Origin of the sequence: Bacillus sp. SDLI1, from assembly GCF_001553895.1 — a bacterium.
Lineage (GTDB): Bacteria > Bacillota > Bacilli > Bacillales > Bacillaceae > Bacillus > Bacillus siamensis.
This window is the reverse complement of record NZ_CP013950.1, coordinates 169,507-227,177: the sequence shown is the minus strand read 5'-3', so window position 1 is coordinate 227,177 and position 57,671 is coordinate 169,507. Positions and strand designations below refer to the sequence as shown.

General features: G+C 42.5%; 51 protein-coding genes, 1 tRNA gene, 1 pseudogene, 1 riboswitch and 1 other annotated feature (2 of these 55 only partly in view). Of the genes and pseudogenes, 14 read left to right on the top strand and 39 right to left on the bottom strand.

The features are described 5' to 3' along the window. From dacB to AUL54_RS01340, 3 genes are all read right to left on the bottom strand, one after another. A protein-coding gene (gene dacB / locus AUL54_RS01350) for a D-alanyl-D-alanine carboxypeptidase/D-alanyl-D-alanine endopeptidase (RefSeq protein WP_060962638.1) crosses the window boundary here: on the bottom strand, nt 1-683 show its 5' end (the start). Its footprint begins 793 nt before the window's first position; the window shows 683 of its 1,476 coding nt (coding positions 1-683); its start codon is at nt 681-683; the stop codon falls past the left edge of the window. Between the two features lie 19 nt (nt 684-702). Beyond that, the gene (locus AUL54_RS01345) at nt 703-1,671 is read right to left on the bottom strand and encodes an aldose 1-epimerase (protein ID WP_060965035.1); all 969 of its coding nucleotides are present in this window, start codon (nt 1,669-1,671) and stop codon (nt 703-705) included. Between the two features lie 115 nt (nt 1,672-1,786). Then, nucleotides 1,787-3,175 (bottom strand): MATE family efflux transporter, encoded by a 1,389-nt coding sequence (locus AUL54_RS01340; RefSeq protein WP_060962637.1) that lies wholly within the window; start codon nt 3,173-3,175, stop codon nt 1,787-1,789. Between the two features lie 228 nt (nt 3,176-3,403). Between AUL54_RS01340 and AUL54_RS01335 the strand changes: the two genes are divergently transcribed. Beyond that, the gene (locus AUL54_RS01335; protein WP_060962636.1) at nt 3,404-3,946 is read left to right on the top strand and encodes an IseA DL-endopeptidase inhibitor family protein; all 543 of its coding nucleotides are present in this window, start codon (nt 3,404-3,406) and stop codon (nt 3,944-3,946) included. A gap of 301 nt (nt 3,947-4,247) precedes the next feature. Here AUL54_RS01335 and AUL54_RS01330 read toward each other — a convergent pair. The 3 genes from AUL54_RS01330 to AUL54_RS01320 all read right to left on the bottom strand — a co-directional run bounded on the left by AUL54_RS01330 (nt 4,248) and on the right by AUL54_RS01320 (nt 5,454). Further along, a tRNA-Arg gene (locus tag AUL54_RS01330) sits at nt 4,248-4,320 on the bottom strand. 42 nt (nt 4,321-4,362) lie between these two features. Beyond that, nucleotides 4,363-4,908 carry a site-specific integrase gene (locus AUL54_RS01325; protein ID WP_045926205.1) on the bottom strand — a complete coding sequence of 182 codons (546 nt, stop codon included), beginning with the start codon at nt 4,906-4,908 and terminating at the stop codon, nt 4,363-4,365. 315 nt (nt 4,909-5,223) lie between these two features. Then, nucleotides 5,224-5,454 (bottom strand): excisionase family DNA-binding protein, encoded by a 231-nt coding sequence (locus tag AUL54_RS01320; protein WP_058906086.1) that lies wholly within the window; start codon nt 5,452-5,454, stop codon nt 5,224-5,226. Nucleotides 5,455-5,697: 243 nt separating this feature from the next. Between AUL54_RS01320 and ggt the strand changes: the two genes are divergently transcribed. Continuing rightward, nucleotides 5,698-7,473 carry a gamma-glutamyltransferase gene (gene ggt / locus AUL54_RS01315; protein WP_060962635.1) on the top strand — a complete coding sequence of 592 codons (1,776 nt, stop codon included), beginning with the start codon at nt 5,698-5,700 and terminating at the stop codon, nt 7,471-7,473. Nucleotides 7,474-7,519: 46 nt separating this feature from the next. Here the strand turns inward: ggt and AUL54_RS01310 are convergent, their stop codons facing one another. From AUL54_RS01310 to AUL54_RS01295, 4 genes are all read right to left on the bottom strand, one after another. After that, nucleotides 7,520-8,695 carry an MFS transporter gene (locus AUL54_RS01310; protein WP_060962634.1) on the bottom strand — a complete coding sequence of 392 codons (1,176 nt, stop codon included), beginning with the start codon at nt 8,693-8,695 and terminating at the stop codon, nt 7,520-7,522. A gap of 140 nt (nt 8,696-8,835) precedes the next feature. Further along, nucleotides 8,836-9,138, bottom strand: coding sequence for an ArsR/SmtB family transcription factor (locus AUL54_RS01305; protein WP_007407355.1), 303 nt, complete (start codon nt 9,136-9,138; stop codon nt 8,836-8,838). Between the two features lie 31 nt (nt 9,139-9,169). Then, the gene (gene thrS, locus AUL54_RS01300) at nt 9,170-11,098 is read right to left on the bottom strand and encodes a threonine--tRNA ligase (RefSeq protein ID WP_060962633.1); all 1,929 of its coding nucleotides are present in this window, start codon (nt 11,096-11,098) and stop codon (nt 9,170-9,172) included. Nucleotides 11,099-11,149: 51 nt separating this feature from the next. After that, nucleotides 11,150-11,374, bottom strand: a binding site (T-box leader). 363 nt (nt 11,375-11,737) lie between these two features. Then, entirely contained in the window at nt 11,738-12,604 is an 867-nt protein-coding gene (locus tag AUL54_RS01295) for a LysR family transcriptional regulator (RefSeq protein ID WP_060962632.1), read from the bottom strand. Nucleotides 12,605-12,722: 118 nt separating this feature from the next. Between AUL54_RS01295 and AUL54_RS01290 the strand changes: the two genes are divergently transcribed. Then, on the top strand, nt 12,723-13,703 hold the full coding sequence (locus tag AUL54_RS01290) for a zinc-binding dehydrogenase (protein ID WP_060962631.1): 981 nt from the start codon (nt 12,723-12,725) through the stop codon (nt 13,701-13,703). Nucleotides 13,704-14,134: 431 nt separating this feature from the next. Here the strand turns inward: AUL54_RS01290 and gltD are convergent, their stop codons facing one another. Next, a complete protein-coding gene (gene gltD / locus AUL54_RS01280) occupies nt 14,135-15,616 on the bottom strand; it encodes a glutamate synthase small subunit (RefSeq protein ID WP_060962629.1) in 1,482 nt (493 codons plus the stop codon). Nucleotides 15,617-15,632: 16 nt separating this feature from the next. Next, complete coding sequence (gltB, locus tag AUL54_RS01275; RefSeq protein WP_060962628.1) at nt 15,633-20,192, bottom strand: glutamate synthase large subunit; 4,560 nt, start codon at nt 20,190-20,192, stop codon at nt 15,633-15,635. A gap of 145 nt (nt 20,193-20,337) precedes the next feature. Here gltB and AUL54_RS01270 point away from each other — a divergent pair, with 145 nt between their 5' ends. Then, nucleotides 20,338-21,240, top strand: coding sequence for a glutamate biosynthesis transcriptional regulator GltC (locus tag AUL54_RS01270; protein ID WP_016936565.1), 903 nt, complete (start codon nt 20,338-20,340; stop codon nt 21,238-21,240). Between the two features lie 58 nt (nt 21,241-21,298). Here AUL54_RS01270 and proB read toward each other — a convergent pair whose 3' ends face one another. From proB to AUL54_RS01250, 4 genes are all read right to left on the bottom strand, one after another. Beyond that, nucleotides 21,299-22,417 (bottom strand): glutamate 5-kinase, encoded by a 1,119-nt coding sequence (proB, locus tag AUL54_RS01265; RefSeq protein WP_060962627.1) that lies wholly within the window; start codon nt 22,415-22,417, stop codon nt 21,299-21,301. A 21-nt stretch (nt 22,418-22,438) separates the two neighbouring features. Beyond that, nucleotides 22,439-23,287, bottom strand: coding sequence for a pyrroline-5-carboxylate reductase (proC, locus tag AUL54_RS01260; protein WP_082761589.1), 849 nt, complete (start codon nt 23,285-23,287; stop codon nt 22,439-22,441). Nucleotides 23,288-23,462: 175 nt separating this feature from the next. Beyond that, nucleotides 23,463-23,831, bottom strand: coding sequence for a replication termination protein (rtp, locus tag AUL54_RS01255; protein ID WP_016936568.1), 369 nt, complete (start codon nt 23,829-23,831; stop codon nt 23,463-23,465). Between the two features lie 283 nt (nt 23,832-24,114). After that, nucleotides 24,115-24,831 carry a 3-ketoacyl-ACP reductase gene (locus AUL54_RS01250; RefSeq protein WP_060962625.1) on the bottom strand — a complete coding sequence of 239 codons (717 nt, stop codon included), beginning with the start codon at nt 24,829-24,831 and terminating at the stop codon, nt 24,115-24,117. A gap of 128 nt (nt 24,832-24,959) precedes the next feature. Between AUL54_RS01250 and AUL54_RS01245 the strand changes: the two genes are divergently transcribed. After that, nucleotides 24,960-25,265: a DUF948 domain-containing protein gene (locus tag AUL54_RS01245; RefSeq protein ID WP_060962624.1), complete on the top strand. Its 306-nt coding sequence runs from the start codon at nt 24,960-24,962 to the stop codon at nt 25,263-25,265. A gap of 64 nt (nt 25,266-25,329) precedes the next feature. Then, complete coding sequence (locus AUL54_RS01240) at nt 25,330-26,091, top strand: hypothetical protein (RefSeq protein WP_060962623.1); 762 nt, start codon at nt 25,330-25,332, stop codon at nt 26,089-26,091. 30 nt (nt 26,092-26,121) lie between these two features. On the opposite strand, the gene AUL54_RS01235 is transcribed toward AUL54_RS01240, so the two are convergent. The 3 genes and pseudogenes from AUL54_RS01235 to AUL54_RS01225 form a co-directional block, all read right to left on the bottom strand. After that, nucleotides 26,122-27,369, bottom strand: a complete 1,248-nt coding sequence (locus AUL54_RS01235; protein WP_060962622.1) for an RbtT/DalT/CsbX family MFS transporter — start codon at nt 27,367-27,369, stop codon at nt 26,122-26,124. A gap of 37 nt (nt 27,370-27,406) precedes the next feature. Next, nucleotides 27,407-28,866 (bottom strand): annotated as a pseudogene (locus tag AUL54_RS01230) (FGGY-family carbohydrate kinase). Nucleotides 28,867-28,884: 18 nt separating this feature from the next. Then, the gene (locus tag AUL54_RS01225; protein WP_060962621.1) at nt 28,885-29,886 is read right to left on the bottom strand and encodes a 2-hydroxyacid dehydrogenase; all 1,002 of its coding nucleotides are present in this window, start codon (nt 29,884-29,886) and stop codon (nt 28,885-28,887) included. A gap of 121 nt (nt 29,887-30,007) precedes the next feature. Next, nucleotides 30,008-30,100: riboswitch (SAM riboswitch) on the bottom strand. Nucleotides 30,101-30,244: 144 nt separating this feature from the next. Between AUL54_RS01225 and AUL54_RS01220 the strand changes: the two genes are divergently transcribed. Together AUL54_RS01220 and AUL54_RS01215 are read left to right on the top strand one after the other, a co-directional pair. Continuing rightward, nucleotides 30,245-32,299, top strand: coding sequence for a molybdopterin oxidoreductase family protein (locus tag AUL54_RS01220; RefSeq protein WP_060962620.1), 2,055 nt, complete (start codon nt 30,245-30,247; stop codon nt 32,297-32,299). A gap of 83 nt (nt 32,300-32,382) precedes the next feature. Next, complete coding sequence (locus tag AUL54_RS01215) at nt 32,383-32,667, top strand: hypothetical protein (protein WP_060962619.1); 285 nt, start codon at nt 32,383-32,385, stop codon at nt 32,665-32,667. Between the two features lie 45 nt (nt 32,668-32,712). Here AUL54_RS01215 and AUL54_RS01210 read toward each other — a convergent pair whose 3' ends face one another. Further along, a complete protein-coding gene (locus AUL54_RS01210; RefSeq protein WP_060962618.1) occupies nt 32,713-32,937 on the bottom strand; it encodes a hypothetical protein in 225 nt (74 codons plus the stop codon). Nucleotides 32,938-33,114: 177 nt separating this feature from the next. On the opposite strand from AUL54_RS01210, the gene AUL54_RS01205 reads away from it, so the two are divergent. Next, on the top strand, nt 33,115-33,693 hold the full coding sequence (locus AUL54_RS01205) for a MarR family winged helix-turn-helix transcriptional regulator (protein WP_060962617.1): 579 nt from the start codon (nt 33,115-33,117) through the stop codon (nt 33,691-33,693). Next, nucleotides 33,686-33,967, top strand: a complete 282-nt coding sequence (locus AUL54_RS01200; RefSeq protein WP_060962616.1) for a hypothetical protein — start codon at nt 33,686-33,688, stop codon at nt 33,965-33,967. Before AUL54_RS01205 ends, AUL54_RS01200 begins: the two co-directional genes overlap by 8 nt. 37 nt (nt 33,968-34,004) lie before the next feature. On the opposite strand, the gene AUL54_RS01195 is transcribed toward AUL54_RS01200, so the two are convergent. From AUL54_RS01195 to AUL54_RS01180, 4 genes are all read right to left on the bottom strand, one after another. Continuing rightward, a complete protein-coding gene (locus AUL54_RS01195; protein ID WP_060962615.1) occupies nt 34,005-34,469 on the bottom strand; it encodes an SMI1/KNR4 family protein in 465 nt (154 codons plus the stop codon). A gap of 13 nt (nt 34,470-34,482) precedes the next feature. Continuing rightward, entirely contained in the window at nt 34,483-36,282 is a 1,800-nt protein-coding gene (locus tag AUL54_RS01190; RefSeq protein ID WP_060962614.1) for a T7SS effector LXG polymorphic toxin, read from the bottom strand. 348 nt (nt 36,283-36,630) lie between these two features. Continuing rightward, nucleotides 36,631-37,767, bottom strand: a complete 1,137-nt coding sequence (locus AUL54_RS01185) for a site-specific integrase (protein ID WP_060962613.1) — start codon at nt 37,765-37,767, stop codon at nt 36,631-36,633. 236 nt (nt 37,768-38,003) lie between these two features. Continuing rightward, nucleotides 38,004-38,666 (bottom strand): hypothetical protein, encoded by a 663-nt coding sequence (locus AUL54_RS01180; protein ID WP_060962612.1) that lies wholly within the window; start codon nt 38,664-38,666, stop codon nt 38,004-38,006. Nucleotides 38,667-38,775: 109 nt separating this feature from the next. Between AUL54_RS01180 and AUL54_RS01175 the strand changes: the two genes are divergently transcribed. After that, the gene (locus AUL54_RS01175; RefSeq protein WP_060962611.1) at nt 38,776-39,018 is read left to right on the top strand and encodes a hypothetical protein; all 243 of its coding nucleotides are present in this window, start codon (nt 38,776-38,778) and stop codon (nt 39,016-39,018) included. Between the two features lie 1,407 nt (nt 39,019-40,425). On the opposite strand, the gene AUL54_RS01165 is transcribed toward AUL54_RS01175, so the two are convergent. Both AUL54_RS01165 and AUL54_RS01160 read right to left on the bottom strand, forming a co-directional pair. Further along, nucleotides 40,426-40,821 (bottom strand): hypothetical protein, encoded by a 396-nt coding sequence (locus AUL54_RS01165; protein ID WP_060962609.1) that lies wholly within the window; start codon nt 40,819-40,821, stop codon nt 40,426-40,428. A gap of 14 nt (nt 40,822-40,835) precedes the next feature. Further along, a complete protein-coding gene (locus tag AUL54_RS01160; protein ID WP_060962608.1) occupies nt 40,836-41,147 on the bottom strand; it encodes a hypothetical protein in 312 nt (103 codons plus the stop codon). Nucleotides 41,148-41,295: 148 nt separating this feature from the next. On the opposite strand from AUL54_RS01160, the gene AUL54_RS01155 reads away from it, so the two are divergent. The 3 genes from AUL54_RS01155 (at nt 41,296) to AUL54_RS01145 (ending at nt 42,843) form a co-directional block, all read left to right on the top strand. Continuing rightward, nucleotides 41,296-41,523: a helix-turn-helix domain-containing protein gene (locus AUL54_RS01155; RefSeq protein ID WP_060962607.1), complete on the top strand. Its 228-nt coding sequence runs from the start codon at nt 41,296-41,298 to the stop codon at nt 41,521-41,523. Nucleotides 41,524-41,648: 125 nt separating this feature from the next. Then, the gene (locus AUL54_RS01150; protein ID WP_060962606.1) at nt 41,649-41,912 is read left to right on the top strand and encodes a hypothetical protein; all 264 of its coding nucleotides are present in this window, start codon (nt 41,649-41,651) and stop codon (nt 41,910-41,912) included. Between the two features lie 253 nt (nt 41,913-42,165). Beyond that, entirely contained in the window at nt 42,166-42,843 is a 678-nt protein-coding gene (locus AUL54_RS01145) for a hypothetical protein (RefSeq protein WP_060962605.1), read from the top strand. Between the two features lie 33 nt (nt 42,844-42,876). On the opposite strand, the gene AUL54_RS01140 is transcribed toward AUL54_RS01145, so the two are convergent. The 13 genes from AUL54_RS01140 to gp17 all read right to left on the bottom strand — a co-directional run. Beyond that, entirely contained in the window at nt 42,877-43,119 is a 243-nt protein-coding gene (locus tag AUL54_RS01140; RefSeq protein WP_060962604.1) for a helix-turn-helix domain-containing protein, read from the bottom strand. A gap of 464 nt (nt 43,120-43,583) precedes the next feature. Further along, the gene (locus AUL54_RS01135) at nt 43,584-44,255 is read right to left on the bottom strand and encodes a M15 family metallopeptidase (RefSeq protein ID WP_060962603.1); all 672 of its coding nucleotides are present in this window, start codon (nt 44,253-44,255) and stop codon (nt 43,584-43,586) included. A 41-nt stretch (nt 44,256-44,296) separates the two neighbouring features. After that, nucleotides 44,297-44,704 (bottom strand): phage holin family protein, encoded by a 408-nt coding sequence (locus AUL54_RS01130; RefSeq protein ID WP_014305660.1) that lies wholly within the window; start codon nt 44,702-44,704, stop codon nt 44,297-44,299. 37 nt (nt 44,705-44,741) lie between these two features. After that, the gene (locus AUL54_RS01125; RefSeq protein ID WP_060962602.1) at nt 44,742-44,984 is read right to left on the bottom strand and encodes an XkdX family protein; all 243 of its coding nucleotides are present in this window, start codon (nt 44,982-44,984) and stop codon (nt 44,742-44,744) included. 2 nt (nt 44,985-44,986) lie between these two features. After that, nucleotides 44,987-45,268, bottom strand: a complete 282-nt coding sequence (locus AUL54_RS01120; protein ID WP_014305662.1) for a hypothetical protein — start codon at nt 45,266-45,268, stop codon at nt 44,987-44,989. Next, the gene (locus AUL54_RS01115; protein ID WP_158509240.1) at nt 45,265-46,548 is read right to left on the bottom strand and encodes a BppU family phage baseplate upper protein; all 1,284 of its coding nucleotides are present in this window, start codon (nt 46,546-46,548) and stop codon (nt 45,265-45,267) included. The genes AUL54_RS01120 and AUL54_RS01115 overlap by 4 nt, the downstream gene beginning before the upstream one ends. Before the next feature lie 7 nt (nt 46,549-46,555). Beyond that, the gene (locus AUL54_RS01110; RefSeq protein WP_060962600.1) at nt 46,556-49,144 is read right to left on the bottom strand and encodes a peptidase G2 autoproteolytic cleavage domain-containing protein; all 2,589 of its coding nucleotides are present in this window, start codon (nt 49,142-49,144) and stop codon (nt 46,556-46,558) included. 14 nt (nt 49,145-49,158) lie between these two features. Then, nucleotides 49,159-51,015, bottom strand: coding sequence for a phage tail protein (locus AUL54_RS01105; RefSeq protein ID WP_235588393.1), 1,857 nt, complete (start codon nt 51,013-51,015; stop codon nt 49,159-49,161). 21 nt (nt 51,016-51,036) lie between these two features. Beyond that, nucleotides 51,037-51,867 carry a phage tail domain-containing protein gene (locus AUL54_RS01100; protein WP_060962599.1) on the bottom strand — a complete coding sequence of 277 codons (831 nt, stop codon included), beginning with the start codon at nt 51,865-51,867 and terminating at the stop codon, nt 51,037-51,039. Then, entirely contained in the window at nt 51,867-56,162 is a 4,296-nt protein-coding gene (locus AUL54_RS01095) for a transglycosylase SLT domain-containing protein (RefSeq protein WP_060962598.1), read from the bottom strand. The genes AUL54_RS01100 and AUL54_RS01095 overlap by 1 nt, the downstream gene beginning before the upstream one ends. Before the next feature lie 218 nt (nt 56,163-56,380). After that, the gene (gpG, locus tag AUL54_RS01090) at nt 56,381-56,758 is read right to left on the bottom strand and encodes a phage tail assembly chaperone G (protein ID WP_022553671.1); all 378 of its coding nucleotides are present in this window, start codon (nt 56,756-56,758) and stop codon (nt 56,381-56,383) included. 117 nt (nt 56,759-56,875) lie between these two features. Beyond that, nucleotides 56,876-57,490 (bottom strand): major tail protein, encoded by a 615-nt coding sequence (locus tag AUL54_RS01085; RefSeq protein WP_060962597.1) that lies wholly within the window; start codon nt 57,488-57,490, stop codon nt 56,876-56,878. Next, nucleotides 57,490-57,671, bottom strand: partial view of a tail completion protein gp17 gene (gene gp17 / locus AUL54_RS01080; protein WP_060962596.1) — the 3' end only. Its footprint extends 205 nt past the window's final position; 182 of the gene's 387 nt are visible here — the last part of the coding sequence; the start codon falls outside the window, past its right edge; its stop codon occupies nt 57,490-57,492. Before gp17 ends, AUL54_RS01085 begins: the two co-directional genes overlap by 1 nt.

The window sequence follows — 57,671 nt, the reverse complement described above, 5'->3', positions numbered from 1 at the left end:
TTTTTCACACGTACGACGTCCGTATGGGGAGAAATCGTAATATGCGCCTTTTTACCAGGCTGTTTCGCCGGGCTGATTTCCGCAATCACCGTTCCGGTATCATAATCCTCATTCGGTGAAGCGGTAAGAGCTGATACTTGCGCGCCATAATATTGGCCTTCATCGCTCCACGGCAGATCAACTGAATACCTGGTATCGTCATATCGTGAATCATCCCCGACCAGATCTCCTTGAATGACACGGATGCCTCTGGCTTTGACTTGTTTAGCCATCTTCTCAAAATCAGAAGCCAATAGGGTCGGATCGCCACTTCCTTTGAGATAAAGGTTTCCGCGCAGCTGTTTTCCTTTCACGGCGCCGTCTGCCCGTACTTCTGTTTTAAAGGTGTAATCTTCACCAAGAACGGAAAGCGCCGCAGATGCCGTCAGCAGCTTCATCAGTGATGCAGGCCTCAATCTCATATCTTCCCGGCTGCCAAACAGCACCTCCCCTGTTTTTGCCGATCGGACACTGACGCCTGCCGCGGCGCCCTTTAAGGCAGGTTCTTCATTCAGAATGTGTTCCAGCTCTTTTTGCAACGCATTTTTTTGTTCGGCCGCTTTGGCGGAATCATCAATATAAGGAACGGCGGCTATGACCAAAAGGAGAAACACCGCGGCCAAGCGTTTGACATATGTTTTCAATGTTATCCCCGCCTCTTTCTTATTCTTCGTCATGCAAAATGGTGATCCGGGATGACGCAGCCGCTTCTTCGCCCGGTTTCAGTATCTGAAGCCCCGTCAGTGATGCAGGCTGATTCAGATTAAATGCATCTGTAACGGAGGTATAAGGCTCAAGACTGACAAACCCCTGCTTTCCGTCACCGTTATATACCACCCAATGCTTGAAAGACGTGTCTGCCTGATACAAAACGGATAGCTGGTCATCAGGGTGATAAATAACAGCTTCGTTATTGCCGCCATTCCGCCCGGAAGAAAGAAAAACATCGTCAAACTGCTTATTTTTCAAAGACATCCCGTTACGGAACGCTTCTTTATCAGGCACATCCAATAAACGGCCCGTCGGCACGAAACGTTCATTTAATTCCCACATGCGGTCAGCCGTCAGAAAAAGACGTGATCGCTCTTCGTTGAAAACAAAAGTTGAATGATAGCCCAGCCCCCAAGGAAAAGCCTCCGTTCCCTTATTGATAATCAGCGCCCGCTGCGTAAACACATTGTTTTTTAATGTATAAGTCATCCGAACAATGACATCGTGCGGAAATTGTTTATGGACACGGGGAATTTCTGTAAGATCAATTTCTGTTTCGACTGTCAGTTCATCCGCCTCTTCTTTCGCCGCCGCCAATTTCCAATGCTGGTTGTGAAGAAAGCCGTGAATATGATTATGTTTATCCTCTTCGTTTATGTCAAATTGATACGTGCGGCCGTCAAAACGAAACGTCCCGTCCGTAATCCGGTTCGGCGGGAATAAAACGGGAATACCGTACAGCATCGGTTTTTCGCGAAATTGTTCCGCGGTTTCCGGTTCTCTCAGAATCTGCATACCGGTTCTTTTATCCCGGATCGAAATGACAAGTGAGCCCCATTCCGGCACAATGATGCATTCAGCCTGTTCAGTTTCCGCTTTTACGGCCGAAGCCCCTAAATAAGTCGTATGTTCAATCGTCATAAGCACCTGCCCTTTCCTTGTTTTCTAGCATGTATAGGAATTCCATTTTCTAAACTCATTTTCCTTCTCTGAAAAAAACATCGCCCGTATGAACTGAGCGATGTGCGGTAAAACCTTATTGAATCAGCCGGGTAATCTGTTTTTTCTTCCATACAAACCGGTAATACCCGTACTGCAGCAGCAGGCTGATGACAAAAGCCGCCGGATAACCGACCCAAATGCCGAGAATGCCGAGTTTCGTGTAATGAGATAGTATAAAGGCGACAGGCACTTCAATTCCCCAAATCGCAAAAATGCTGATAACAGTCGGCCATAATACCGTACCGCTCGCCCGCATTGTCGCTGAAACGATCTGAGCGTGACCGAAAATCAGATAGCTCCAAAGTGTAATCATAATAAGATGGCGGGCAATATGAAGCGTGTCCTGATCGGTTAAAAACAAAGCCAGTATCTGCCGGGAGAAGGTGTAAATCAGCACAATCAAAACCCCGCCGATCAAATAATTCAGGCCGATGCCGACTTTGATGACCTGCTTCAGCCGGCCGAATTGATTGGCTCCTATGGATTGGGCGGCAAAAATTGAAACGGCGATACCGAGGCTTACCGCCGGCATCTGCACATAACTCGCCACTTGGTTAACGACCCCGTAAGCAGCCGTCGCGTTTGATCCATAATGATTCACAAAAGAGATGACCGCGATTTCAGAAAGTGATACGAGAATCATATTGATGCTTGACGGAATACCGAGCCGCAGTAGAAGCGCGAGCAGCTTTTTGTCCATTTTAAGAGAGCGGAACGCAGTCCGGTCAAATGCAAGCGGGTGCTTCTTTTTCCGCAAATAAACCATCAGCACGATAAATGTCACGATGTTTGAAATGACCGTTGCATACGCTGATCCGTAAATGCCGAACTTCGGAAGCCCGAAAAGTCCGAGAATCAACAAAGGCAAAAGCCCGATGTTAATGACCGTACTGACGATTAACGTATAAAACGGGGTCTTTGAATCTCCCGTTCCGCGTAAAAATGTTGTATAAGCAAAATATAAAAACATCAGCGGCATCGCGCAAAACAAAATGCGCGCATATCGGACACTTACTTCTATTACGTTTTCCGGCGTTCCCATCAGCCGCAAAATATCAAGCGTAAACACACTGCCGACAACTGCCAGAACAATTCCGAGCATAAAGGTAAACGTCAGCGTAGTGCCGACAATCGCCTTCATTCTCTCTTCGTTTTTCGCACCGTAAGCCTGCCCGATCAGAATGGAACTTCCTGAACCGATTCCGATTGTAAAGGAAATCAGCAGGAAAAACAGCGGAAAAAAAGACGACACGGCGGCAAGCGCATCGACTCCGAGCCACCTTCCGACAAACACCATTCCGACCAACTGGCCGACAGATTGCAATACGTTGCTTAATAGCAGCGGGACTAAAAATAATGACATAGACCGCCAGACAGACTGGCCGGGGCCTTCCGCTGTCTCCAGATTATCTTGTACCTCCATATGTAGGACTCCTTTTTTGATTTTCTTCCATTTTATTATTCAGCAGACAGCTTGTAAAAACCTTTTGTTCAATGAAACTCTTTATCTTTTTCTTCCGTCTTACATGGAAATAAATCATAAAAATAAAAAGTGCGGAAAATATTTCTGAAAAGGTATTGTAATCTTACCGTAATTATTGTAACATTTGTAACATAAGAGAAAGAGATTCGTTGAAGGAGAGATTAAATCATGAAAAAATGGCTATTATTCCTTACGACTATTACATTAATTCTATCACTGGGCACTGCGGCGACTGCCAAAAATACGCCTAATGACCTTACGCAAAAACAGGCACTTCAGCTGGCTCTGTCAGCAAGAGAACATTTTTGGAACACCATGAGCGGAGGAACGCTTAAGTCAAAAGCAAACTGCACATCCGAGCAGTTCGAATATCAAAATCTTCAATATGTATTCATGTGCAAAGAACTCGGAACAAAAGCGAAAGCCGTAAAATATCTGACACCCGCTTTTACAAAGCAGGCGATTGATAAAGGGCTTAAAGAGTACCGCTTCACTGTAAAAGACGGCAAATTGGCTGTTCCGGTCGGCGACGGAGATAACCTCCTGAATTGGAAAAAAGCAAAAATGACCCTTCTTTCTAAAAAAGGAAGCGTCCAAACGTACCGCTTCACTGTACCGACTCTTGACGGTTCTCCGTCAGCAAAACGCGACGTTACATTCGTAAAAGAAAACAATGTTTGGAAAGTCAATCAATTTGATGCTGTTATATAAAGAAAAGCCCGCTTTCAGCGGGCTTTTTTGAATGATGCAATGGCGTAATTATAACCGAAAGGCTTTTCATGTCACGAAATATAAAAAACTCCGTGAAGAAGATACACGAAACACCCTTGATCTGTTAGAAAAAATGCCTGACGTGAAAACATCTGTTTAGAAATGTGCAAAATTTGTGTAAAAAAAATAAAATCACAGCGTTTTTCAGCGGGTTATTACACAAATAAAAAACTTACAAAAACGACAAAAACCCTTGTTATACAAGGGTTTTTTATGTTTGGCAGACGTGATTAAAATAAAACGCTCTAGGAGAGATTCGAACTCCCGACCTGCAGTTTAGGAAACTGCTGCACTATCCGCTGTGCTACTAGAGCCTGCTTATATTATAGTAACGCTGGCGGCCGTTTTTTTCAAGCCTACAGCCCGCCGAACACTTTATAAGCGGCTCGCGTCGTATCCTCATCTATTCCGATATAACGCATCGTAATAGACGGAGAAGAATGATTTAATATCCGCTGGAGTTCGGCAATATCTTTCGTCCTCTGATAAAAATGATACCCGAACGTCTTTCTCAGCGTATGCGTCCCAATCTCCTCCAATCCGCACGCAGCAGCTGCTTCTTTTAATATTCTGTATGCCTGAATCCGCGAAATAGGCTTATTCGTCCGTTTCGATTTAAACAAATAGTCATTCTCTTTCATGTCTTTTGTATATGCGTATATGTCGGCCTTTAGAGATTCCAATATTAGAATTTTTCTTTTCTTTCTCGTTTTGCTCTCAGTCGCCCATACATGGTCTTTGTTTCTGACATCCTTCACGCGAAGCGGCAGAACATCAGAAATCCGCAGTGCGCTGTTCATGCCGAAAATAAATAAAAAATAATCACGTTCACTTTTCTTCATTAAATACTGTTTGACTTCCTGGATCTTTTCCAAACTTCGAATCGGCTGTACGATATGCATCAAAAAACCCCTTATAATTGGTGAAGTAACATATTGAGCATTATGTTACTATTATAGCTGAAACCCATTGAATGATAAAGGATAAAGCCTCTTATGTAACATAATATACATAGTGTTACATAAGGAGAATGAGACACCATTTTTCAAAAAGATCCCTAAAAACATCGTTTATATCCCCGTGACGGGATTTTGGGACATCAGAGCCTCTTAGTATTCAAAAAAGAAAACACCGCCCTTAAAACGGAATCTGAGCGTCCGGTTTTTTTGTGAACAGCCGAAGAAATGCAAAAAAAAGACACAATATGAAATTGTGTCCTAATCTTCGTCTTTTACATCAATGTCTTCAGGGAGCGGTTCATTTAAAAACTCCTGTATCATTTCTTTATATTTTTCCAGCTGTTCAAGGTGGGTTTGAAATTGTTCTTTGTTGATTAAATATTGCTGCCCGTCATGGATCGCTCTTATTTTATTCGTCAAAACAAGATTGTGTACATATTCTTCAGGAAGACTGGTAAACTCCGCTGTCTCTTTAATGGTTAAATACATGGCTCACGTTCCTTTCATATGTCATGTGAGTGAATTCTGTTTTGTTTATTGTAGCTTATTTTTTGCCTTAATGCTTGTTTCACAGCTTTTTCTGTCCGGTTTCCCATTTATCCCATTTGCGACTGATTACATTCACACAGAAACCCCGTCTTTTTGCACACCGGACTATTCCGTTTGTCACTTGTGAAAACAGCACATTTTACTTACTCTATAATTGTAAGCGGAAAACAAAGGAGGCAGACTATGAAAAAGAAAAAGTTTATGAATCTCTGTTTTATCGTTCTGCTCAGTACTTTGCTCGCAGCCGGAAGCATCCCTTATCACGCTCAGGCTAAGAAACACCCGTTTTCCTATGATGACTACAAACAGGTAGACGTCGGCAAAGACGGCATGGTCGCCACCGCCCATCCTCTCGCTTCACAAATCGGTGCCGACGTGCTGAAAAAAGGCGGCAATGCAATTGACGCCGCGGTTGCCATTCAATTTGCATTAAACGTAACCGAACCGATGATGTCGGGAATCGGCGGCGGCGGATTTATGATGGTTTATGATGCGAAGACGAAAGACACCACCATTATCGACAGCCGGGAACGCGCACCGGAAGGCGCAGCACCGGATATGTTCCTGGACGAAAACGGCAAAGCCATTCCTTTCTCTGAGCGGGTTACGAAAGGGACTGCAGTCGGTGTTCCGGGAACATTAAAAGGACTTGAAAAAGCGCTCGACAAATGGGGCACCCGCTCCATGAAACAACTCATCACCCCTTCCATTAAACTTGCCTCAAAAGGCTTTCCGATTGATTCGGTTTTAGCTGACGCCATCTCAGATTATAAAGACAAATTATCACACACTGCTGCAAAAGACGTGTTTCTTCCAAACGGAGAACCTCTGAAAGAAGGAGACACACTCGTCCAAAAAGACTTAGCCAAAACATTTACAGCTATTAAGTACAAAGGCACAAAAGCGTTCTATGACGGAGCATTCTCCAAAAAGCTCGCGGAAACAGTGCAGGAATTCGGCGGCTCAATGACAGAAAAAGATATTAAAAACTTCAATGTGACGATTGACGAACCGATCTGGGGAGATTACCAGGGCTACCATATCGCAACTGCTCCTCCTCCAAGCTCCGGCGGTGTTTTCCTGTTGCAAATGCTGAACCTTCTGGATGATTTTAAGCTTTCCCAATATGATATCCGTTCTTGGCAAAAATATCAGCTTCTCGCAGAAACAATGCATTTGGCTTATGCTGACCGTGCCGCATTTGCCGGGGATCCAGAATTCGTCAACGTCCCTCTCAAAGGTCTCTTGAATCCAGATTATATCAATGCCCGCAGACAGCTGATAGATATGAATAAAGTGAATAAAAAACCGAAAGCCGGCGACCCTTGGGCTTATCAGGAAGGCTCTGCAAACTACAAACAAGTCGAACAGCCGACTGATAAACAAGAGGGTCAAACGACTCACTTCACGGTAACCGATCGCTTCGGCAATGTTGTATCTTATACAACAACGATTGAACAGCTGTTCGGTTCCGGCATTATGGTTCCCGGATATGGCGTTGTTTTGAACAATGAATTAACAGACTTCGACGCGGTGCCGGGCGGCGCAAATGAAGTGCAGCCGAATAAACGTCCGCTCAGCAGCATGACTCCGACCATTTTATTTAAAAATAACGAACCCGTCCTGACTGTCGGCTCCCCCGGCGGAGCAACGATTATTTCTTCCGTTCTGCAAACGATCCTGAACAAAGTCGAGTACGGCATGGATCTGAAAGCGGCAGTCGAAGAACCGAGAATTTACACAAACAGCATGACGTCCTATCGTTATGAAAAAGGAGTGCCGGAAGAAGCCCGCACAAAACTGAACGAAATGGGGCATAAATTCGGCAGCAGTCCGGTTGATATCGGAAACGTGCAAAGCATCCTGATCGATCGTGAAAACGGCACCTTCACCGGTGTTGCCGACTCCAGCCGAAATGGAGCCGCAATCGGCGTAAACTTGAAGAAATGTGAAAAATAACAAGACAAAAAGCCTCATTTCTCAAACTGAGAAACGAGGCTTTTGTTTATTCGGCACTGTATTCGGATGAGGTTTTTTCAGACATTAACAACATAAGTGAAAGTACGCCGCACATCGCAATGACAATACCGCCTGCACCAATCCATGTCACTGACGCAAGAGACAGATGAGTGACAACAATGCCCCCGATACCTGCCCCGGCCGCCATAGCCAGCTGCATCATAGACTGGTTGAGGCCAAGTAATACACCTGATGATTCCGGCTCCATCGTTGCCAAATGATATTGCTGAGCCGGCCCGGATGACCAGGCGGAAAAGGACCAAAAAATAAGCACCGCCGCCGCTCCGGCAGCAGAATGTGTAACAAAGGGCAATAACATGAGCATGATAGCATGAAGCGCCATTCCGCCGGTCAATGTGACACGCGCCCCCCATTTGTCCGCGCTGAAACCGCCCGCTTTAGAGCCGGCAAGACTTGCAACCCCGAAAATAAGGAGCAATGTGCTCAGCATTCCGCTGCTGATATGAGTAACGTTCAGTAAAAACGGCGAAAGGTACGTATACGCAACCGAATAGCCTCCAAGCCAAAAAAACGTGATGGCCAAGCCGACAGCCACTTTTCGTTTCTTCAAAAAAGAAAGCTGCTGAATGAGCGGCACGGGTTTATCTCCTTTTATCTCAGGCAGCGCGAAACGTATAATCAGCATGGCAATGATTCCGAGTGCCGCAATACCGGCGAAAACCATCTTCCAGCCGAAAGCTTCAGACACGGTTCTTCCGATCGGCACACCGATAATGAGCGCCGCCGTAAATCCCATAATGACTGTCGCAAGAGAGCTTGCCTGCTTTCCCGGAGGAGCGATTTTTGCTGCGATCGTAAGCGCGGTTACCACCACGGTTCCCGCTCCAAGCGCCATGATCACCCGCGCTCCCGCAAATAAGCCGAATCCCTGCACAAGGAAAGAAATGATATTTCCGATAACAAACAGCCCCAGAGCATAGATCATAAGCTTCCTTCTGTCCAGCCCTGCTGTCAGAACCATCACGACGGGCGTTCCGATTGCATAAACGAGTGAAAAAATTGTAATCAGCTGCCCTGCGGCTGCCACAGTGACGCCCAAAGAACCTGCAATTTTATCAAGCACCCCGGATATCACATATTCAGAGGTCCCAACTAAAAAGCTGATAATCGCCAAAATGTAAACCTTCCATGTATTTTGCATCTGATACACTCCTTCATTGATGATTTATATAAAGATATATTGTGATATATCGATATAAAAGATTAAAAACAGAAACAAATCGCAATATGTCAATATGTAATCAGAAAAAGAAACTGAATCCCTCTTCAAAGGATTCAGCCCTACATTTCGCGCTGAAAATAATCGGCCATCGCCTTTATCGCTTCTTCATCTCTTTTATAATAGGTATATTTGCCGATCCGTTTCGTTTGGATAAGGCCCGCCCGCTGAAGGATGGAAAGATATTGAGACGCCGTTGACTGTGTCATCTGAAGCTTATCGGTGATCTGACTCACACATACTCCGATTTCATTCATATCAATGCCATCATGCGGGGCGAAGTGACGGTCCGGCTCTTTCAGCCATTGTAAAATCTCAAGCCGTGACTCATTAGACAACGCTTTAAAAACATCAATAGGTTTCATACATTTTATTATATCGCGATTTTGCGATATGTCAATGTCGATTTACTTGAATCTCTTGTTTTGTTTCATTTATGATCCGGGAAACAAAATCACCCACACTCTCTTCAAATGTGTCTTCCCGTCCGTATTGTCTTACTTGTAGAGATTGATGGCGGCACTCGTGATCCCCCACAACAGCAATATACGGTATTTTTTTCATTTGTGCTTCTCTGATTTTATACCCGAGTTTTTCATCACGCAGATCAAGCTCAGCCCTGATCCCCGCGTTCTTCAGCTGCCGGTGCGCCTGTTCTGCGCAGTCCCGGTGTGCGGTATTTGATACCGGGATGATTTTTGCCTGTACCGGAGCAAGCCATAAAGGGAACGCTCCCCCGAAATGTTCAGTAATGATTCCGAAAAATCTGTCAAGAGATCCGAATACCGCCCGGTGAATAACAACAGGACGGACTTTTTGATTTTTTTCATCAATATATGTTAAATCAAATTTCTCCGGCATTTGAAAATCGAGCTGGACAGTAGCGCATTGATGGCTTCGATTCAGCGCATCTTTTATATGAATATCAATTTTCGGGCCGTAAAATGCGCCATCCCCCCGATTAAATCGAAAACGATATCCCTGTTCTTTTAATACTTTCTCTAATGCGCTCTCCGCCCGGTCCCACAAATGTTCGCTTCCCATGTAATTGTCCGGTCTTGTTGACAGCTCAATATCATAGGAAAAACCGAATGCGGTGTACACCTCGTGAATCAGCTGAAGCGCTGAAGTAATTTCGCTCTCGATCTGATCGGGCGTTACAAAAATATGCGCATCATCCTGGCAAAAGGACCTGACGCGAAGCAGGCCATTGAGCGCCCCGCTGAATTCGTGACGGTGCACCTGGCCGAATTCAGCCATCCGAATCGGAAGATCGCGATAAGAACGAAGCTTTTCTTTAAAAATGAGCATGTGGCCGGGACAGTTCATCGGCTTTAACGCGAAGCGCTGATGATCGGCTTCTGAGAAATACATATTCTCTTTATAATGATCCCAATGGCCTGATTGCTCCCAAAGACGCTGGTTCATCATCATAGGAGTGCGCACTTCCTGATAATGATAGGCATCCTGCTTTGAACGCAGAAATGATTCAAGCGTATTTCGGATGAACTGACCGTTCGGCAGATAAAAAGGCATACCCGGCGCTTCTTCTGAAAACATAAAAAGCTGTAATTCCGCTCCCAATTTTCGATGATTTCTCTTCTCCGCCTCTTTTATCAGCTGAAAATGCCTGTTCAGCTCCTTTTTTGAAGAAAATGCCTTCCCATAAATGCGCTGCAGCATTTTTTGATTGCTGTCGCCCCGCCAATAAGCTCCTGACACATGAGTGAGCGAAAAAGCTTTTATCTGACCGGCAGACGCCAAGTGCGGCCCCCGGCATAAATCAATGAAGTCGCTCTGTCGGTAAATACTGATTGTATCCTGCTGCGGAATATCGGCTAAAAGCTCGAGCTTCAGCGGCTCGTGAGCAAACAGATGCTCTGCCTCTTCTCTGGAGATTTCTTCTCTGATGATTTCCGGATTTTCCGAAATGATTCGGTTCATCTCTTTTTCAATGACGGCCAATTCTCTTTCTGTAATCGTTTCATTCATGTCAAAATCATAATAAAAGCCATTTTCAATAACGGGACCGGTCCCTAAACAGACCTTCGGATACAGACGTTTTACCGCTTGCGCCAATACATGCGCTGCTGTGTGTCTCATCACTCCCAGCCCCTCTTCAGACTGAAAACTGCATAGTTCAATTTCAGCGTCTTCATGAATGCTTCTTCTAAGGTCATATAACGATCCGTTTACCTTGCCGGCGGCTGACGCCTTTTTCAAACCCGGACTGATTGATTGGGCAATCTCTTCTAACGTAACACCTTTCTGGTATTCTTTTTGTTTCCCGTCAGGAAAAGTAATGACAATGTGCGGTTTCTTCACGGTCTGATCTCTCCTTTATTTTTAAGAAAATAAAAACACACTCATCCCAAAAGAAGGGACGAGTGTGTGTCAGACCCGCGGTTCCACCCAAATTCCCGCCACTTTAAGCGGCGGCTCATTGTTGCCGTAACGCGGCTGTACGGTATCGGCTGCTTTCGTTCACCGATACAGCTCAAAAGGCGGTAAGCCCATTCTTCGTGCCGGGAAGGTCTCAGCCTTGCCCCCCCTCTCTGTATGGCCGGTTCGAATGACTCATGTCCTTATCATTGCCATTTTTCTTATATCAACATAAAAACACACTCATCCCAAAAGAAGGGACGAGTGTGTGTCAGACCCGCGGTTCCACCCAAATTCCCGCCACTTCAAGCGGCGGCTCATTGTTGCCGTAACGCGGCTGTACGGTATCGGCTGCTTTCGTTCACCGATACAGCTCAAAAGGCGGTAAGCCCATTCTTCGTGCCGGGAAGGTCTCAGCCTTGCCTCCCCTCTCTGTATGGCCGGTTAAAATGACTCATGTCCTTATCATTGCAGATTCTTTATCCGAAAAAACTTTCTTTTATTATACATAAATTTCCGTGAAAAGAAAGTTTTTTTAAAAAAATCGGTAAAAAATTCGGCATATTCAGCTGTCCTGTTACGTCATCTTCCATTCGGTAACGCTTTTAATCCATTCAGCAGTTCTTCAAACGCCGATGTCAAAAATAAATCACGCCGGTAGATGAATGATATATTCATATCCCGAAAACGTTCAGGGAGCTGATGATGAAAAAGATTTTCCCGGTTTTGAAAATAACGGGCGGCTGACGCAGGCAAAAAGGAAACACCCAGCCCTGCCTGCACCGCTCCAATAATGGCTTCCAGCGTTCCGAATTCAATGATTTTATGTTCAGGCACTGCCTCTTCTTTCAATATGTTTTTTATTTTTCGGCGGTGCGAACAGCCGGCGGCAAAAAACAGAATCGGCTCTCGCAGCAGGCTTTGCAAGCTGCCTTCCCGCACATTTGAAACCACGATCAATTCTTCTTGGAATACGGCGGATTGTTTAAGGTCTTCGTGTTCAACCGGCCCATAAACAAAAGCCCCGTCCAGCTCATACTGCAGGACGCGCTGCACTAAGGTATGTGTATCACCGGTCGACAGTGACAGCTGTACTTTCGGATATCGTCTGCAATACTCCGTGAAAAATTGAGGGAGATGGACGGCTGCCGCCGTTTCTAAAGAACCGATGCGGAGCGGGCCGTTCGGATGTCCTGCCTCTTGCGCATTTTTTTGCGCCTCATATAGCAGCTGCAGAATTCTGTCTGCATCTTTCAATAAGCTTTCACCTGCTGGCGTCAGCGTCATTCCCCGATTCGTCCGGTAAAACAGCTGTGTTTGCAATTGCCGTTCCAGCTGCTGAATCCGGTTTGTTACATTTGATTGAACATAATGCAGACTTTCGGCCGCCTTTGAAATACTGCCTTTGCGGGCGACAGCCTGAAAAATCTTTAAGTCTCCGCTTTCCATGTAAGGACACCTTCTTGCTATGATTTTTATTGATAGCCGGCTATCAATTTTCCTTCATTTACTGCAGCTGTTACAGCCTGTAAAATTTTTCTCATCAACCATAAAGGAGAGAAAAATAATGGATGCCATTATCATACACGAAAATAGCTTTCATTTCAGGCAGATACCTGACAAACATCCGGGGAACGGAGAAGTCAAAATAAAGCTGAAAACAGCCGGATTAAACCATCGCGATTTATTTTTGATGAAAAACCACGAAACCGGAAACCGTGAATTTATTCTCGGTTCAGACGGCGCGGGAATCGTAACTGAAATAGGACACGGCGTCCGTTCTCATTTACTGCATGCGGAAGTCATCATCAACCCGGTGCTGAATTGGAAGACTGTTGAGGATGTACCAGCCGTCCCTGATATTTTAGGCGGTCCAAGCGACGGAACTTTTTCACCTTATGTCATCGTTCCTGCGGAAAATGCCATTGTAAAACCCGATCATCTGACATGGGAGGAAGCGGGCGTGCTGCCGTTATCAGCATTAACCGCTTATCGCGCCTTATTTACAAAAGGACAATTGAAAAAGGGCGAACACCTTATCCTTCCGGGCATCGGGAGCGGCGTGGCAACATACGCCTTACGAATGGCAAAAGCAATCGGAGCGACAGTCAGCGTCACCTCCCGCAGCGAAAACAAAAAACAAACCGCACTGTCATACGGTGCAGACCGGGCAATTGACAGTTACGGCGACTGGAATGAAGCGCTGAATGGCCAAAAAGCAGATATCATACTTGACGGTGTCGGTCCCGCTTTATATCAGCACTACCTTGACATTATGAAACCGAATGGCCGGATCGTAACATTCGGTGCCAGTTCAGGTGATCAGCTCGGATTTCCTATTCGCTCGCTGTTTTTTCCGCAGATTCATATTCTCGGTACATCAATGGGAAGCAATGAGGAATTCGCGCAAATGCTGGAATTGATAAAACGCTGCGGCATCCGCCCCATTATCGACCGTATGTACCCTCTAAGAGAAGCAGCTGATGCCATTAAGAGGTTGCAGGAAGGACGGCAGTTCGGCAATATCGGCTTTCATATAGATGTCTAAAAAGAGGAGCGGACCCTTCCGTTCTCTTTTTTGTTTATGAGCCTTCCGCTCTGACATACTCTTGATATGTTTCTATCAAAAAAATAAAAAAGTGTTTCCCCCGGCTTTTAAAACTTTTCGATGATACAGCCACACGACGGCTAAAGTGCCCGTCAATAAAATGCACAGCAAATGTGTTGGTGACTTTAAACGGCGCCGTCCGAGCTTGCACAGCGCTTCCAGATAACTTTTGTCAGCACAATCCTTGAAGTAACGTTTTGCGGCAGCTATCAAAACAGGCCTTCTAAACTTTCACCGATTTGAAACTGATGAACGGAAGAACAAATCATACGGCGCTCTGTTTCAGAAAGCAGATCATGCTGACAGTTCAGTTCCATGACATATGAAAAAACCGGCTGAGCCCAGCCGGTTCTATAAATAATCCCCTTTATTTACGGTAAAACAGTGCTCCCCATTAAATAACTGTCGACTTCGCGCGCTGCTTCCCGGCCCTCATTAATCGCCCATACAATCAGGCTTTGGCCTCTTCTCGCATCCCCTGCGGCGAAAACACCGTCAACATTCGTTTTATAATCCCCATATGCCGCCTGAATTTTATGATTTGCCGAATCGACACCAAACTGCTTCAATAATGGCTGTTCAGTTCCTTCAAAACCGATGGCGATAAACACCAGCTGAGCAGGCCATACTTTTTCCGTTCCGGGCAGTTCATGAAATTCATACTTGCCGAATTCATTTCTGACTTTTTCCATTTGGATGGTATGGATCTCTTTTAAGCGGCCTTGTTTATCGGCCACCATTTTTGTCGTCTGAATTGAATATTCTCTCGGATCTTTGCCGAACTTTGCCTGCGCTTCTTCATAGGCGTATTCAATGGTGAAGACGTGCGGCTGTTCAGGCCACATATTGTCATTCGTGCGCGTCTGAGGAAGTTTAGGATGTTTCCCGAACTGATGCACGCTGCGCGCTTTTTGGCGCAGCGCGGTTGCCACGCAGTCAGCTCCTGTGTCTCCCCCGCCGATCACGATGACGTCTTTCCCTTTAGCGTCTATAAATTGTTTATCTTTGAAGTTGGAATCTAAATAGCTTTTCGTCGCCAGTGTTAAATAATCCATTGCGTAATGGACGCCTTTTGCTTCCCGGCCTTCAATCAGCAGATTGCGCTGCTTTTGGGCGCCTGTGCACAAAATGACGGCATCAAATTGTTCTTTGAGCTCATCAGCCGTTATGTCAACGCCGATTTCGGTATTTGTCACAAAATCTATACCTTCCTGCGTCAAAAGCTTAATACGGCGTTCGACGACATTTTTTTCAAGTTTCATGCTCGGAATGCCGTACATCAGCAGGCCGCCGGCTCTGTCAGCACGCTCATAGACCGTTACGGAATGACCGGCTTGGTTCAGCTGATCAGCGCTTGCCAGACCTGCCGGGCCTGAACCGACGACAGCGACTTTCTTACCTGTGCGTTTCGCTGGAATTCTCGGCTGAATCCATCCGTTCTCAAAACCTTTGTCAATGATCGTCCGCTCGATGTTTTTAATTGAAACAGCCGGATCTGAAATGGCCAGTGTACAAGATCCTTCACAGGGAGCGGGACAGACCCGCCCTGTGAATTCAGGAAAGTTGTTCGTTTTCAGAAGGCGCTCCAGTGCTTCTTTCCAGCGCCCCCGATAGACGAGGTCATTCCATTCCGGTATTAAATTATAAATCGGACATCCGGATGTAAAACCGTTAATATCAGCGCCGATTTGGCAAAACGGTGTGCCGCAATCCATACACCGCGCCCCCTGCCGCTTTGACGCTTCATCTGAAAATGGAGCCGAATACTCTTTCCAATCTTTTAAGCGAGTGAGAGGGTCCCGCTCAGCCGGTTTTTCTCTTTTTTCTTCCATGAATCCAGTTGGTTTCCCCATGTTCCTCTCCCCTTTCTTACTGCACTACCGCTTGTTTTTGATCTTTGGCCGGCGTTTTGTGAGCCTTTGTGTTGGCTTCAAAAGCATACATAATGGCGTCTTCTTCTGATAACCCCGCCGCTTTTTGTTCTTCGATGCTGAGGAGCATTTGTTTATAGTTTTTCGGAATGACTTTGATAAAGGTCTTTGCGGCGTCTTCCCAATGATCCAGGAGGTCTGCGGCTTTTTTGCTGTTTGTCAGCGCCGCATGCCGTTTGACCATTTCTTTCACTTCTTTGATCTCCGTTTCATCCGTCAGTTTTTCAAATGAAATCATTTCCGTGTTGCATTTGCGTTTAAATGCTTTGGCATCATCGCTCAGGACGTATGCGATACCGCCTGACATCCCCGCTCCGAAGTTTTTGCCGACTTCACCGAGGACGACAACCCTGCCGCCTGTCATGTATTCACAGCCGTGATCTCCGATACCTTCTACAACGACATTGACTCCGCTGTTGCGGACCGCAAAACGTTCACCGGCGCGCCCGTTAATGTACGCTTCCCCGCTTGTTGCTCCGTAAAAGGCGACGTTCCCGATAATAACGTTCTCATGCGTTTCGCAATTGAACACATCAGGCGCTTTCACGATGATTTTTCCGCCGGACAGCCCTTTTCCTACATAGTCATTTGAATCCCCGGTCAAATGAAGCGTCATCCCTTTAGGGACAAATGCGCCGAAACTCTGTCCTGCTGATCCGGTGAAATGAAGCCTGATCGTATCATCCGGCAGTCCTTCCGCTCCGTAGCGTTTGGAAATTTCACTTCCCGTCACGGTTCCGGCTACGCGATTTGTATTATTGATCTTGATTTCCGCTTCCGCTTCCTGACCGGCTTCAATTGCAGCCTGCACCGCCGGAAGAATTTCCGTCATATCAAGTGACTGGCTGATTTTATGATTTTGCGCAGTCCGGAAAGTGCGCACGCCTTCAGGCTGATACAGCAGCGTGGATAAATCAAGCTGTCCCGCTTTCCAATGCGCTTTTGCACGTTCGCTGACATGAAGAACGTCCGTACGGCCGATCATTTCATCCAGCGTTTTAAAACCTAACTGCGCCATATATTCACGCACTTCTTCCGCGACAAACAGCATGTAGTTTACGATATGATCAGGATCGCCCATAAACTTTTTGCGCAGCTCCGGATTTTGCGTCGCGACACCTACAGGACATGTATCTAAGTGGCAGGCGCGCATCATGACGCAGCCTAGAACGACGAGCGGCGCTGTGGCAAAGCCGAATTCTTCCGCGCCTAGCAAGGCGGCCATCACGACGTCGCGCCCTGTCATCAGCTTACCGTCCGTCTCCAATACCACGCGATCCCGTAAACCGTTCAGCATCAGCGTTTGGTGTGCTTCTGCAAGACCAAGCTCCCACGGAAGACCTGTATGTTTAATACTCGTTTTCGGTGAAGCACCCGTTCCGCCGTCGTACCCACTAATGACGATGACATCCGCCGTACCTTTTGCCACACCGGCCGCAATCGTGCCGACGCCGGCTTTTGACACGAGCTTGACGCTGATTCGCGCGTTTCGATTTGCATTTTTTAAATCATGGATCAGCTGAGCCAGATCTTCAATTGAATAAATGTCATGATGAGGAGGCGGTGAAATCAGCCCGACACCTGGTGTAGAACCGCGGACATCCGCGACCCAAGGATATACTTTGTTGCCCGGAAGCTGGCCGCCTTCTCCCGGCTTCGCCCCTTGCGCCATTTTGATCTGCAATTCATCCGCATTGACGAGATAATGGCTTTTTACGCCAAAACGGCCGGATGCGATCTGTTTAATTGCACTTCTTCTGTCGTCACCATTTTCATCCGGAATAAAACGTTTCGGGTCTTCGCCGCCTTCTCCGCTGTTGCTTTTTCCGCCGAGCCGGTTCATCGCTATTGCCAAAGCTTCATGCGCTTCCTTGCTTAATGAACCGAACGACATCGCCCCTGTTTTAAAACGTTTCACGATAGACGCAGCTGATTCGACTTCTTCTAATTTTAAAGGTTTGCGGTCTTCTTTGAAGGCGAACAGATTACGCAAAAATCCGATTCGTTCTTCATCCGCTGCATGAGAATATTGCTTAAACAGGCTGTAATCATTCTTACGGCACGCCCATTGCAGGGTATGGATGGTTTTCGGATTGAAAGCGTGGTGCTCTCCCCCGTTTCGCCATTGGAATTCACTACCCGGCTCAAGAGTTTGGCTGTAATCATCCTTGTAAGCCGCTTGATGACGCTGTTTCGCTTCTTGCGCAATCGTTTCGCTATCGATTCCGCCAAGCTGGGATGCAGTTCCCGTAAAGTATTTGGAGATGACGTCTTCACCGATGCCGACCGCTTCAAAAATTTGGGCGCCCCTGTAACTTTGCACAGTTGAAATTCCCATTTTTGACATCACTTTCACGACGCCTTCTGTCACGCTCTTTCCGTATTTGCTGACAGCTTCTTCATACGGAATATCAAGCCGTCCTTCATCGATTTCCTGCTTATACGTAGCATAAGTCAAATACGGATTGACAGCATCGGCCCCATATCCGATGAGAGCCGCAAAGTGATGAACTTCACGCGCTTCGCCTGATTCAACGATAATGCTTGCTTTAGTGCGCAGACCTTGACGGATCAAATGCTGATGCAGCGCACTGACGGCCAAAAGCGGCGGAATCGGCGTCAATTCTTTACTCATTGCCCTGTCAGATAAAATTAACAGAGATACGCCTTCCTTGATTGCTTTTTCCGCCTGCTGAAACAAATCTTTCAGGCCTTTTTCTAGGTCATCGGAAAACAGCGTGCGGATGTTCTGGCTCTTAATGTCAGGATGCACAAGTGTTTTCAGCGCATAAAACTGTTCGTTAGATAATACAGGAGTGTACAGTTTTATGCGGCGGGCATTTCTTTCACTCGGATGCAGCAGATCGCCTTCAGCTCCGAGCCATGTCACCGTGGAGGTCACCAGCTGCTCGCGGATCGCGTCAATCGGCGGGTTTGTGACTTGCGCAAACAGCTGTTTAAAATAATGAAACAGTGATTGGGCGCGATCGGATAAAACGGCGAGCGGCGAGTCATTTCCCATGGAGCCGAGCGGGTCTTTGCCTTCTTTAATAACAGGAATTAAATATTTCTGAATATCTTCATACGTATAGCCAAACGCTTTTTGCCGGACGAGAAGATCATCGAATTGTTCCTCTTCCCGGATTTCCGGATCAGGATTCACTTGAACCAATTCCTCTTCAAGCCATTTTTGATACGGGAATTCATTGGCGATTTCCGTTTTTACTTCTTCATCTGAAATAATCCGGCCTTCCCCTAAGTCAATGAGCAGCATTTTTCCGGGTTCCAGGCGTTTTTTATGAAGAATGTTTTCCTGTTCCACTTCAATAACGCCCACCTCAGATGAGAAAATAATATGGTCATCTTTTGTCACATAGTAACGTGCCGGACGCAGGCCGTTACGGTCAAGGATGGCGCCGATTTGTTTACCGTCTGTAAACGAAATGGCGGTCGGTCCGTCCCACGGCTCCATTAAAGAGCTGTGATATTCGTAAAAAGCCCGTTTCGCTTTAGACATGTGAGTGTTTTCGGTCCATGGTTCCGGGATCAGCATCATTGCCGTATGTGCCGGCTTCCGTCCCGCCATCACGAAAAATTCAAACGCATTATCAAGAATGGATGAGTCACTGCCCTCAGCATTTAAAATCGGCAGCACTTTATGAAGATCGTCTCCGAAGCTTTCTGAAACGAACTGCTGCTCTCTCGCCCGCATCCAATTGATATTGCCCCGGAGCGTATTGATTTCTCCGTTATGGATCAGATAGCGGTTCGGATGGGCACGTTCCCAAGTAGGAAAGGTATTTGTGCTGAACCGTGAATGTACGAGTGAAAATGCAGATACGAAGGTTTCATCCTGCAAATCCAAATAAAACGCGTCAACCTGCTCAGGCGTTAACAAACCTTTATAAACGATAGTCTGGCTTGACAGGCTTGCGAAGTAAAAATCAAGCTGTTCTTGAACGCCCCAATTTTCAGCCTGCTTCCGGATGACATACAGTTTGCGTTCAAAAGCAAGGCTGTCTTTCAAATCGTTTGCGGCACCGATAAATACTTGGCGAACGTACGGGCAAGTACTTTGTGCCACTGTTCCGATTTTTCCGACATTAACAGGGACGGTTCTCCAGCCGAGAACGGTCTGCCCTTCCTGCTCAATGAATGCATTCACCTGTTTTTCGATCTTTTTTCTTTCTTCTTCATTTTGCGAGAAAAAGACCATTCCTACCCCGTAACGGCCTTTTTCAGGCAGCTTCATTTCTCCGCACTCTTTCTTAAAAAAAGCATCAGGGATCTGAACCATCAGGCCGGCGCCGTCTCCCGTATTCGGGTCACTGCCCTGTCCTCCTCTGTGATCCAGCTGGCAAAGCATCTGCAGTCCTTTTTTGACAATGTCATGTGAAGGTTTCCCTTTTAAATGGGCATACAAGCCGATTCCGCATGCATCATGCTCAAATTCCGGACGGTAGAGACCTTGTGCTTTCGGCATTTGATTGTAAGTCATAATTCCTCTCCCCCGATCAGTTTCCGTTAATTATCGGTCATAAAATCTGACAACTTTAAATTAATTGTAAGTTTTCAAAACAATATAAACAATATATAATTTAGATCAAATACATCTCAAAATGAGATAGATAGGTGTGAACGCAATGGAATTACGCCAGCTTCGGTATTTTATGGAGGTAGCAGAACGGGAACATGTGTCAGAAGCGGCTGATCATCTGCATGTCGCCCAATCCGCCATCAGCAGGCAGATTGCAAATCTTGAAGAAGAGCTGAAGGTCACTTTATTTGAACGGGAAGGCAGAAATATTAAGTTAACGCCGATCGGCAAACAATTTTTAGAACATGTTAAAACAGCGATGAAAGCAATTGATTACGCGAAGGAACAAATCGATGAATATCTTGACCCTAATCGCGGAACCGTCAAAATAGGATTTCCGACGAGCCTTGCAAGTCAGCTTTTGCCGACAGTGATTTCAGCATTTAAAGAGGAGCACCCGAACGTTGAGTTTTTGCTCCGCCAAGGATCTTATAAATTTTTAATCGAAGCCGTAAGAAACAGGGACATAGATGCGGCGCTTCTCGGCCCCGTTCCGACGGAATTTCCCGACATAACAGGCAATATCTTATTCACAGAAAAGATTTACGCGCTTGTTCCGCTGCATCATCCGCTTGCCAAACAAAAAAATATCCATTTAATTGATCTGCGCGGCGACCAATTTGTTTTATTTCCTGAAGGATTTATTCTCCGCAATATGGCGATTGACGCTTGCAGACAGGCAGGCTTTGCGCCGCTTGTATCAACGGAGGGCGAGGATTTAGATGCCATTAAAGGATTAGTCTCCGCAGGGATGGGCGTTACTTTATTGCCTGAAAGCACCTTTGCGGAAACCACACCTCGGTTCACGGTCAAAATTCCGATTGAATTCCCTCAAGTGAAGCGCACCGTAGGCATTATTAAGCCAAAAGGCAGAGAACTGGCTCCGTCTGCGAATGATTTCTATCATTTTGTCATTCAATTTTTCTCCAAACTTGAACAATATCAATAAAAACAAACCCGAGCTTCAAAACGAAGCCTCGGGCTTTGCCATATTTTATTGACTTTTCTCAGCCGATCGGGATGGACAGTTCAACGTGGCAGACAAACGCTTCCGGATCAATGACTGATTGGCCGGTCTGTTTATGCGGCGTTTCTTTATATGTCTTCAGCTGAGCCGAGGAATAATTGACGATGCCGAGCCCAAGCTCTTCTCCCTGCTGATCAAGCAGTCTGACAACCGCCCCGCTGCTGAATCTGCCGTTAATCTGTTCGATATCCTGCGGTGAGAGCGCCACATTTCCGTTCGCTATATCGCGGCTGCTTTTCTTCTCCATCACAATCTCGCCTTCGGGGCCGGAATTAAATGCAAGCCATTGTTCTTTGTGGTTTAACGGGAGGGTTCCTTCCGCTTCAAAATAAGTTCCTTCAGCCGCCTCTTCTACCGCTTGAAGCAGAATGTCCGGGGTATTAGCCTGCCCGAGAAAGCCTTTAATACCGGAGGCCATCACAATTTTAAAAGCATCCAGCTTTGAACGCATTCCGCCGGTTCCCATCTCACTCCCGGCATCTCCCGCGCTTGCTTCTATTTCCGGGGTGATGTCACTTACATGTCTGATTCGTGCCGCTTCCGGGTTGCTGCGCGGATTATCATCATATAATCCGTCGATATCTGATAAAATCACAAGCATGTCAGCATCAATTAAGCCTGCGACCTTTGCCGCGAGTGTATCATTATCACCGAATTTCAGCCGATTGACTGTGACGGTGTCATTTTCATTAATAATCGGAATAATGCCTCGTTCCAAAAGGACGTTCATTGTATTGCGGACATTATGATAGCGGTATTCATCAGAAAAGTCGCTTCTTGTAATTAAAATTTGTGACGCGACATAACCGTGCGCTAAAAAAAGCTTTGAATAAGCTTCCATTAATAATCCCTGCCCGATGGAAGCAGAAGCCTGTTTTTCAGGGAGGCTTTCCGGTTTCTGAATAAAGCCGAGCTTCCGATAACCTGCCGCCACTGCGCCGGAAGATACTAAAATCACTTCATAACCGCTGTCTTTCAGCTGTGCGATTTGATCCACCAATGTCTCCAGTTTTCTTCTGCTGATTTCTCCGTGCAGGCTCGTCAGTGAGCTGCTGCCGATTTTCACCGCGACTCTTTTGATCTCCGTCCGAGACGTCACTGTATCACTCCTGTTTTTATTTTATAGTGCTGCTGTTTTTTCAATTGTTTTGCTGATCTCAATAGAACGTTCAGTCGCATGTTTAATGGCTTTGGCAATGGCTTCCCCGCCGCCTTCAGACCTGAGCGCATCAAGGCCGGCTGCAGTCGTGCCGTTTGGAGAGGTGATGTTTTCTCGAAGCACACCCGGTTTTTCCCCTGTCTCCATCAGCATTTTGGCTGCGCCTAATAATGTTTGCGCGCCGATTTTGCGGGACAGTTCTTTATCTAAGCCGGCTTCTTCACCTGCTTTTTCGATAAACTCCATTAAATAATAAAAGTATGCCGGCCCGCTGCCTGCGATGCCGGTGAAAATGTCCATCTGATCTTCCTTGATCACATATACTTCACCGAGACATTCCAGAAGGGATACCGCAGTTTGTGCTGAACTTTGAGAGACATGGTCTCCGAAAGCCGCAGCTGTTGCCGATTCGCCGATCATGCTGGATGTGTTCGGCATGACTCTTACAACCGGCTGATTCTCATGTAATGATTGTTGTATAAATGAGGTTGTTATGCCTGCCAAGACAGACAGGATGATTTGATGAGGTTGAATACGCCGTTTCAGCGTCTCCAGAGCGATTTCAGCATCCTTCGGTTTCATAGCTAAAATAAAGACATCAATGTCTTCGGTTTTCATGCTGTCAAAATCCGTGCCTTTAATTCCGTATTGATGTTCCAATTCAGCGAGTCGCTCTGTATTTCGGCGGTTTGTCACGCAGATGTTTTGATTGGGAATTTTTTTTGCGCGGACCATGCCTGATATCATTCCTTCAGCCATTGATCCTGCTCCTATAAAAGCAACTTTCTTTTGATCTAAGATCGGTAACATCTCCCTTGTTCGTATTTTGTTCGCATTTTCACACGTTTTTTATGTTATCATGTCAGGAGTCAATGTCAAGTTTGAAGGTTTTATTGATATGTATTGTTCCGAGCCTGTTATTATGTATAATGAATCACAGAACACACCGCCTGAGCCCGGGCGGCGGGGTGTGTTCCGGACAGATTTAAAAATTATCGGAAAGGGCTTTTTCTATCAGCTTTTTGCAGCGGTCAAGCTCTGTCTTAAGCTGTTTTTTGTAAAGCTTCGCAGCTTCATAGTCTTTAAATTGATAGAGAACGACTTCCTGGAGTTTGGCTCCTTCTTTTTTGACCTTTACCTGTTTTAAGATCCCGTCATCCAAGAGTTCGTGGAGTGAACGGTATACCTCAGTATGATTCGGCTTGAAACCGATGGGTTTAAATTCGGAGCGCAGCACCTCGAGAAGCTTCAGTCCGTAAAGCCGTTCCTGCTCTGTCATTGTAATCATGTAAAGCTTTAAAAAAGCCCTTTGTTTCACTAAAAAACCGGTTGAACTTCTTTTTTCTTCTTTCAATATGTGCACACCCTTTCCTCTAACAAATTATTCCATGTACTAAATATTCTCTTTATATTCCGTTTTCCCTTTCATTGTGCGAACAGTTTAATTTGTATTGATTTGTTTTTTTGAACGGCGGAAAAAATATATTTGAACATTTGGTACATAGTTTATTTAGTTTAAATTATAACTGATATCGGTTTCTTTTTCATTCCTTTTTTCGCACAAATCCTTTATATCTGCTCATTCGGTTTTAAGGAAACAAAAAAAGACCTGTCTAAAAAGACAGATCCCGTTTTTTTTAAGGATTGGTTGACCATAAACCGGCAGTTTTGACGAAAATGCGCGGATGTAATTTCAATTGAGCAACCATATATTCTGCAAGATCCTCAGGCTGCATGACTTTTTCCGGATTGCCGTCTGTCAGATTTAATTCAATTGACATATCGCTGGCAACCGTGCTCGGAGTCATTGCGCTGACACGGATATTGTGTTTTCTCACTTCCTGCATGAGAGATTCAGTCAGACCGAGAACGGCAAATTTCGAAGCGCTGTACGCACTTGTCGCCGCGGCGCCTCTTTGGCCAGCCGTAGAGGAAATATTAATGATATCTCCTGATTTTCTCTCGATCATTTCAGGAAGAATGGCGCGTGTCACATGGTATACACCCATTACATTAACTTGAATGATGTCTTCCCACTCTTCTGGCGTAAGATCTAAAAATCCGCCGAATTTGCTGATTCCGGCATTGTTAATAAGGATGTCAATCTCACCGAGATCTTCTTTAATAGAAGCGACGGCTTGTTCGACCTCTTTTTGACTTTTCACATCGGCAGCAGCGAATGATGTCTTTACACCAAGGGCTTCCACTTCTTCTGCAACCTTTTTAACATTTGCTTCAGTGCGGCCGATTAAACCGATATTGACTCCTTCTTTCGCTAAAGCAATAGCGGCGGCGCGGCCGATTCCTCTGCCCGCACCCGTGATAAGAGCCGTTTTGTTCTGTATGCTTTCCATGTCTTTCACCCTTTCTGAATGTCCTTATGTACGATTTCACATTATAAGCAGAAAAAAAACAATTAGCAAATAAAACGATTCAACAGTCTCCATAAAGGGTATCAACTGAAAAAAGGAGTGAAAAGCAGATGATTATCATTTTGTATATCAGTGCTGCCGTTGCGGCTGCCGCCTTGGTTTATTTAGCCGTATCAGCCGTGCGTTTTAAAAGAAAGACAGCGCCTGATATAAAGAAGATTAACGTCACAGCAGCGTCCATGCAGACGTCCGTTGAAGAAATCAAAACAGAAACCCGTCTGTTATCACAAAAGCAGAAAGAACTGCAGGAAGACTTTCTCACTAAAAAAACAGCCGTGCAAACGACGGCTGCCGAAGCAAAAGGAACGCCTCATGTTCTGAAGATGCTCTGGAACGCCGGTAAAAGCGATTTATGAGCCTGCATGCCATCCGCCGTTTTTGCTGACACTAAGAGAATGAGCGGGTTCAAGGAGGCATAATATGATTTGCAATCGTGAGCGGCTTGCACATTTTTCGCGCCAGCTTAAAGCATTATCATCTTCGGGAGGATTTACAAAATCGGATTTGCTGACTCCGGAGTTCCATTTAGCAAAGGACGGAGATCTGGATATGTATTATTCGCCTCATAATGAGTATATCAACCCTCATGCTGCAGTTGTCATCTCCGGAATTACACCCGGTTTTTTTCAGATGCAGCGGGCTTACAAAGCAGCGGCACAGCTTTTAAAAAACGGCGAATCTCTTGAGGTGGTTGCATATGAAACAAAAAAAGCGGCCGGGCTTTCCGGTTCAATGAGGCAGCACATGATCGAAATGCTTAATGAATGCGGTCTGCCGGCCGCGTTCCGAGTTGAGAATTCATCCTGTTTATTTGGTGCAAAACGGGAGCTGCTTCATACGACATCCGTTATCAAACACCCTGTTTTTTATCAACAGAAAAACTATACGGGACATCAGCCGCCCATCAGCAGGTCAGCTCTTCTCAGCCGTTATGCGCTGAAATATTTTCCGGACGAAATAGAAATGATGAAAAAGGACATTCTGCTCGTCCCTCTCGGAAAAGCAGCAGAATCCGCCTGCCGCATGCTGAAAAAGAACGGGAGGATGAATCATGCGGTCATTTTGGAAGGCTTCCCGCATCCGTCCGGCGCAAACGGACATCGTTTCAAACAATTTCACGAAAACAAACAATCGTTACGTGAACAAATTCAGCGCTTTGCCGGGTTTCTTCAGAAGCTGTAAAAAACGCCCCGAGCCTTCGGGGCGTTTCTGTTAAGAAGCATATTCAGGCAATGATTTATCGTGTTTTGCCGTTTTTTCTTCAGGTATTTTGATTTGATTTGTCAGGATTGCACTTGCGAAATAGAGCGCTGCGAAAATCCATACTACGCCTTGTGCGCCGACAAGCCCGATAAACGCCCAGGCAAGCGCGGGTCCGACAAATGCCGACAGGCCCGCGGCCAGATTTAACACAGACATGGCAGCACCTTTATCGCTGCCCGCCGCTGTCGGCACGATAGCTCCGATCGGAACGAATCCGGCCAGAAGCCCTCCCCAAATAAAGCCGACAATGCTGACGAAAAGCAAGTTCCCATGTGATACAACAGGAGCATAATATAATAAAAGGGTAAAAATGCCGCAGCCCGCTCCCCCGAACCACATGACTGTCTTTTTCCAGCCGAACGCATCGCCGACTGCACCGAAGATTAAGTTAAAGACGATATTGCCAAGAAAGATCGTGCCCCAAATCTGCAGCCATACATTTGTAGAAATGCCGTGCTGCGCCATATGCATTGGGAGAAATACCGGAAATCCGTATGTTCCGATACTGTTGATGATCCGAACAATCCCCCCTGAAAGCACACGCGGATTTTCAGCAAGGATGGTGATTCCTTTCATTAATTCCTGCACCTTTTCCTGTTTACTTGCTTTTTTCTTTTCAAAGCGGTCCCTATTTAAAATCAAAGCAAAAAACGCGCCGAGGCATACCCAAAAAATCGAACTCCACAGCGTATTCAAATAGCCGAAAGATTTGATGGCCCAGCTAGAATACCAGGCTCCGAATACAAACATGCCGCAGCAATAAGCAATCCAGAACCAGCCGACCGCCGTACTGAGCTTGCTTTTCGGCGACCGGTAAATCACCCATGTCAAAAAAGAATAGGCAAACAGCGGATAGCCCAGCCCTTTAATAAAATACGTGACATACATCACCGGCAAATTAAGATTTTCAAATCCGTATGCGATAAACGCGGCTGTTCCGATAACGTAAAATAACAGCCCCATAAACATCGTCCGCTTTGCGCCGAAGGCTTCGAGACAGACGCCTGAAAACCAAGACGCCACAGCGAGAGCAATACCGTAAACCGTAAACAGGGATGCTGATTGCTGTACCGTCAAGCCGTTTTCAACTAAAAACGGGCTGAGCCAGCCTTGTTCAAGGCCGTCCCCCATCATAAACAGCACGACCCCTAAAAATCCCCAGGCAAGCTGTTTCGGAATTCCTATTTTATTAAGCATTTTTTGTTCCTCCTCAGCAATCTTTCATGTTGTCATCTCATCCCCAAGTCAGGCTTTCACCGCTGGGCTGAAAATGCGCAAATAATTTTTGCGTATGTTTCCATTCTTCATATTGGAAGAGATCCGTCTGATCCGATTCCGGTTCAATTACCTTTATGCGGTTCGAAAGTTCTTCTTTCACACCGAGAGCTTCGTTGCAGATCATCGCCGCCCCCATTACGGATGCCTGGCTGAAGCCTTCTCTCTTATAAATCTTCTTTTGCAGAAGGTTAGCAAGAAACTGTGTCAACGATTCACTTTGGAAACCCCCGCCGCACACCTTCACATTTTGGGAAAAGGAAGTCACCTCTGTTAACGCCTCATAGTTCCATTTGATTGAAAAGGCGATTTCCATCAGAGCGGCTTTGACAAAATGCGCTCGGCTTAAACTTTGGGACAGCGGGGCATCAAAAATAAATCCGCCTTTTGCGAGTGCGTTTTTCTCAGGCGATAAATAGGAGCCTAACGCAGAAACACAAGCTTGATCATGTTTCGGCAGACTGGCGATTTCCCGTTCCATGACGCCGTAGGATTCATTCGGATAAAAAATGGATTTTAATTTTTGATAATTGAGTCCCGTTACACCCGGATTCGTTTCAAGAAGCCATTGACCTTCTTCTGTATGGCAATTCAGCCATGCATTCTCTAAACTTTCGGTTCCGGTCTCCGCTGTTATCTGTGTAATCGGCGTCGTTGTGCCGGATACGATGACGATATCTCCTGGCTTTGCATCTGCACTTTTGATGGCAAGCTGTGTGTCTCCCCCGCCTGCAATTACAGGCACTCTTTCAGAAAGACCGAGAACCGCCGCTTTCTTAAACGTTAACATTCCGACAACCGTCCCAGATCGGACGAGTGAAGGAAGAATGACAGAAGGCACCCCGAAGATGCTGCATAATTTCTCCGACCACGCCTTTTTCCTTACGTCAAACAGCAGTGTTTCAGCGGCCTGTGACGGTTCATAGCTTAAAACTCCGCTCAGCTCAAATGTCACCCAGTCACTGATGCTTGTGATGTACTTCACTTCTTTCCATAATAAAACCCGACAAGTTTCATGGCAGAAAATAAAGCGCTCGGAAGGCGTCCGGCGCGCTGGTGCACTTCTTCTTTTAACTCGATCGCTCCCTCCCATTCGCGCCCTCTGTTATCAATGTTAGGCAGACCGAGAAATGCCTTTTTTTCTTTATTAATCAGAACAATTCCCTGCCTCTGGCTTGTTGAGGTGATTCCGATTAATGTAATATGAGGGCTTTTGGCAATAGCCTTTTTTGCCATAGCGCTGATTTGCATCCATAATCTTTCCGGCGAGAAATAACGGCCGTCCGGATAAAGCGGATCCGTCACATATTCAATGTCTTCCCTTTCCAATGCTGTCACGTCGCCGCCGGCAGTCACAACCGCGACTCGCGCATTCCCCGTCCCGATGTCAAATACAAGGTAGCCTTTTTGTTCAGCCATTACAGCCTCCTCCTTTTTCTATCCTTCCATCTCAAGATCTCTTTTGTTATAAAGTTCACGTATTGAGCAGAGCTGATCTTTTTTCCATTTGAAAAGCGCCTCATTTAAAATCCTCACATGATGATCCTCCACCTCAAATGTTGCGCCCGCTAAATGGGGAGTCGCGAACACATTCGGCAGTGAGATCAATTCATAATCAGAAGATTCAGGCGGTTCGTGATAAAACACGTCAAGGATCGCTCCTTTAATCCGCCGTTCTTTCAGCACCCGCAGCAGCTCTTTTCTGTCTGTAACCGCCGCTCTTGATGTATTGACAAAAACAGCTTCTTGCTTCATCAATTGAAAGTGCCGGGCGCCGATCAGGCCGATGGTTTCTTCGGTGCGCGGCAAATGAACGGAGACAATATCACTTTCAGAAAATACCCGTTCAATCGTCGTTTTTTCATACTCCCGGTTCTCATGATTGACAAAGGGGTCATAGTACAGCACCTTGCAGTCAAAAGCCGTCAACAGCCGGGCGATTCTCTGTCCGACAGCTCCGAAACCGATAAGGCCGACTGTTTTCCCCGTCAGCTCATTTCCCCTGAATTTGACGTAAGCCTGCAAATAATCACCATTCCACTTCCCGTCCTTCAGCCACTGATGAGAAGAATACGTGTGGCGCAAAAACGAAATGACATTTCCGATAAACATTTCAGCAACAGCCTGGGCATTGCGGGCCGGTGTATAGAAGACAGGGATTTTTCTTTTAGTCGCCGCCGTGATATCCACATTAGACGGCATCCCTCTGCAGACGCCGATAAAAGCGGAATCCGGCAATATATCAATCACTTGCTCTGATACCTTATCAAGTTCGGTAATAAGCCCCGACGCGTTTGTCTCTTGAATCATCCGGATTAATTCATCTTCCCGATAGGCCCGGCCGTGCTTCTTCCACGGCAGGTGCACAGTCCGGCCGAACAGATCTGTCAGCTCCTTCAGCCCCTCGTCGTGATAGGGTGCGGTAATTAAAACCGTCATGGTGCAAAACATCCTTTTCACATAAATTTTTTCACAAAAAAATCTCTTTCCCCGAAGAAGGAAAGAGATTCATATACCGTCTTTATCCGCTTGAAGCGCACAAATATGTATAGACCATTCTTTCCTATCTTTCAAGCATACGCTTGCTGGAATTGGCACAATAAATGTTGCCGAGGTTTCATAGGGCCAGTCCCTCCACCTCTCTTGATAGAAAATAAAATTGAAATTGTCAGACTTTTAAAAGAATAAACTCATCATAGATAAGTCTTTCCGTGATGTCAACACTTTTTTTCTGAATTGACGATCTATTTCGAAATGTTATAATGCTTACAATATAAAAAAAGAGGAGAAATGGGCTATGAATTCTGCTGCAAAACAGCCAAATGGGGTCTTTAAGTCGGTGTGCTCACTGGACTGTCCCGATCAATGCGGCTTACTTGTGACAAAAAAGGACGGAAAAATCGTTAACATTCAGGGAGACCCGGATCACCCCGTCACATCAGGGAATATTTGCAACAAAGTCAGACACATGGCTGAGCGCATTTATGATGAAAAACGCTTAACCGTCCCGTTAAAACGGATCGGCGAAAAAGGCGAAGCCGTGTTTGCGCCTATTTCATGGGACGAAGCAATCAATACGATCAGTGCGCGCTGGAAAGAGCTTATTGCCGAAGAAGGAGCGGAAAGCATTCTCCCGTACAGCTTTTACGGTAATATGGGAAAACTGGCGGCAGAGGGAATGGACCGCCGTTTTTTCCACCGACTCGGGGCGAGCCAGCTCGAACGGACGATCTGCAGCAAAGCCGGATCTGAGGGCTATAACTATACAATGGGAGAAGGCGCAGGTACTGATCCGGAAGAGACCATACATGCAAAGCTCTTTATTTTTTGGGGAATCAATGCCGTCAGCACGAATATGCATCAGGTCATGATTGCTCAAAAAGCCCGGAAAAAAGGAGCTAAGATTGTCGTTATCGATGTACATAAGAACCAAACAGGCCGGCTTGCCGATTGGTTTATTCCCATTCGCCCCGGCACAGATGCCGCACTCGCTCTCGGTATCATGCATGTTTTATTTGCCGAGAACCTTCACGATGAAGCATTTCTCACAGAATACACCGAAGGCAGTGAAGAATTAAAAGCGCATGTCAAACAGTATGATCCGGAAACGGTTTCTGTTATGACAGGCGTTAAAGCAGACGATATCAGACGCCTTGCGAGAATGTACGGGGAAACCTCCCCTTCCCTTATCAGAATCGGAAACGGCATTCAGCACCATGACAATGGCGGTATGATCGTCCGCACCGTCGCCTGCCTTCCGGCTGTGACAGGACAGTGGCTCCGCACCGGGGGAGGCGCAATCAAGCACAACAGCGCGGTATTAAACTATAACAGACAAGCGCTCCAGCGGCCTGATCTGCTTTACGGCAGGAAGCCAAGATCATTTAATATGAACAGGCTCGGAAGCGTTCTTTTAGAAACAAAACCGCCCGTGCGCTCCTTGTTTATTTACGGAACCAATCCCGCGGTAGTTGCGCCGGAAGCGAATAAAGTCAGAAAAGGCCTGCAGCGGGACGATTTATTTACAGTCGTTCACGATCTGTTTTTAACGGAAACCGCCAAATATGCGGATATCGTTCTCCCTGCTGCATCCGCTTTTGAAAACACGGATTTTTACACGTCTTACTGGCACCATTTTATTCAGCTGCAAAAACCGGTGATCGAACCATATGGGGACAGCAAATCGAATACGGAAGTGTTCCGTTTGCTTGCCGGGGCGATGGGCTTTACCGAGCAGGAGCTTCAGGATTCCGATGAAGGATTAATCAGACAGGCGCTGGACTTTCCCGCCAATCCGTATATCGAGGATATTGATTACGATTCGCTTTCATCCCATTCTTTCATGAGAGCGAAACGGAAAAAACCGCTTTTTCCGGGCAAGCTCAAGACGCCGAGCGGAAAAATTGAGTTATATTCTGAAAAGATGAAACAGGACGGTTATCCGGCGCTGCCGACGCACATCCCTCTTGAGAGCGATGATAATTTCCCGCTGTTATTTGTCCCGGGACCGAATCATAACTTTTTAAATTCGACATTTTCGAATAATGAAAAACACGTAAAACTGGAAAAAGCGCCAAAGCTTTTTATTCATTCAAAAGATGCTGAGTGCCGGAACATCGAAGACGGAGAAACCGTGAGAATTTGGAACAACCGCGGCGAATGTGAATTGACAGCTTCAGTCGGCGAACAGGTGCTTCCCGGCGTTGCAGTCAGCCAAGGTCTTTGGGCCGACGCGGATGATAAAAAACAGCTGGTCAATTCACTCACTCCCGATCGGCTTGCAGATATGGGCGGAGGCGCTGTTTTCTTCTCCGGAAAGGTGCAGGTGGAAAAGATCGGAAAGCAAAAATAAGCTCCCCCGCTCTTACTGAAGGTGAATCCTTTCGGCGGATTTGACCGTATAAAACATAATGACTTTTATTGGAGGTTTGCTGTATGGATATCATTACGGGCATTGGCATCGCTTTAGCAGGATATTTCATAGGAGACGGATTAAAAAACTTTAAATCACCTGATCCTCATGAACACACTGACCAAATTCTCGTTAAAGAAAAAGACTTACACTATTATATTGGCTATTATTTAGGAGTGACTAAGGAAGAAGCAAAACATATCGTGCCTGACACTTCCGACATTCCGCATATCACCAGAAACGGGAAGCGGTATGTACAGAAAACTGCATTAAGAGAATGGCTGACTTCCATGCTGGAAAAAGAATAACAGCTGCCGTGAATAGCGGGAAGAGAGTTCTTCTCTTCCCGTTCATTAAGATTTGCCCCCCTGCCTCTCTTCAACCCCAAACACACGACAGATATCGTTCTTACTTAACGAAACATCCCCTTCTTTGGATTTCAAATAAAACCCTTTCGTATATAACCGTATGACTTCCTCGTATGCAAGCTCATGACGAAGGAGCGCCATTAAACGCCCGTCTTTTTCATCCTGTTTATTGAACCATTCATACTGTTCTGACCAGTTCACTTTCTGCATGTCAAACACCTTCTCGCATTTATTATACTTATTTCACCTTTTGAAAACACTCCGACTGCCTGTGACATTTGTAAAACAGCCATACCTCCCCCCTTTTAGTCACCAAGTTGACTTATTTCCTATTTCGATGTATATTGTAATTGTCAACATGGTGACAATTTAGATTGGAGATCACTTATGGATATTAATTTACTAATGAAAGAACTGCATTTTATGCAACAAAGTTACGCATCACTGTTTTCGGTCGTCAATAAGGTGCAAACTCGCGGAGACGAATACTTAGACATGTTGACTTCACGACAGCACATGACTCTTATCGCTATTGCCCATTTACCGACGGAAGATACCACACTTATGAATATCGCTAAAAAGCTGGGCACAACAAAACAAACCGCTAACAAATTAATTTCAAGCCTTGCGAAAAAAGGATATGTTCGCACTGTATCAAGTAAACAGGATAAACGTGCAATCAATATTGAGATTACCCCTGAAGGAACAAAAGCGTTAATTTCCTGTTCAGAAAAATCCACCTATTTTTTAGCGGATATGTTTCATGAGTTCACAACTGAAGAAGTTGAAACATTCTGGAGGCTATTGCAAAAACTTTATCGTTTTGATGGTGAAGAACAGGATGGTTTTGAAGAAAATGCACATTTGAAAGTTGAAGACCAGGCTCAATTCATCTCAGATGGCTATGAAGAAAAAATCATGGCTGAATTTTCAAAACGGCGATACGGGAGTGGAGACGATGAATAATATGCTTTATCGAAAAGTAAAAGAGGCAGAGAATAAGATAAAGGAAAAAAGCTATGAGCTGAAAGATAAAATTGATCAATTTATTTCTCATGCCAAATATAAAATTGATCGCAAACGCAAACTGGACCGAGCCGGCAATTATATATCAATTGCCATTGGACTCTTTATCCTAACTGCCTCGTGGCTGACCGAAACACAATGGCTGCTTTGGATAGGTGCCGCGAGTATTTTGAGCAATGCCTGTCTGCTCATTGTAAATCCTGTTAAAGAATAAGCCTGAAAAAAGCTCTCTAAAAGAGAGCTTTCTTTTATTAATCGTCCCAGTCTTCATCTTCTTCCCAGTTTTCTTTCATATCATGAAGTCTTTCATAAAAGAACTTTATAAAATGGGCAGAATTAAGTTCTTTATAGCCACCGAATTCACTCCAAATAACAACTGGACATTCTCCTTCACTGTTGATTTTATTGGTATCTAAGCAATACCCAAAAAAATCAACATGTTCTATGACTACTAAGCCACTTGGCAACCCCCTATATTCATGATATTCCCTGGTTGTTTCTACAACTGAAGCACCGCCAAAATCATAGCCTAATAAATCGATTCCATAAACCCCGCCAGAACCATAGTTTCTAAGAAACCATTTGTAGCTATCTGGCAGCGCGACTTGAAGATCTTGCTCAATTTTTAAAATTTTATCTTCTCCAACCCCACCCGTAAAATCTTTTTCTTTTGCATTATCTGCTATGAATTCTTTTACTTTCAAATAAAAATCCATTGTTTATAACCCCTTATTCTTTCTCATATTGTTTTGCTCTCCACTTCCAATACCTTGTCTTAAAATTATTGTACTGTTTCTCCAGGTAAACATCATTCCTGAAGCTTTCTCCATTACCTTTAAGGCCATGTATTACGTCGCTATACTTTGTATGTAAACTATTAGGTATCTCAAGCAACGGTCCACTTTCTTCTTGTATGAGGTGATGTAAGTTAATCTGTGTTCCGTCTTTAGCATAAGGAGACTTACCATCTTTCATTAATTCCAGGTTGGTTTTTCCTTTTGGAGTTTTTTGATTAATATCAATGTCATTTAAGGTATAGACTCTACGGCTTACATCTCTAATTTGTCCTTTAACTTTTACTTTGCCGTCTATTTCAAAAACACCGTACTTTTCTTTATTTAACCAAGGAAGGTTTACTTCTTGACCGGTAAACGGCTTTCTCGTTCCATCCGGGATTTTCTTTGCATTGGTCAAAAGTTCATTTTTAAGGTTTTGGCTGTCTACCACATTGTATGGTACGTTATCAGCTAGAGCAAGTTTGTACTTCGGATGATAGGGAAGCAGATCTGGAAGGTTTACATCCTTAAGTTTCTTCCCTGCCTGTCCTGCCTTGTTTATGACCTTCCCCGCCGCATCAGCCTTGTTAACGGCTCCTGCGCCTTTCGTTCCGACTACAGCCACAGCTGCTGAACCAATTGCATATGTCACCCATCTTGATCTGGAGTAAGCATCTCCGTTCACCATATCTTTTTGATACGATTCCTCAATAGCTGTTGAAATGGCATTATAAGTGTTAATCGGATGAGCAACTGCCCCTACGATACCTTCAACAACTTCATCAGGATTGGTAATCAGCTGCCATAAACCGGTTAACGCGTCTTTCCCAACATCATATAAACCAACGCCGGCTCCTTTTAAAATATCCCAAGTCACTTCCCCTGCTTCTTCCATCTGTTTTGCTTGTTCAAGCTGAATGACATATTGTTGCTGGGACGATTCAAGATTCTCGTACCCGATCTTCTTCGCAACCTCTAAGTATTCATCCGGATCAGTTACTCCATCAGCAAGCTTTTTCTTTAGATCCTTGATTTCCCGCTCTTTCGCTTCTTCCTTCTTCATTGTCAAATAAGCATCTGAATGTCTTGCAATCTCGCCTTTTTTCTTATGTATGTCACTTTCTCTGTACGCCTTAGCGTTATAGTGAAGTGGTGTTGCGTTTTTCCCTTTTCCCGTGGCATTTTGGAGCTGTTGAAAATCTGCTTGAATGAAATGTTCATTTGCCTCGGTTTCTGCATATTCCTTCGTTAGATCATGATCGAGCTTTCCGAGCTTGTGTATGGTATTGTCCCGTTTCTTGTCTGCTGAATCCAGCTTTTGATCGACATCCTCTGTTGAGAAAACCTGCATAGGGACAATATCGCTTATCTCGTTAAGAATATCCCTCATTTCATTCCGCTGTTCTTGCATGATGGCTTTTGATTTATTCTTCGCATGAATCAACTCATGTTCTAAAAATGACTCTTCCACAAACGAATCGACTAATCCTGCATCAGCTACTTTTCCTGAGATACTGTTTAGAAAAGCAATCTTCATATCGATCAGATCAAGCCAGCTGTCTGTGACACCAGCGTGATCTTGGAAGAATGCTTTGATGTTATCAGCACCTTTACCTGAAAACTCACTGTCATCTAAATCAGCCATTCCCTGAAAAGCTTTCCTGAGATTGATAAATTGGTCTCTAACCTGATTGTATTGTTTTGCCCGCTTTTCTGCAGCTGAAATGAACGAGGCTGCTTCAAATATCTTCATTTACGTCTCCTTTCCGCTTCTTCCCGTCTAAATTTTACCATAGGATATAAGATAAGCTGAACCTCTTTCATTTGTCGCACTGTTTTATGCAAGATCATAGAATTTGAACAAAACCTTACACCAAGTAGTCATGATGATTAGCAAAACAAAGCCAGATATAACATATATATATAAATCTCTTGCATTTCTACAGCCGCCATGCTATATTCATATAGCGATGAGCTGAATTGTGTAAGCCGATGCACATGCCCTTGCGGCGCACACGAATGTGGCGTGTTAAGGGAGGTACTGCAAAGCCTTACACAGCGTAGCTCATCGCTTTTTTATTTTCCTAGGTCACAGGAGAGGTCACGGTTTCAACAATAAATCCATTTTATCTGCTGCTTCTAATTGCATTGATGGAAGAGCATGACTGTATGTTCCTAATGTTTGTTTAATATCAGAATGGCCTAACCGTTCTTGTACAATTTTCGGATTCACGCCGATACTTATTAGATACGTAGCATGTGTGTGTCTTAATGCATGTGGCTTAATTTTAGGCAAGCCCAGTTGCTTTCGTATTGAATGAAATCCCCTTCTCCAATTACAAGGCGGTAGCCAATTCCCCATTTTCGTACACACCACTAAGTCAAGATCATTGTACTTTGCTCCAGCTTCTTTCTTATCCCTTTCAACAAGGCGCTTATGCTTCAGTAAACTTTCACAGAGTGACTTTGGAATACTAATCTTCCTATAAGAATTAATGGTCTTAACCTCTGGCATTAAACCGTAATTTCCTTTTTCATCTATCTTACATAGTGTTTGACGAATGGTTACATACCGTTCTTCCCAGTTGATGCTTTTCCATTCTAAGCCCAATACTTCACCCATTCGCATTCCGGTTTTAATGGATATTTCATAACCAATGTAGTGTCTTGATGGCCGTTTGATTTGCGAGACATCTAAAAAGCGTGTTATTTCTTCAGGTGTCCATGTATCTACCCTTTTATTTTCACTAGGCAAATTCAATTCTTCAAATACGCTCACATCAAGCTTTCGTCTTCTTGCTGCTTTCTTGAATATGCTCCTGGTCAACTGTACTGCCCTTCTTATTCCATCCGGTGAAACTTTCCTGTCAAAATAAAGAGTGTTAATTTGTTTCTGAAGTATCTCTTCGGTCAGTTCATCAAATTTGTAATCAGCTAGGTAAGGCAGCACATTGTAATCAAGAATCTCCTTATAATTAATGTACGTACTTGATCTCTTGACCCTTTTACTCTCTAGCCATGTTTCTGCATAGCTCCCAAAGGTATCTGTAATCTTAGGCAGGTACTGCTTTTCTTTTTCAACTTCAATGATAACCTGCTTTAATTTCTCTTCAGCTTCTCTATAAGTTTTCATGCCTTTTCTTTTACGCTGAATTCTCTTTTTGGTTATAGGATGTGTTCCACCTGAATAAACAAAGTAATACGTGCCAGTCTTTTCATCTTTTTTTATCTTTGTCATTAAGCTCACCTATTTAAGTGAACACAAGGTAAACGTACTTAGGATAATTATAGCACGATCCATGACTGTGACCTTATACCTGACTGGGTAAAACACCCACCCAGCTTCTGACGTCGTGAAATGCGCCTGCAGCTTCTACTGAACGAGTCGTTCACAAAAAGTCCACTCTCCAAGTTTCTGAAAGTGGACTTTCGATAGCTTAATTCGATTTCAACTAAATTCATGCGTAAAAAAGGTTATTTTAATTTTCTTTTCCAGAGCCAAGAAGTCTTGAAAAGATGATTATGTTTATAGTTTGTAAAAAATGTATCTGATCTACGCTCATATTGCCCCTTCTTGGCATTCATCAACTTATAATCTAATCTACTCCAATGAACTGTAGTCTTTACACTACTTACAGCAGCAATGACACCAGCTGCTGCTGTAACGGCCGCCGCCTTTTTAGCTGTTTTCATACTAGTAGCCATAAAGACTGCAGCAAGAACTGCAACACTGGCACTAATCGTACTATAAGTACCTTTACTATTATTATAGCCTGACCATTGATCTCTCAAGATACCAGCCGATGTATCGTTTTTATTTGCCAATTGTTCAATAGGTGATGAAGCCTCTTCATAATTCACCACTTCGCCATTAACTTCAAGTTTTCCAATATTCTGGTCATATTGAATCTTGTCTGTTTTTTCCCCATCATTTACAATAATCTCAACTACATCATTAACAGTTCTTTCAGAAAAAGTGTACGTAGTTCCGTTGTAATCTACAGATTCAGCTTCATAAGTCGGTTCAACATTCTGGACAACTGCGCTTGGGGCTTGACGTTCTTTTGCATCTGAAACAGGACTAAAAATTGTAACAGCAGTCAAAACAGCAACACTTGAAAGGACAATCTTTTTCATGGTAAATTAATACCTCCTTTTGTTATTCATTAACAATTCTGGAGGTTTATTCAGCTCAATTAAACCCATTATTTGTATTTTAAGGATAATTTAAACTAGGAGGTTTATAATGACTAATCTTACATTCAGACTTTTCCATTACACATCGCTAGCATTGGTTCTTTTATTTCTCATATTAGGGTTTACCTTAAATGGCGCTTTCTTTTATTGGACTCTAATTTTAGTCGGCCTTTATTATCTAATCAGAGGGATAATAACGGCTAAATCAGAACGCCGGAAAAATGGCACATTTATTACAGTTTGTGGAGTAATTATAATTCTTGCCGGTTTATTTACATTGATTGTGCGTTAGAAAGTGTTTGATTCTTCTCAAAAAGTCGGGTTATAAACATCCGGCTTTTTTATTTTTATGTTAAAAACAGCATTTTCCGCTTTGACCTGATCTCTTCAATTGTGATATCAGATGTTCCCTGCTCATGTCATCATAATATTGTTTAATTTTCTTTCTGATATTCTCTTTGTTCAACTTCATCACTCCTTTAATACAGGTCGTTGTTTAAGGGTTATTCTCCACTTCTGGGGAAATAATGGTTCAGGCTGAACTATCGTTTATAGGCTTCATTTAAGTATATAGATAATAACCATATATACTTAACCAAAGGGTAAAGGGTCTGGTTCATCATGAACTACACCTTGCCAGGTTCATAGTGAACCTCACAAATTTCTTTGTTATTTGTCTTGACTTTTCTTTTGATTTTTTGCTTGATTGGTTGAGACTGTGGACAACGGCTGGACAAGTTGTCTGCCTGAATTTGCTTGTAAAAAAAATAAACAAACTCAGGCAGGCGACTGAAACTTGATTGTATATCAACTTGTGGTATCCGTGTGTTCACCCTATTTGCCGTTGGTTATTCTCCAAACAAGCCTACTGTGTCAAGTGTCCCTAACAGGTTCTCAAAGCTCAAATCTGAGCCCTGATACTTATGGCTTGTCCTGCATCGTCAGAAACGATACACCCTTCCTTCGTCAGCACTTAATGGCAGCTTTCGCCTTTCAGATGCATGTGTAAATAGGGAAACACAGAAGGCATCCTATCCTCATTTTTTGCGTCGGCTGAGTCACTACCCTGTCAAGTTTTACGTGTGTTAGCGCATTCCACGGCAGTCTAAGGCTCCATACCGGCGCCTTCGGATTTCAAATGGCACGGTAACATTTCCTTAAAAAAGGCATCACTAAAGACAACACCTTAATTCAGGAGTATAGACTGACTGTATTCAGTTAAATTGAGATTATAGAGGACAAGGATTCCGCTCCCCGTCCTCACTGTCTATTTAATCGTCTGCTTTCCACACCGTGAAGATATCGACATACTCACTCTTACGGAAAGCAATCTCACTGACTTCAGATACCATACATTCAATCACATCAACTGTAGGACATTTCTTGATAATCCACTCTATGATTGAATAAAGATGATCTCTGTAATTGCACGTAAACCTTTCTTTCAACAAATTATTTCTCCTATCATATGCTTTAAATTCATAAGTGGTATATGTGTTTTTCATTTCAGTTATCCCCTTGATTAAATTGTTATGTTTAAATACAATGGGAGTGTACTAACCCATCAGATTAGGAGAGTGCTGGTGACACTCTTCCTAATCACCCAAACCACGCTATGCACAATATGCTTAAAGCTGGTACAACTACGATCAATCCTCCAAATACAACCTGACAGAACCGTTCGTTATGTAAATCCGTCTTATTCATCGTCTTCCACTTCTACCACAGTTGCTTTTTCATCTATGTAAAACACATTGTCTGTGATAGTTGGGATAACTGTTTTACCTCCCCCCATATCCAACATGATATGAGGGAAATCAACGCCCATTTCTCCTGTCTGTTCTAACGCTTCAATTGCATCTTGCTCATCCTTCGCATCAAGTTCAACACAAACCGGTATTGTCATAGCTGTGAAGATTTTGAAACGCTTTTTAGGCTTTCCATCGTCGTATGTTTCAATGAAGTTGTTTTCCTCTTCGAACATTTTTCCTCTGAAGTAATTGAAATGATTCGTCATTTCCTCGATACGCTGTTCGTTTGTGATTGCCCCTAAGCTTGCTACGTTAGTTCCTACAGTATGAAGGTTAATTTGCATCGGTTATTTCCCCTTTAGTAAGTTTTGTTTTTATCAAGAATCTGATAGCCTTCCAGTGTAACAAGCTCCCTATTGTCAATGAGAGCATCCCATAATCGTGTACTGAGCAACTTATCAATTACTGCATTGGTTAAGCTTCTGAGGTTTTTGTATTTGATGTCTTCGGCCAAGAATACTGAATGGATACTGTCGTATTTCCCATCCTTCCTTTTAAGGACTTGATACAGATGTACTTGACCATCTTCGCCAGAAATGGCGAATTGCTTGTAAAACAACATTGCTGGTAAGTCACCCAAATCACTTCTACGAATGATTATGCGTTTCATTTCAAGACCTCCTTTGTGACACCTTTTTGTTGTTGACTTAATCATAAAACAACAACATAAAAGAGTCAACACCTTTTTGTAGTTATTTTTAAAGAAAATCCACTTTTGAATTGCATTTTTTGTTATAATCAAAAAGGAGGTGAAACTGTTGACTAAAATTGTTAAAACAAGACTGAAAGAAATATTAGATGAACGTGGCTTATCTATCAGAGGTTTCGCCTTTGGAAATGACCTTAGATTTGAAACCGTTAGAAGGTTTTACAATAACACTGCTAAACAATACCAACGTGAAACATTGGGCAAGATTTGTGATGCCTTGGATATAGAAATTGAGGACTTACTATACATTACAGACGATGATTCCGAAAAGTCTTAAGCAAAAGTATTGCTTTTATTTTTTTTAAATTCGTTAAACAAAACCATTGAAATATTCGATTGTCCAAATTTCGGACAATCAAAAGTATTGCCATTGCTGTTATACTGTACGGAGAGGTGAGAAGGATGGAAAACAACATGCTTCAAGCGATATTAGATGAGATTAAGAACGTTAATAAAAAGATGGATGAACGCTTTAATGCAGTAGATAAGCGTTTAAATGAAATTGATAAGAAATTAGATCGCATTGAACAAAATGAACCAAAAGAAGTCATATCTATGCTTAAATTGATTAACAAAAATATTGAGCATGATCATAGCTATAATGACAAGAAATTCTCTGGGTTAGAAAGACGTATCCATGATCTTGAAGAGAGATTGAATAACTGAGGAATTCAAATGCGACGACATAAGGGGATGGGATAACATGAGTATCAGTAAGATTAGGAGCCTTTTTTATAAGTCTGCTCGTGTTTTAGGAGACGTACAAGCCGTTAAGAATGGTACGATAGGTAAACGTGTAGCAAGACGAGCTGCAGGAAGAGCAACCAGCAAACTAATGAAAAACATTTTTAAATAGGCAGTATTCCCCCTTCTAAATGTGGTATTCTTTACCTAAACCATAAAGGGGGAAAAATTACATATGAAGAAATTTACGCTTTTTTTTATTGCTCTTATGTGCTTTTCATTAACTGCATGTGGCAGCAATTCAGAATCGTCAAATGATTCGAAACAAAGTAAAACAACAAATACAGCAGTCAACTCTAAAAAAACTGATGACACAGAAACAACTGAACAAGGAGAGAAAAAAACCTTGTCTGTTGTTGGTGACAGTATTGAAGATCCGAGCGTTGGGAAAGTTACATTGGAGTCTCGTAAAGATTTAAACCAGGTTCTTAAAGTTGGTAATCTGAGCATCTATTTAACCGGTGTAAAAGTTTTAACTGTTACAGATATGAACGAGGAATACAAAAATGATCTTACTAATGCACTTAAACAAGATTTAGACAAGTTTACATATGCTCAAATAACCTATACCCTAAAAAACAATGAGGCAGATCAAATTAATTGGTCTGGATTTGAATATGCAGTTGTGGACGGTGTTCAAAAGGATTTAGGCTACAATCGCATGATGCGTTACCCTAATCCTGAAAACATCGAAATCCTTGGAAACTCTTCTCAAGAAAATAGCTTCGTAACGGTTCCTGTAACCACTTCAACAAAGAAAGTTCGTCTAAAGACAGCTGATGTTCTCATAAGCGACAGAAGCAAAGATAACCGATTAACACATGGAAAAGAAATTGAAGTATCAATAAAATAAAAAAAGACCCCTTCACAGTTATTTGTGAGGGGTTTATTTATTGTGTGGTCTATGTTTAGAATTAGCTTCAAGCTCCTTTTTCAAGACCTCTACATCCTGTCTTAAAAACAAGGCTGATCGTCCAATCCTTTTAACTGGTATTATTCTTTCTGTATTAATCAATGCACTCATTCGTTGCTTATTGACGTTCAATATCTCAGCAACTTCAGTAGTGCTAAGGACTTCGGTTTTGATGAAGTCCTCAACCTCCTGGCGACCTCTTAAATGAAACTCCATGTTATTTTCTCCTTAAAATCATGTCTTTAACGATGGCATAAATCGTTAACAAAACCACAATAGCCATTACTGCTGTTGTAAAAGAGTTTGTCCAAAATGAGCGTATGCCAATAGCTGCAACAGACAATAAAATTAATGAAAAGATGAACTTTTGATTTTTCTTCATTTTTTATGCTAGACTGATTATAATGATATTGAGAAGCGAGTTAGTGGCTCGCTTCCCTTATCTCTGGTTAGTCCTTCTTATTTTTCTTCTCGCTATCGTTTGATTGTTGCGCAATCCATCCGATAGAGACGACGTAGAAGATAATTTGAAGGACTTTTATCATATTGTCTAGCATTTCCTCACCTCCTTATACATTTATTATAACACAACTATGTACTTGAGTCTATAGTTAATAAGAAGTTTTTTTCAAATAAATAAAAGAATTCCCTCGAAAATTTCAAGGGAACTATTTATTTACTTAAACCATTTTGCCATACTGACCAGACACATATCGGCGTTTACCGTTATGAATGATCTCCCAGTATCCTTTAGAGTTGTTTGAACCTCTAACAGACCCAGCGATATCAATTGTCTTACCAAGCCCAATTGTACCTACGTTCTTAGCGTTGATACGGTCAGGTTTGTCCATAATAATTGCAGCGTTCGATACACCAACAATTTTGATCTTACCAACCGATTTGATGCCTGAGTTAGTGGTTTTAGAAGGTGCAGAAGATGCTTTCTTTCCAAATGTATCAGTACCATAGCCCTTATAGTTGAATTGAAGATGTGGCTGATCTACAAAGCCTGTCCAATCTCCACCCCATTCAAAGCCAATTGATTTGGCATAAGCAATAAATTTCTTAATATCTGAAGCACCGTAACCATTCCATTTAGTATCAGATTTAGAATAGCCACCAGTTGGCACAAAGTCTAATGCTTGTCCTACAAGGTGGTATGATTTCATTGTCTGTGAAGCACCTTTACGAACGTTCTCACGTTGCTGTGATTCTGAACGAATTGTTTCATAGATAAGTACACCAATTTTGTTTTTCTCTGCGTAGTCCATCAGCTTTTTAGCAGCTGCTTTTGTGTTGTCTGCAAGTTTATTGATATTGTCCATGTTTCTTTTGTAATAATACATTGTCATATTAAATTCCTCCGTTTTAATTAAATTAAAAAGCCCACCGATTACTCAGCAGACTTTTCTTTTTGACTGTCTTCTTCAATTACTTGTAACTTGTCTTTAATGAATCCAGGGACTTTAACTCCCATTTGCGCAAGGTTCTCTATAATAGATAGACCCTCATTAGCTATGTAAAATAAAACAGTTCCAAACACCAAAACGCCATTTAAACTGCAAATTTGATCTATAATATTGGCCAAGATGACAACAACAAAGCTCATGAACTTCCGCACGTATCCAAACCAAGCGTTTCTTGATCTTAATGATTTGTCTTTAACAGCCTTAACTACTCCCGTAAACACATCAATAAAGCTTAGTAGTAGCAGCAAATCAAGATATTTTACACCCCCAAATAAATAGGCTTTTGCGATTTCCAAAGTCTCAATATTCAACACCAATTCAATTCCTTTCATTTAGTTATCACCCCCTTTTAGGGCAAAATAAAAACACCTATTCGCTTACAGGTGCTGTTTCCTTAGTATCGGACTCCTGGTTTACTGTGTCAGTCCCAACAGATCCGTCAGTTTCCCCAGCAGTCCCTTCTGAGGGAGGTGAATCTTTGCTATATTCATCCCCCGTAATCTCCTTGTATTGTTCAGGTGTAATCCGTTTTCCTACAACATCAAATACTTGTTTCTTAGTCCATAACTTCTTTTCATAGAAATACTTGATATCCGAAAACCAGTCAATCATGTTTAACCTCCCATAGCTACCAAATAATATAGATTTGCAACCTTCTCAGCCAGCACTTCAGTTTCACTCGGTTCAGGAGGAAGTGGCTTTAAACTGTCAATGTATTCTTGAGTTGCAGACTCAAACCATTGTTCTTTTTTAACATCAAATTTAGCCCTATAAAATGAAACCGGTTCAACTTTAGTACAGTTTTCCGGAATCACATAATTACCTTCTTCATCCGGCTCAATCGTAATTGGTTTGGTTAAAATGAAATTTTCATCGTATTCATAAACCTGAATCATGCTGTCCCTCCATCCTGTAAGCCCACGACTACATCAAGATAATACCCTCCACCTGCTTTGCTTGAGTCAGCAGGATCTTGGTACTTTATTTTTAAATCTCCAGTATCATAAATGATTAAATTGGCTGTGCCACCTGTTCCACTTAATGGCACAGTATAAACACCCCCACCGAATGGTACGTATTCTACCGGAATTGAGCCGAACATAACTTCTGGTTCAGTTCTGACATGACCCCTTAAAATTAGAAATGCTCCCCATTTTGCGTACATTGGTGTTCGTGTCCCTGCTGTAGCCCCATTCTTTAGCATGATGTTGGCATATGTGACAGCTCCGTTCCATTTCTTACGCTCAGCATCAGAGGTATGTCGGATTTGATTAAAACTATGTGCAGTGAACTGTTGTAACAATTCTTCCATTTTAGCTTTGAAATCTGATGTGAACTGTTGAAGTAGCTCCCCTACTTTATCCTTAAATGACTTATTCACATGAATTTCCTCATCATTCACATGTGTATCAAATTCACTTTTAGGAGCTTGCTGAACGTTATCAACCTTATCAAGTCCGAGCTGTGCAGCAGTAACCTTGTGTGGGTTTGAGGTATCTGAGGTGTGTTTGTCAAAATCCGTTTTCTTTGCTTGAACGTCATTAGTTACGGCTGATAACCCTATTTGTGCTTTTGTTACACCATGTGGGTTTTTCTTGTCATTCAAATGATTATCAAGGTTCGCTTGAACAGCATCTGCCTTTTCTTGAGCACCCTGTTTTGTTTCGATGTTCTCCAAGTCTTCAAACTTCTTCTTTAAATCGTCAAGCGTTTGAATGGTTGAATCATAAATCTCAGTAACCTTTGCTTTCAATGTCTCAAAATCATCAATGTAGTATTCGCCCAATGGTGCAATATCTTGATCCATTAAGCTTTGTGTTACTTCAAAGCCAAACTTATGAGCAGACATAGCTTGTTTGTTGCTATAAACCAGGACTAACTCACATTGAAACAATCCATACATCTTGATTTCATCTTCATCAAGAACATATTCAGCAATTCCATTTACTTTATCAACCAATGTAACGTCCCGTACTCTTTTCTTACCATTGGCAGGAACAAGGATTACTTTCCCTGTCACTGCTGATAATGGTAATGGCGCATCATCTTTACGCAAATTAAAAATCAGCTTTGCTGTTCCAACATCTTGAGTTGAAAACTTGAAAGCTGATCTATACGTACCTTGTGAAACTGTATTAATGTCAAACGTATATGCTGATTTCTTATAAATCGTTATTACCTCCTTATCTAATAAATGCTATTGCTACACCATATCCCTTATTAGAATCATACGGCTGCTTAATTTTCATGACTGTTAATCCCGTGTTGTCATCTGATTTGGATCCTTTGCCATTCTTAGCTATAATCTTATCACCTTCTTGAACAGTATCATCAATACGTACATGTATCTGTCCAATAAGACCAACAATATGCCACTCATCACGCTCCTGTCGTGAAGTGTAGTCTAATTCAGGGTCATAGTCCGGATTTGGCTTAGGAAGGCTTTTCTTTTCAGTTTTTATGTTTCCATCCTTATCTGTGTATTCAACTTCAGTTTCTTCATAGATCAATCCACCGAAATCATTTCTTAGGTATCTGTCATTCCAATAAAACTCAGCGCTACCTAATACAACACCCGCTGTTTCAGAAATAACCCCTAGAATCTCATCACCTTTTAAAGCCTTGCGAATCTTATCTCCTTCAAGGGTTACAAGGTATCCACTCTCAATCTTTTTGCCATCTGTAGATTCAAAATACTCAGCGTAGTCTTTGAAGTTTGAAGCACTTTCAACACGACCAACACCTAAGATATTGCCGTTTTGTGAGTCTATTTCCCATTTAGTATTAGCTGTAGATGCTTTACCTGTTCCATATCCTCCCCTAATGCTATAACTGTTGTTATTCTTAACAGCTTGGGAAGCTACAACCATTCTTGATGAGCCATCACCTTCAGTGTGACAGTTATTTGAGGCAATAACAGCTTGCCTTGATGCTTCTGTTGAAGATCCACCAGAGGACGCAATAACTGCATTACGTGGGCCTTTTGTTTTACAACCACCTGTTGTAGCAATGATAGCACTCGTACTGTCTAATGGGTGCCCTGAAGTGGATGCAGCTCTAAAGCCACCTTTAACATTGTTTGGTACAACAGAATACTTTTCACCGCCAAAAATAGCTGCGTCAGTATATCCGTAGGCTCTGACAAACAACAAATTTGCTTGCGTATTCGGGGATGTGATACCGGTTGTGCCGCCCTTTGTATGTAGGAGAGCATTTGATAAGTTAATATTGTACACACCACCACCAAGAACAACACCGACTGGAGCTGAATCTTGAATCACTAGATTACTAATCATTACATCATCAGTTCTTTGATCTCCACCTACTACGTGTAAATCACAGTCTGCTTTTGCGAACCCTGTTATAGTCATACCATTGACTGTAATCTTACGGCTTTTAAATTGGAAGGACACAATTGGATTGTCTTTATAGTCATAATCAGGATCTCCATAAGCCCTGAAGCCATGAATATCTACCCGTTGATATGCGGACACGTCTAATGCCCTTGGGGTAACACCCTCATACAAGCTATTGAATACAGGCTGAAATGCTGTACAGTCTACTAATGCTACGTCTCTTGCAGTATCACTCCATGGATCCTCTGCTTTGTGATGTCCTATATGCCTCAAATCATAGGAACGTACGTCACGAACAGAAACATGACTGATAATATGGATGTTTCTTGATGCTGGCCATTCTGTATGAGCCTTAACTTCTACACCTCTAATGTTTCCAGATGTAAAGTTCCCCGTTAACCATACATTTTTAGAACCATCATCAACTTCAATCCCATTTGAGTTAGACGATCCCTTATCATGTGCTTCACCTGATGGATTGATACAGTGACAGTTATTAATGAAAATGTATTCGCTATAGTGAGTCGTAATCCCATCGTCACCATAATTGGAAGCTCTACAATTATCTATCCAGACATATTTACATCCTTGTGCTGTGTAATCAGGCTCCTTGGCTGCGTCATGATTATAAGACGGAGCTGTAATATCAAAACCATGTAAGCCCGCATTAATTGAATTACAATTCTTAATCCACAAGTATTTAGTATTGGCAAATGTTACACAGCTTGATTGTATTCCGCCTTGTGCTCTTAATCCGCCTTGTCGGTCTTTATTCCAGTCAAACGTAATCCCCTTTACATAGATACCCTCGTTCCCTGCTTGATGATCTCTATTTGTAAGCAATATTGCTCCAGCTGGGGCATCATCAGGCATTTTGAGATAAGTGATATCTTCTCCTTTACCAATCAAACGACAGTTAGAAGGAACTTCAATTTGACCAACATATGTACCAGGAGAAAAATGGACTTCAACATTTCCTTCACCAATTGCATCTTTAAATGCTTGCGTACAGTCTGTAACACCATCAGGAACAGCCCCAAAATCATCAACATGGACAATTCTATCTAACTTCTTTTTATAATAATTGGCATCATAAACAAATCTCCCTGAAGCTGTAGCAAAAGTCTTTCCATCAATAGCTGAAACCCTCAAATCAATAAGCTCATTTATGTTATGGTTGTCACTATTTAGAATGAGGTTGTCAATTCTTGATGTGTCATACTTCAGTTTATCAGATACAGTAAATGCTCCATAAGCGATTTGGTCGGCTGCATGGGCTCCCCTCGTCTTTGCGTGGACTTTTAAAGCGTTCAAGCTTTGATTAATTCCTATTTCGGTCAATCTGGCATTTTCATCTAATATTGAAAACATTTTTGATGTTGGATTGACTCCATGATTCTTATTTAAATAAACCAATAATTATTTCACCTCTATTTTTGTCCCACAATCAGGATTTTCACTTTTGAATCACTAGGCACTTCAGTTGGTTCTATTAATTTCCCGCTCTGGTAAAAAGTCATGTTAAACTTAGAACCATCTTCGTCATCAATAGATATTGAAACACCTTTTTCCTTTAAAATTGATGAGGGTTCACAGGACACATACGTTACATCATAATCCTCATCAGTATTTAAAGTTAGAAGCTTAGAAGACAACGACAAATAACCTTCACCTGAAATAAGCTCCCATTGACCATTAATGAATTGAATGGTATATGAAAAAGCTTCTCTTTCTGGTGAAGGCGTGTTGTGTATCTGTTCAACCTGTGCTTTAATAACCGATAATTGTGAATCAATATAGTTTTTGTTGTTGTTAATATACCTTTGCTGCTCTTTAAGTCGCTTCTTATCCTCTATTTGCCTGTCTTCCGGATCTTGTTCCCCACCATTGAAAGTAAGTTCTGCGCCTTCAGACAAATCTAAAGGATTGTAACTCATCCCTGTAACACGTATACTGTCCTCAAAAACAATACCGCTTTGAACATCTGCAAAAACTTGAATAGTGTCTCCTTTAATAATTTCATCTTCAATTCCTTCTAAAACAGTGTTAATGTATTCATCATAAGTTAAATTATAGCTTACGTTTGCATATGGATTGACTTTCTTTGCGAGTAATTTTTCCATGTCTTCTTTGTTAGTTATTGTGTCGTCGATTACATCTTCAGCCCAAGAAGGCTTACCTTCAATTAAGTAATCTTTTTCCTCAGGGTGTATGTATACTACAGGAGGGAAAACGTATTTTTCATCATCGTTCTTAAAAGACCTATAAACAGTAATGATATCCCCACGCAACAGGTACATTATTGGATCAGTTTTTTTTGTGTTAGGGTTGGCTGTATCCCTTCCTTTGAATGTGGCTGTAACTTTATAGTCTTTACTGTCCAAACCTCGGATAATATCAAATTCTTGTTCTGTTGGGTTGGCATCTTTTTTATAAACAGAAATCGTTTTAGTTATGTCCCCTATTTTGAACTCCCATTTACCTCCCATTTTAGAAACAAGAGTTCTAAATTTAAATCCTGTACCATTAAACGAAAATGTAAACGTAGCTCCTTTTTTCTTGGTGTAGTCTCCTTTTAAGGAATCGTCATACTCCCAGCTACCAGTTTTAGAGCTATATGTTATTGATTGATCACCTAAGATATCTTTATCTTCCTTCAATTTCCCAAACCCTTTAACCCTGGTTGTTGTATCATCTTCATTTACTGTGAATTGAAAGGTTTTCATATTGGAAGCTGAATCAAATTTTTTATTAATCACCCTGCCCATTTTTTTGTAGACATAGATAGTCGTGTTATCAGCATCTATTTCAATTCCATATGTGTTTATGATGTCATCCATGAGTTCAAGTGAAGATTTAGAACCGAAATTCTCAAGTTTTTGGGAAGCAATATCCTTTGCATCATCCATTAAAATAAATTTGAATCCACTATCCTTTAAAGCGAAAGATAGAGCTTCATTTAGACTCTTTTTCCCTTGTATTGTACTTGCGATACGGTTCTTTCTTAAACGAAAAACATAGATATGAGTAGCTGTGACTTCTTTGGTGTATACATCACCTTCCACCTTAGGAGTTACACTATTGATAAAATAGCGCTGAGATTTATGTTTTACTTCGTCTACAACAATGAAGTTCCTCCCAACCAAGGCGTTGAACGGTATCAAATTGTTTTCATCTTGTTCAATTGTAAAGGAGATATCCTTTTTACCGTTAATGTCATCATTGAGTTTGGGATCAACATAACAAATTTCATATGATTTGTTTGTCAACCTGTCCAAGACAAACATTTGATTTATCTTGATCACCTCCTAAAGGTAATAAAAATGTGTTATGAATCTAATATCAGAATATGAAGCGTTCTTAATCGTGAAGACATTTCTTCCGGGCTCCAACGGAGGGAACCTCCCATTCTTGGTAGTAACTATAGTCGATCCATTTAAAACGTAATGTTCAAAAAGACTTAATTTATTTTTTTTGGATTGACTGCCTACAAGGGTTACACTTGTTCCATTTGTTTCATTAGCAATAATAATGTCTTTACCTTCTAAATACATTTCAACGTTGTATTTAAAATTCATTGGATCTAATGTCTCGTCTCCAAGGTTATAGACAATGAATTTGTTTTTATTCTTAAATTTATAGATTGGATCATCAACAAGTTCAACATTCATCCCAATATCCCAATGCTTATCAATTAAATTTATGTTTTGAGAAGTATTGTAAAGTGATTCTGAGAGACCTTGAATTGCCGTTAGTGTGATATCTACTGTTGCCCAAGGTTTATCCTCTTCCTGAACAACTGAAAACGTATCATCACATACAACCAACCATCTTTTATTTGGCTCGTAAGTGTGCCCTACATAATAGGGATCTTTTCTTTTAAATAATCTGAACAAATCTCCCCTCAACAGGTAAAATTGTTCTGAATTACTTACTGAGATATTTAATCTCACAGTTATCTTTCGTTCTTTGAATCTTCCTCTGTTGTTTTTCTTCGGCGTAATAATACCATTACGGAGAGGATGAGTCTTTGTTTTCCTTTCAAAGTCAGCTGATTCAGGTCTAAATGAGCTAAGTGAGACACCTCCAAGGCGCTCACTTAAAAACTTCTCATCTATAATAAGATCATATTCTTCCATCAATTCACCCCTGCTAACAGTGCTTTTCTTCCATATCGTTTATTTGACCTTTGATCCATTTTCTTACCAATGGATTGTTCAAAATCAATCGCAACATTTATCCCCTCTTTAATAGAGTTATAAATACCTTTAAGGTAATTGATTTGTTGTTTAAGTTGATTTATCTGAACATCTTGTCTGCTTGTTATTGATTCAATCGAAGGTATACGGGGAGTATTAGAGGACGTATCTAGGCCTAAATCTTTACCTGCTTGTGCCCAGATTCCAATGTTTCGCTCTCTATATTTCGGATCGCTTGTAATTATGTGTTCATCGTAACCACGTTCATTTAACATCGCCAACTTAGAACCGCCTGTTCCGGGTGAAGTTCCTCCTGATTCATATCCAACGTAACCTCCACCCTTGGCCATTGATTTAAGTCCAGGATGATTCATAATTCCGCCATATCTACTGTTGGTATAGTTAATTGCGGCAAGCACTTGGTGAACAGGATTCTTAATGTTTCCATATCCAGGCTCTTTATGAGCATTAAAGGTACTTGGGATGAATTGCATTAACCCTTGTGACGGGTGTCCGGCTTTGGCGTTGCTGTCCCATAAGTTAATTGAATTAGGGTTGCCGCCTGATTCTTGCATTGCTATCGTTTCTAAAGCACCTGCAAATTGAGAACCTAATCCTTTGATTTTCAATGCTTCAGCTACCCATTTCTTAACTGCAGCTGTACCACCACCACCTAAAAATGTCCCGACTGTATCCATTAAACTGTCTATACCTGTTTTAGCTAGACCGCCTATTGCTTTTAATGGACTGCCGCTTATTTTTGTAAACCAATCAGGAACAATACTGTCTGCAATACCAAACATTCCGGCTGCCTTATCCCATAGAAAACCAGCGCCTTTCATAATCCAGTCAAAATATTGCCCTATCCCACCTTCATACCCAGGGAAACCATGGCTTTTTAGAAGTCGCTCTGTTTGTTTATTCGGTAGGACTGAAGTACCTGGGTTTAAGTTACGGAGCTCTGATCCTTTATTCCCTGATAGATATGTACCGACACCTGGTTCATGAATGAGCTCTCGCCCTTTCTCACCAACAATCGCTAAACCCCCAGAGTGACCCCTATTTGATGTACCACGAGCATAAGCACCCTTTTGAGCACCGCCTAATGAACGACCGGCTGTTTTAGGTGCTGATTTCTTAGACTCTTTTGGCTTTTCGGATTTATCTTCGCCAGAGAAAATTCCTTTAATCCAGCTCCATGCCGATCCAACCTTATCCATCATCATGTCCCAACCGTTTTTAACATCCCCAGTTTCCTCATCAATTTCATTAGCATGTTCTCCAGCTTGTGCTTTAGCTTCTTTAACTACTTTCTTATGCATATCTTTAGCGGCCTTAACAGAGCCGTCACGTTGCTTCTTAGCTTCCTTGATCATCTTATCTGCCTGTTCTTTGCTTATTGATCCAGTCTCATCTCGCTCTCGGATAATGGCAGCGACAGTTTTATCATATTTCTTTTCAGCTTCTTTAACGGATCCATCACGGGCTTTAATACTATTTTTGATAGTATCTGCAGCTTGACGAGCTGTGATATTAGATGATTCATTTTTCAATTTACCAAGAATGGCTTTTTGTTCAACTTCACTCTTACTCATCGTTTTAACAGCAGTTGTCATCATTTTGTTTTGAATAGAATTAATTTTCACTTGTTCAGCCTTAGTTAATGATCGTTTTTCATTGCTTGCCTTATTTAAAATTGACTGAATTTGCTTTTGGTTTTTATCTACTTCTTTTGTCTGCTGACTTTGCTTTTGTTTAACATTGTTTAGGATTGACTCTTGTTCTTTTTTACTCAATGATTTACTGGATGCCAAAAACGTTCCCAAAGCTTTATAGCTTTGATCTCCTTTAGTTTTAATGCTTGTTTTGATTTTGTCTCCCATTTGATCAAAGTTTTTCGTGATATTGTCAGCTGCTTCCTTGGATACTTTTTGACCTGACCAATTCAACTGATTTAATTGTTCCGTGGCTTTATCGTTTAGATTTTTGTATGCAAGAACAGACTTTGTTGTGGATTCAGATACCTTATTACCGAAACTGTCCAGCGTAGGTATAGTGTCTTTTTGCATATGTTCATTGAGCTTTATACCAGCTTCAGTTAATAATGTAACACCAGTTATCGCTAAACCAACAGGGCCACCTAATGCACCAAAACCAAGCCTTAATAAACTAGCTCCTCTTGCAACTCCACCTAAACCACTTACTAGCCCTAGTGCTTTTCCTCCTAATCCACCAAATTTTCCGGCTGTTTGTGCAGCTTCTCCTGCCAGTCCTGATGCTGCTTGAGTAGCAGTTTTTGCTTTTCCACCAAATCCAGTAAGATGAGTAGCGGACTTTTTCGCGTTTTCTCCAAAACCAAATAAGCTTTTACCGCCCTGAATAATTTCGGGTAAAAACGTTGTTGCTATACCTAAGACAGCTCCCCACTTACCGCCAAAAATAGTCATTGCTCCACCAGCTAAAAGTGAAGCACCTCTTAATTTCCCCATGCCTTTTGTGGCGCCATTGATTCGGGCATTTGCTCTTTCAACTCTGGATCCAGTTACAGTTGCAGCAGTTCCCAAGGCAGTCATTGAAGCGCTGGTAGTTGCTGATTGAGCACGATAACGCCCCATAGCAGCAATACCATTACTCATAGCGCCTGTAATGCTTCCTACCCCTCTTATCACTGCACCCAACGCAATTGTAAGAGGAGGAACGACAGCTGCTAACCCAGCAATGGCTATAACACTATTACGGCCAGCAGGAGATAGCCCATTCATCCAGTCGGTAAATTTATGAACTGCATCTGACGCAACTTTAAAGCCTGGTTCAATTGTATCCAACATAACTTCGCCTAATGGAACCAAGGATGCTTGGAGCTCCCTAAAATCTTTGGCGGCACGATCACTCAAGCTACTTTTTAATGCTTTACCTGCCTTGTCTGTAGCACCTTCCACATTATTAAAGCTGTCAGTAACCTTAGCTAATGCAGATACACCTTTTTGTCCCAAGTCTTCAAATTGAGTTCCCATGATGGCTTGACCAAGCGTGTATGCCTTACTTTTGTTAGACATGCTATCAATATCTTTCATAATAGACGTAAATACTTCGTCTCCGCCTTTACCCGTCTTCTTAAATTCTTTGTAAAGGTTTTGAGTATGCTTGGACAAAGATTTCATTGCATCACCAGCAGAACCGTCAGATAAACGTATGTTCATTTCTTTAACTAAGTCACCGACTTTATCTAACTGAAATGCACCTGTTTCTGCTCCTGCTTGAAAGATTGAGAACATTTTATTAACTGAGAAATCCGCTGCGGCAAATTGATTTGAATATTCATTAATTGAGTCTAGGAACTCATCAGAATAATTCAACCCCCGTTGAAAACCTGTTGTAATAAAATCCATTGATTTGTCTACAGATAAGTTGTCAAAAGAGTTCTGCATTGAATTGATAGCCTTTGTGATGTCATTTCCTTCTTCATCAAAAGTCTCGGAAATCACCATCGTATTTTTGGCAACCTCTTTTGTTGTCTCAACTGAAGCCTTTTTTAAGGATTCAATATTATGTCTAACGTTTACAATTGCTGTTTCAGCATCATGCGTACTTTCTCCAAAACCTTGTGTCCAAATATTATTTGCAGCTTTCGAAACTTCCTTAGCTTCTTCACTTGTTAGCCCTAAAGCTGCTTGTATTCTCCCTGTAGATTTTTCAACATCACTTGCAGTTTTTATAGCTACTGCCCCAAGTGTTGTTAAAGGTGCTGTTAATCCAACAGAAGCTACCTTACCAACCTTACTTAAATTATCCCCAAGTTTATTTGCACTGTCTGAAAAATCACTTAGTGCTGCGGAAGTTTTCTTCCATTGAGATTGTTGATATTGTAATTCAGCAGTTGTGTCCTTTAACTGTCTTCCTAACTTGTTATAACGTGCTTGTGCAGTATTTAAAGCAGCTGCAGCTCGTAACGTTTCTTCTGAATGCTCACCTTGCGTTTTTACTAATTCATCGTATCTTGCACGCAATTGTTGAACTTTTTGCCCCTGAAGCTGATACATCTTTCCCAGGTTTTCTTGCTTAGCTTTAAGCCCATCTAATGAGTTGCCAAAATCAGCAGTCTGGGAAGCAGTAAGCGTTAATTCACTTCTTACTGCAGCCATAGCTGCATTGATACCTTTTGCTCCTTGGATAACACCTGTACCATCCATACCGACTGTAGCTACGAAACTTACTAATTCCTCTCTGTTTGCCACGCTTCCACCTCCCTAGAATACTTGATCAATCGGCACCTTTTTAACACTCTTCCATTTCTTTTTCCTTTGTTCAACTGGATCATTTTTCTTGTCTAAAAACTCAATGTAATCATATAGGAATTTGTAGTCCATTCTATGTAAACCTTCAATAGTTGATCCTTTACTCTCTACAAGAAGATCAGTAATTTCAAGCACTTGTTCTATTTGTTCATCAATGGTTAATTGTTTTGGTTTGTTTCCATTGCCTTTGCTATCAACTTTCCCAATTCATCAGCCTGCTTTGATTCCATTTCTTTAATTTCCTCACGTGTTGGATGATTTAATAGTCCAACATAAATAATGTCATAAAAAGTGTCTTTTGCTGTTAGAGCATTAAACCCTTTCTTTAATTCATCTTTTGTAAACTGCTTATCAAATGCCGCTGTGATGAGGGAAAAACGTTTATCAAGTAATTTGTCCATTTCTTCAACGTCATTAGCGTTTACCGTCGCAGCATACTTTTCTAATTCTAAGGCTTTTTTATGCAAAGTCAGTGGTACAAAATCCTGTGTAAATTCTTTATCTTCACCATTAATTCTCAATTTAATTTCAATCATCAAGTTTCCTCCTAATTAAAGAAGGCACCTCTATAAAAAGGTGCCATGAATATTTATTCTTGTGGTTCAATTATGTCTTCAGTTTTATCGAGTGAAGGGGCTTCAATTGCCCCTGTATCAGGGAGTAGTAGTCTTTTCATCTAATTTTTCCAGATCAAATACTTGATCAAAGAAAATTGGTGCAAATTGTGTAGCAAAATCTGCATCATCTGAGTCACCAACAATTTTAAATACTTTGTCATGCTTTCTGTTGACAAACGTACCTTCGATGTCAACTTCTTGGAATTCGGCTTTATCATTTCCTGTTTTCCATTCATCAGATGGTACAGTAAACTTCCCTTTAGTTAACCATACAAGACGCTCATTCCCATTTTCCTTGGTTCCTTTAAATCCAATAGCAACATATGGAGAGATAGCATTTGCTTTGTAAGCAATCACTCCTTTTTTCAATTCAAGCCCTAAAATATCTGCTAACACATCCTGTGGAATCGCAGTGGTACCCATTGTCACCTTAGTATCCCCTGTTTTTTGTTGAACAGCATGAGTTCCATTATCTGCCCATTGTGTAGCAATATCCACTGAGGTATCAACCTTAATATTTTGAAACGGACAAAATGGTTTCACTTCACCATATGTTGGTTTTGCTGATTTTTCATCTGTGATAAGTTTTGCATAAACTAAATCTTCTGCGCCTACAATTGAACTTGTAGTATATGTAGTGTTTGTAGCCATTATTTTTCCTCCTGCAATTTTACTTTTGCTATGTAAGTCATCGCTTTGCGATAAGCGCCTGTGTTTTCCTCATAAAAAGGAGTCACCCCTGTTCGTTTGAACTTGAGTGACTTCATTAATTCATCTATTGCTGTTTGAATAGATGCAATATCGTCCAATGTCCAAAAATCAACTTGCATAC

Coding starts and splice junctions, on each gene's coding strand:
- AUL54_RS01345 (WP_060965035.1), bottom strand. CDS start 1,671: ATGACGATTGAACATACGACTTATTTAGGGGCTTCGGCCGTAAAAGCG.
- AUL54_RS01340 (WP_060962637.1), bottom strand. CDS start 3,175: ATGGAGGTACAAGATAATCTGGAGACAGCGGAAGGCCCCGGCCAGTCT.
- AUL54_RS01335 (WP_060962636.1), top strand. CDS start 3,404: ATGAAAAAATGGCTATTATTCCTTACGACTATTACATTAATTCTATCA.
- AUL54_RS01325 (WP_045926205.1), bottom strand. CDS start 4,908: ATGCATATCGTACAGCCGATTCGAAGTTTGGAAAAGATCCAGGAAGTC.
- AUL54_RS01320 (WP_058906086.1), bottom strand. CDS start 5,454: ATGTATTTAACCATTAAAGAGACAGCGGAGTTTACCAGTCTTCCTGAA.
- ggt (WP_060962635.1), top strand. CDS start 5,698: ATGAAAAAGAAAAAGTTTATGAATCTCTGTTTTATCGTTCTGCTCAGT.
- AUL54_RS01310 (WP_060962634.1), bottom strand. CDS start 8,695: ATGCAAAATACATGGAAGGTTTACATTTTGGCGATTATCAGCTTTTTA.
- AUL54_RS01305 (WP_007407355.1), bottom strand. CDS start 9,138: ATGAAACCTATTGATGTTTTTAAAGCGTTGTCTAATGAGTCACGGCTT.
- AUL54_RS01295 (WP_060962632.1), bottom strand. CDS start 12,604: ATGGAAAGCGGAGACTTAAAGATTTTTCAGGCTGTCGCCCGCAAAGGC.
- AUL54_RS01290 (WP_060962631.1), top strand. CDS start 12,723: ATGGATGCCATTATCATACACGAAAATAGCTTTCATTTCAGGCAGATA.
- gltD (WP_060962629.1), bottom strand. CDS start 15,616: ATGGGGAAACCAACTGGATTCATGGAAGAAAAAAGAGAAAAACCGGCT.
- gltB (WP_060962628.1), bottom strand. CDS start 20,192: ATGACTTACAATCAAATGCCGAAAGCACAAGGTCTCTACCGTCCGGAA.
- AUL54_RS01270 (WP_016936565.1), top strand. CDS start 20,338: ATGGAATTACGCCAGCTTCGGTATTTTATGGAGGTAGCAGAACGGGAA.
- proC (WP_082761589.1), bottom strand. CDS start 23,287: ATGTTACCGATCTTAGATCAAAAGAAAGTTGCTTTTATAGGAGCAGGA.
- AUL54_RS01250 (WP_060962625.1), bottom strand. CDS start 24,831: ATGGAAAGCATACAGAACAAAACGGCTCTTATCACGGGTGCGGGCAGA.
- AUL54_RS01245 (WP_060962624.1), top strand. CDS start 24,960: ATGATTATCATTTTGTATATCAGTGCTGCCGTTGCGGCTGCCGCCTTG.
- AUL54_RS01240 (WP_060962623.1), top strand. CDS start 25,330: ATGATTTGCAATCGTGAGCGGCTTGCACATTTTTCGCGCCAGCTTAAA.
- AUL54_RS01235 (WP_060962622.1), bottom strand. CDS start 27,369: ATGCTTAATAAAATAGGAATTCCGAAACAGCTTGCCTGGGGATTTTTA.
- AUL54_RS01225 (WP_060962621.1), bottom strand. CDS start 29,886: ATGACGGTTTTAATTACCGCACCCTATCACGACGAGGGGCTGAAGGAG.
- AUL54_RS01220 (WP_060962620.1), top strand. CDS start 30,245: ATGAATTCTGCTGCAAAACAGCCAAATGGGGTCTTTAAGTCGGTGTGC.
- AUL54_RS01215 (WP_060962619.1), top strand. CDS start 32,383: ATGGATATCATTACGGGCATTGGCATCGCTTTAGCAGGATATTTCATA.
- AUL54_RS01210 (WP_060962618.1), bottom strand. CDS start 32,937: ATGCAGAAAGTGAACTGGTCAGAACAGTATGAATGGTTCAATAAACAG.
- AUL54_RS01205 (WP_060962617.1), top strand. CDS start 33,115: ATGGATATTAATTTACTAATGAAAGAACTGCATTTTATGCAACAAAGT.
- AUL54_RS01200 (WP_060962616.1), top strand. CDS start 33,686: ATGAATAATATGCTTTATCGAAAAGTAAAAGAGGCAGAGAATAAGATA.
- AUL54_RS01195 (WP_060962615.1), bottom strand. CDS start 34,469: ATGGATTTTTATTTGAAAGTAAAAGAATTCATAGCAGATAATGCAAAA.
- AUL54_RS01190 (WP_060962614.1), bottom strand. CDS start 36,282: ATGAAGATATTTGAAGCAGCCTCGTTCATTTCAGCTGCAGAAAAGCGG.
- AUL54_RS01185 (WP_060962613.1), bottom strand. CDS start 37,767: ATGACAAAGATAAAAAAAGATGAAAAGACTGGCACGTATTACTTTGTT.
- AUL54_RS01180 (WP_060962612.1), bottom strand. CDS start 38,666: ATGAAAAAGATTGTCCTTTCAAGTGTTGCTGTTTTGACTGCTGTTACA.
- AUL54_RS01175 (WP_060962611.1), top strand. CDS start 38,776: ATGACTAATCTTACATTCAGACTTTTCCATTACACATCGCTAGCATTG.
- AUL54_RS01165 (WP_060962609.1), bottom strand. CDS start 40,821: ATGCAAATTAACCTTCATACTGTAGGAACTAACGTAGCAAGCTTAGGG.
- AUL54_RS01160 (WP_060962608.1), bottom strand. CDS start 41,147: ATGAAACGCATAATCATTCGTAGAAGTGATTTGGGTGACTTACCAGCA.
- AUL54_RS01150 (WP_060962606.1), top strand. CDS start 41,649: ATGGAAAACAACATGCTTCAAGCGATATTAGATGAGATTAAGAACGTT.
- AUL54_RS01145 (WP_060962605.1), top strand. CDS start 42,166: ATGAAGAAATTTACGCTTTTTTTTATTGCTCTTATGTGCTTTTCATTA.
- AUL54_RS01140 (WP_060962604.1), bottom strand. CDS start 43,119: ATGGAGTTTCATTTAAGAGGTCGCCAGGAGGTTGAGGACTTCATCAAA.
- AUL54_RS01135 (WP_060962603.1), bottom strand. CDS start 44,255: ATGACAATGTATTATTACAAAAGAAACATGGACAATATCAATAAACTT.
- AUL54_RS01130 (WP_014305660.1), bottom strand. CDS start 44,704: ATGAAAGGAATTGAATTGGTGTTGAATATTGAGACTTTGGAAATCGCA.
- AUL54_RS01125 (WP_060962602.1), bottom strand. CDS start 44,984: ATGATTGACTGGTTTTCGGATATCAAGTATTTCTATGAAAAGAAGTTA.
- AUL54_RS01120 (WP_014305662.1), bottom strand. CDS start 45,268: ATGATTCAGGTTTATGAATACGATGAAAATTTCATTTTAACCAAACCA.
- AUL54_RS01105 (WP_235588393.1), bottom strand. CDS start 51,015: ATGTTTGTCTTGGACAGGTTGACAAACAAATCATATGAAATTTGTTAT.
- AUL54_RS01100 (WP_060962599.1), bottom strand. CDS start 51,867: ATGGAAGAATATGATCTTATTATAGATGAGAAGTTTTTAAGTGAGCGC.
- gpG (WP_022553671.1), bottom strand. CDS start 56,758: ATGATTGAAATTAAATTGAGAATTAATGGTGAAGATAAAGAATTTACA.
- AUL54_RS01085 (WP_060962597.1), bottom strand. CDS start 57,490: ATGGCTACAAACACTACATATACTACAAGTTCAATTGTAGGCGCAGAA.